The organism is Lutibacter citreus (genome assembly GCF_003260195.1).
In the GTDB taxonomy this organism is placed as follows: Bacteria; Bacteroidota; Bacteroidia; order Flavobacteriales; family Flavobacteriaceae; genus Lutibacter; species Lutibacter citreus.
Map to the genome: position 1 here is coordinate 461,373 of NZ_QEIH01000003.1, position 57,671 is coordinate 519,043.

General features: G+C 29.3%; 48 protein-coding genes (2 of these 48 cut by a window edge). 23 read left to right on the top strand and 25 right to left on the bottom strand.

Going from position 1 to position 57,671, the window contains the following annotated elements:
• The 8 genes from DAD81_RS08080 to DAD81_RS08115 all read left to right on the top strand — a co-directional run.
• A protein-coding gene (locus tag DAD81_RS08080) for a major royal jelly family protein (protein ID WP_245949195.1) crosses the window boundary here: on the top strand, positions 1–59 show its 3' portion. 1,048 nt of this gene lie to the left of the window's left edge; the window shows 59 of its 1,107 coding nt (coding positions 1,049–1,107); its start codon lies off the left edge, out of view; its stop codon occupies positions 57–59.
• Between the two features lie 284 nt (positions 60–343).
• A complete protein-coding gene (locus DAD81_RS08085; RefSeq protein ID WP_179950037.1) occupies positions 344–1,654 on the top strand; it encodes a M64 family metallopeptidase in 1,311 nt (436 codons plus the stop codon).
• A gap of 311 nt (positions 1,655–1,965) precedes the next feature.
• On the top strand, positions 1,966–2,361 hold the full coding sequence (locus DAD81_RS08090) for a (deoxy)nucleoside triphosphate pyrophosphohydrolase (protein WP_111707746.1): 396 nt from the start codon (positions 1,966–1,968) through the stop codon (positions 2,359–2,361).
• Positions 2,354–5,728: a DUF3427 domain-containing protein gene (locus tag DAD81_RS08095; RefSeq protein ID WP_111707747.1), complete on the top strand. Its 3,375-nt coding sequence runs from the start codon at positions 2,354–2,356 to the stop codon at positions 5,726–5,728. Before DAD81_RS08090 ends, DAD81_RS08095 begins: the two co-directional genes overlap by 8 nt.
• 474 nt (positions 5,729–6,202) lie before the next feature.
• A complete protein-coding gene (locus tag DAD81_RS08100; RefSeq protein WP_111707748.1) occupies positions 6,203–6,616 on the top strand; it encodes a hypothetical protein in 414 nt (137 codons plus the stop codon).
• 271 nt (positions 6,617–6,887) lie between these two features.
• Positions 6,888–7,487 (top strand): hypothetical protein, encoded by a 600-nt coding sequence (locus DAD81_RS08105; RefSeq protein ID WP_111707749.1) that lies wholly within the window; start codon positions 6,888–6,890, stop codon positions 7,485–7,487.
• A 476-nt stretch (positions 7,488–7,963) separates the two neighbouring features.
• Positions 7,964–10,300: an alpha-amylase family protein gene (locus tag DAD81_RS08110; RefSeq protein ID WP_111707750.1), complete on the top strand. Its 2,337-nt coding sequence runs from the start codon at positions 7,964–7,966 to the stop codon at positions 10,298–10,300.
• Between the two features lie 165 nt (positions 10,301–10,465).
• The gene (locus DAD81_RS08115) at positions 10,466–11,065 is read left to right on the top strand and encodes a DUF6642 family protein (protein ID WP_111707751.1); all 600 of its coding nucleotides are present in this window, start codon (positions 10,466–10,468) and stop codon (positions 11,063–11,065) included.
• Between the two features lie 85 nt (positions 11,066–11,150).
• Here the strand turns inward: DAD81_RS08115 and DAD81_RS08120 are convergent, their stop codons facing one another.
• Positions 11,151–13,868 (bottom strand): WD40/YVTN/BNR-like repeat-containing protein, encoded by a 2,718-nt coding sequence (locus DAD81_RS08120; protein WP_157961102.1) that lies wholly within the window; start codon positions 13,866–13,868, stop codon positions 11,151–11,153.
• 12 nt (positions 13,869–13,880) lie between these two features.
• A complete protein-coding gene (locus tag DAD81_RS08125; RefSeq protein WP_157961103.1) occupies positions 13,881–14,258 on the bottom strand; it encodes a hypothetical protein in 378 nt (125 codons plus the stop codon).
• A gap of 684 nt (positions 14,259–14,942) precedes the next feature.
• Between DAD81_RS08125 and DAD81_RS08130 the strand changes: the two genes are divergently transcribed.
• The 4 genes from DAD81_RS08130 to DAD81_RS08145 all read left to right on the top strand — a co-directional run bounded on the left by DAD81_RS08130 (position 14,943) and on the right by DAD81_RS08145 (position 19,698).
• Positions 14,943–15,527, top strand: a complete 585-nt coding sequence (locus tag DAD81_RS08130) for a hypothetical protein (RefSeq protein ID WP_111707754.1) — start codon at positions 14,943–14,945, stop codon at positions 15,525–15,527.
• Complete coding sequence (locus DAD81_RS08135; protein WP_111707755.1) at positions 15,514–17,325, top strand: tetratricopeptide repeat-containing sensor histidine kinase; 1,812 nt, start codon at positions 15,514–15,516, stop codon at positions 17,323–17,325. Before DAD81_RS08130 ends, DAD81_RS08135 begins: the two co-directional genes overlap by 14 nt.
• 4 nt (positions 17,326–17,329) lie before the next feature.
• Positions 17,330–18,115: a LytR/AlgR family response regulator transcription factor gene (locus DAD81_RS08140; RefSeq protein ID WP_245949196.1), complete on the top strand. Its 786-nt coding sequence runs from the start codon at positions 17,330–17,332 to the stop codon at positions 18,113–18,115.
• Positions 18,116–18,285: 170 nt separating this feature from the next.
• Positions 18,286–19,698, top strand: coding sequence for a hypothetical protein (locus tag DAD81_RS08145; RefSeq protein ID WP_111707756.1), 1,413 nt, complete (start codon positions 18,286–18,288; stop codon positions 19,696–19,698).
• A 723-nt stretch (positions 19,699–20,421) separates the two neighbouring features.
• On the opposite strand, the gene DAD81_RS08150 is transcribed toward DAD81_RS08145, so the two are convergent.
• Together DAD81_RS08150 and DAD81_RS08155 are read right to left on the bottom strand one after the other, a co-directional pair.
• Positions 20,422–21,126, bottom strand: coding sequence for a LytR/AlgR family response regulator transcription factor (locus DAD81_RS08150; RefSeq protein WP_111707757.1), 705 nt, complete (start codon positions 21,124–21,126; stop codon positions 20,422–20,424).
• Positions 21,119–21,991 (bottom strand): sensor histidine kinase, encoded by an 873-nt coding sequence (locus tag DAD81_RS08155; protein ID WP_245949197.1) that lies wholly within the window; start codon positions 21,989–21,991, stop codon positions 21,119–21,121. The genes DAD81_RS08150 and DAD81_RS08155 overlap by 8 nt, the downstream gene beginning before the upstream one ends.
• Positions 21,992–22,411: 420 nt before the next feature.
• Here DAD81_RS08155 and DAD81_RS08160 point away from each other — a divergent pair, with 420 nt between their 5' ends.
• From DAD81_RS08160 to DAD81_RS08180, 5 genes are all read left to right on the top strand, one after another.
• Entirely contained in the window at positions 22,412–23,296 is an 885-nt protein-coding gene (locus tag DAD81_RS08160; RefSeq protein WP_111707759.1) for an ABC transporter ATP-binding protein, read from the top strand.
• 68 nt (positions 23,297–23,364) lie between these two features.
• Positions 23,365–26,904, top strand: coding sequence for an ABC transporter permease/M1 family aminopeptidase (locus DAD81_RS08165; protein ID WP_245949198.1), 3,540 nt, complete (start codon positions 23,365–23,367; stop codon positions 26,902–26,904).
• An 87-nt stretch (positions 26,905–26,991) separates the two neighbouring features.
• On the top strand, positions 26,992–28,188 hold the full coding sequence (locus tag DAD81_RS08170) for a M23 family metallopeptidase (protein ID WP_111707761.1): 1,197 nt from the start codon (positions 26,992–26,994) through the stop codon (positions 28,186–28,188).
• 256 nt (positions 28,189–28,444) lie between these two features.
• On the top strand, positions 28,445–29,971 hold the full coding sequence (locus DAD81_RS08175) for a S41 family peptidase (protein ID WP_157961104.1): 1,527 nt from the start codon (positions 28,445–28,447) through the stop codon (positions 29,969–29,971).
• Positions 29,972–30,251: 280 nt separating this feature from the next.
• Positions 30,252–30,983: an NAD(P)-dependent oxidoreductase gene (locus DAD81_RS08180; protein WP_111707763.1), complete on the top strand. Its 732-nt coding sequence runs from the start codon at positions 30,252–30,254 to the stop codon at positions 30,981–30,983.
• 917 nt (positions 30,984–31,900) lie between these two features.
• On the opposite strand, the gene DAD81_RS08185 is transcribed toward DAD81_RS08180, so the two are convergent.
• A complete protein-coding gene (locus DAD81_RS08185) occupies positions 31,901–32,500 on the bottom strand; it encodes a class I SAM-dependent methyltransferase (RefSeq protein WP_111707764.1) in 600 nt (199 codons plus the stop codon).
• A gap of 101 nt (positions 32,501–32,601) precedes the next feature.
• Here DAD81_RS08185 and DAD81_RS08190 point away from each other — a divergent pair, with 101 nt between their 5' ends.
• Positions 32,602–33,810 (top strand): multidrug effflux MFS transporter, encoded by a 1,209-nt coding sequence (locus DAD81_RS08190; protein ID WP_111707765.1) that lies wholly within the window; start codon positions 32,602–32,604, stop codon positions 33,808–33,810.
• Positions 33,811–33,848: 38 nt separating this feature from the next.
• Here DAD81_RS08190 and DAD81_RS08195 read toward each other — a convergent pair whose 3' ends face one another.
• The 4 genes from DAD81_RS08195 to DAD81_RS08210 all read right to left on the bottom strand — a co-directional run bounded on the left by DAD81_RS08195 (position 33,849) and on the right by DAD81_RS08210 (position 35,723).
• Positions 33,849–34,238, bottom strand: a complete 390-nt coding sequence (locus DAD81_RS08195; RefSeq protein ID WP_111707766.1) for a hypothetical protein — start codon at positions 34,236–34,238, stop codon at positions 33,849–33,851.
• 83 nt (positions 34,239–34,321) lie between these two features.
• The gene (locus DAD81_RS08200) at positions 34,322–34,636 is read right to left on the bottom strand and encodes a Dabb family protein (protein ID WP_111707767.1); all 315 of its coding nucleotides are present in this window, start codon (positions 34,634–34,636) and stop codon (positions 34,322–34,324) included.
• Between the two features lie 213 nt (positions 34,637–34,849).
• Positions 34,850–35,494, bottom strand: coding sequence for an SOS response-associated peptidase (locus DAD81_RS08205; RefSeq protein ID WP_111707768.1), 645 nt, complete (start codon positions 35,492–35,494; stop codon positions 34,850–34,852).
• A 10-nt stretch (positions 35,495–35,504) separates the two neighbouring features.
• Positions 35,505–35,723 carry a helix-turn-helix domain-containing protein gene (locus tag DAD81_RS08210; protein ID WP_111707769.1) on the bottom strand — a complete coding sequence of 73 codons (219 nt, stop codon included), beginning with the start codon at positions 35,721–35,723 and terminating at the stop codon, positions 35,505–35,507.
• 84 nt (positions 35,724–35,807) lie between these two features.
• Here DAD81_RS08210 and DAD81_RS08215 point away from each other — a divergent pair, with 84 nt between their 5' ends.
• Entirely contained in the window at positions 35,808–38,777 is a 2,970-nt protein-coding gene (locus tag DAD81_RS08215) for a DNA polymerase III subunit alpha (protein ID WP_111707770.1), read from the top strand.
• On the top strand, positions 38,777–39,988 hold the full coding sequence (gene dinB / locus DAD81_RS08220) for a DNA polymerase IV (protein WP_111707771.1): 1,212 nt from the start codon (positions 38,777–38,779) through the stop codon (positions 39,986–39,988). Before DAD81_RS08215 ends, dinB begins: the two co-directional genes overlap by 1 nt.
• Before the next feature lie 411 nt (positions 39,989–40,399).
• Here the strand turns inward: dinB and nfsB are convergent, their stop codons facing one another.
• Complete coding sequence (nfsB, locus tag DAD81_RS08225; protein WP_111707772.1) at positions 40,400–41,053, bottom strand: oxygen-insensitive NAD(P)H nitroreductase; 654 nt, start codon at positions 41,051–41,053, stop codon at positions 40,400–40,402.
• A 289-nt stretch (positions 41,054–41,342) separates the two neighbouring features.
• Between nfsB and DAD81_RS08230 the strand changes: the two genes are divergently transcribed.
• Positions 41,343–42,470 (top strand): TlpA disulfide reductase family protein, encoded by a 1,128-nt coding sequence (locus DAD81_RS08230; protein WP_111707773.1) that lies wholly within the window; start codon positions 41,343–41,345, stop codon positions 42,468–42,470.
• A gap of 89 nt (positions 42,471–42,559) precedes the next feature.
• Here DAD81_RS08230 and DAD81_RS08235 read toward each other — a convergent pair whose 3' ends face one another.
• The 5 genes from DAD81_RS08235 to DAD81_RS08255 are packed head-to-tail and all read right to left on the bottom strand — an operon-like array spanning position 42,560 to position 45,269.
• Positions 42,560–43,066 carry a DUF6933 domain-containing protein gene (locus DAD81_RS08235; RefSeq protein ID WP_111707774.1) on the bottom strand — a complete coding sequence of 169 codons (507 nt, stop codon included), beginning with the start codon at positions 43,064–43,066 and terminating at the stop codon, positions 42,560–42,562.
• Between the two features lie 38 nt (positions 43,067–43,104).
• Entirely contained in the window at positions 43,105–43,284 is a 180-nt protein-coding gene (locus DAD81_RS08240) for a CPXCG motif-containing cysteine-rich protein (RefSeq protein WP_111707775.1), read from the bottom strand.
• Positions 43,285–43,289: 5 nt separating this feature from the next.
• Positions 43,290–44,060, bottom strand: a complete 771-nt coding sequence (locus tag DAD81_RS08245) for a sulfite exporter TauE/SafE family protein (protein WP_111707776.1) — start codon at positions 44,058–44,060, stop codon at positions 43,290–43,292.
• 15 nt (positions 44,061–44,075) lie between these two features.
• The gene (locus DAD81_RS08250; RefSeq protein ID WP_111707777.1) at positions 44,076–44,786 is read right to left on the bottom strand and encodes an OmpA family protein; all 711 of its coding nucleotides are present in this window, start codon (positions 44,784–44,786) and stop codon (positions 44,076–44,078) included.
• A 3-nt stretch (positions 44,787–44,789) separates the two neighbouring features.
• Positions 44,790–45,269 (bottom strand): lipocalin family protein, encoded by a 480-nt coding sequence (locus DAD81_RS08255; RefSeq protein ID WP_111707778.1) that lies wholly within the window; start codon positions 45,267–45,269, stop codon positions 44,790–44,792.
• Between the two features lie 141 nt (positions 45,270–45,410).
• Here DAD81_RS08255 and DAD81_RS08260 point away from each other — a divergent pair, with 141 nt between their 5' ends.
• Positions 45,411–46,103, top strand: coding sequence for a pseudouridine synthase (locus DAD81_RS08260; protein WP_111707779.1), 693 nt, complete (start codon positions 45,411–45,413; stop codon positions 46,101–46,103).
• A gap of 209 nt (positions 46,104–46,312) precedes the next feature.
• Here DAD81_RS08260 and DAD81_RS08265 read toward each other — a convergent pair whose 3' ends face one another.
• The 6 genes from DAD81_RS08265 to DAD81_RS08290 all read right to left on the bottom strand — a co-directional run bounded on the left by DAD81_RS08265 (position 46,313) and on the right by DAD81_RS08290 (position 53,120).
• Positions 46,313–46,759, bottom strand: a complete 447-nt coding sequence (locus DAD81_RS08265) for a hypothetical protein (protein ID WP_111707780.1) — start codon at positions 46,757–46,759, stop codon at positions 46,313–46,315.
• Positions 46,760–47,073: 314 nt separating this feature from the next.
• Positions 47,074–48,126, bottom strand: a complete 1,053-nt coding sequence (locus DAD81_RS08270) for a response regulator (RefSeq protein ID WP_179950038.1) — start codon at positions 48,124–48,126, stop codon at positions 47,074–47,076.
• Positions 48,119–49,285, bottom strand: coding sequence for a PAS domain-containing sensor histidine kinase (locus DAD81_RS08275; protein ID WP_111707782.1), 1,167 nt, complete (start codon positions 49,283–49,285; stop codon positions 48,119–48,121). The genes DAD81_RS08270 and DAD81_RS08275 overlap by 8 nt, the downstream gene beginning before the upstream one ends.
• A gap of 88 nt (positions 49,286–49,373) precedes the next feature.
• The gene (locus tag DAD81_RS08280; RefSeq protein WP_111707783.1) at positions 49,374–51,377 is read right to left on the bottom strand and encodes an alpha-ketoacid dehydrogenase subunit alpha/beta; all 2,004 of its coding nucleotides are present in this window, start codon (positions 51,375–51,377) and stop codon (positions 49,374–49,376) included.
• Positions 51,378–51,472: 95 nt separating this feature from the next.
• Positions 51,473–51,952: an Lrp/AsnC family transcriptional regulator gene (locus DAD81_RS08285; protein ID WP_111707784.1), complete on the bottom strand. Its 480-nt coding sequence runs from the start codon at positions 51,950–51,952 to the stop codon at positions 51,473–51,475.
• 70 nt (positions 51,953–52,022) lie between these two features.
• Positions 52,023–53,120 carry a M14 family zinc carboxypeptidase gene (locus DAD81_RS08290; RefSeq protein ID WP_111707785.1) on the bottom strand — a complete coding sequence of 366 codons (1,098 nt, stop codon included), beginning with the start codon at positions 53,118–53,120 and terminating at the stop codon, positions 52,023–52,025.
• 355 nt (positions 53,121–53,475) lie between these two features.
• Here DAD81_RS08290 and DAD81_RS08295 point away from each other — a divergent pair, with 355 nt between their 5' ends.
• Complete coding sequence (locus DAD81_RS08295; RefSeq protein WP_111707786.1) at positions 53,476–53,886, top strand: helix-turn-helix domain-containing protein; 411 nt, start codon at positions 53,476–53,478, stop codon at positions 53,884–53,886.
• A gap of 55 nt (positions 53,887–53,941) precedes the next feature.
• On the opposite strand, the gene DAD81_RS08300 is transcribed toward DAD81_RS08295, so the two are convergent.
• The 4 genes from DAD81_RS08300 to DAD81_RS08315 form a co-directional block, all read right to left on the bottom strand.
• Positions 53,942–56,380, bottom strand: a complete 2,439-nt coding sequence (locus tag DAD81_RS08300) for a M1 family metallopeptidase (RefSeq protein WP_111707787.1) — start codon at positions 56,378–56,380, stop codon at positions 53,942–53,944.
• A gap of 122 nt (positions 56,381–56,502) precedes the next feature.
• Complete coding sequence (locus tag DAD81_RS08305) at positions 56,503–57,051, bottom strand: DUF4252 domain-containing protein (protein WP_111707788.1); 549 nt, start codon at positions 57,049–57,051, stop codon at positions 56,503–56,505.
• Positions 57,052–57,118: 67 nt separating this feature from the next.
• Positions 57,119–57,661, bottom strand: coding sequence for a DUF4252 domain-containing protein (locus DAD81_RS08310; RefSeq protein WP_111707789.1), 543 nt, complete (start codon positions 57,659–57,661; stop codon positions 57,119–57,121).
• Positions 57,658–57,671, bottom strand: partial view of a hypothetical protein gene (locus tag DAD81_RS08315; protein ID WP_111707790.1) — the final stretch only. The gene runs 421 nt beyond the window's last position; the window shows 14 of its 435 coding nt (coding positions 422–435); its start codon lies off the right edge, out of view; it ends in the stop codon at positions 57,658–57,660. The genes DAD81_RS08310 and DAD81_RS08315 overlap by 4 nt, the downstream gene beginning before the upstream one ends.

Below are 57,671 nucleotides of genomic sequence, written 5' to 3' on the forward strand. Positions count from 1 at the left end.
CAAAGCCATTTTACATTTTCAGGTTTAAACCCATTACAAAAGGAGTTTCATTTAGATAATTTAAATTTTGACAATAACTCCTAATTAATGATTAATAGTAGTAAAAAGTTACTATTTTAAGGGGCTTTTACTATTTTCAAATAAGTAAAATAAAAAAGTTAGTAGTACCTTTCTAAAATTATTCGAAAAGTACAATTCCAATAATCAAGATTGCTCAAAATGAGAAAAATAGGTTTAAGTAACAGCTCTTAAAAAACTATAAATTAAGTAATTATAAGTGTAAATTAATACTCATCATAAAATATATGTACATATGATATTTCCGATTAGAATTTCAAAATTAATGAAACAGATGAATCTTAAGGAGTTCATAAAGCTAAGAACACTTCTATTATTAATTACTTGTTTAATATCATTTAATCAACTAGAGGCTCAAAATATAATATTTGAAGAACATTTTGAAGAGGCTACATTAAGATTTGATTATCACCATGCTGGTACAGATACTTCTGAAGTTATATATCCTGAAGAATATATTAAGGAAAGATATTGGTCTGGGAGTAAAAAGCATTTAATTTCTCCTTTTGATTATGGCAAGTATAAAGTTGTTATTAAAGATGCAGAAACTAAAACAACAATATATTCAAATGGTTACTCTACTTTATTTATGGAATGGCAAACAATGCCAGAGGCAAAGAAAAAAAAGAGATCATATTATGAAAGTGTAAATGTTCCATTTCCTAAGAATAAGGTAATTATAGAGATAAATAGTATAGATAAAAGCCAAAAATGGACCAATATTTATTCAGAAGAAATAGATCCAGCAGACTATTTTATAAAAAAAGAAAGAGAATTTAAATATAAGGTTGAAGAAATTCAAGTAAACAAATCCCCAAACAAAGCACTCGATATATTATTTATACCAGAGGGATATACAGTGAATGAAATGGATAAATTTATAGCAGACGTTACTAGATTAAAGTCTTCCTTATTTAAAGTTAGTCCTTTTAATAAATTCAAAAAGAGTATTAATATTAGAGCCGTGCTAGCTCCTTCTGAAGAAAGTGGTACTGATATTCCAGGACAAGGAATTTGGAAAAAAACTATTTTAAACACTAATTTCTATACTTTTAATAGTGAACGTTATTTAACTACAAAAGACATAAAAGCAATAAAAGATATAGCTGGAGTTAGTTATTACGATCAAATATACATACTCGTAAATACCGAAAAATATGGTGGCGGAGCTATTTATAATTTCTATAATTTATGTACGTCTGATAATAAATTTACAGAAGAAGTTTTTACCCATGAATTTGGACATGGATTAGCTTGGCTAGCAGACGAATACTATTATGATGATGATATGAGTTCTTTTTATGATAAAACTTTAGAACCCAGAGAAGAAAATATAACAACACTGGTTAATTTTGATAAAAAATGGAAGAATAAACTACCAAAAAAATTAGAAATCCCAACAACAGCATCACCTAAAAACATAAATAAAATAGGTGTATATGAAGGAGCTGGCTATACATCAAAGGGAGTTTATAGAGCTTTTCAAGAATGTAAAATGAAATCTAACAGCACCAAAGAATTTTGTGAAGTTTGTGAAGAAACGATAATAAAGGTATTGGAATATTACAGAGAATAATACCGGAGTATCTAAATTAAACGAGAGTTTTCTTTAGAAATGGATTAGCATTCATGAGTTTCTTTAATAAGCAATTGAAATGAATTAGTAAATGGCTAAAAGAAGATCAAAGCTTTAAAAAAAAAGGCTTGTAGACCGTTTTAGCGAATGCCCCAGTTGGCACTTTAGTAAAATACAGTTGCTTGAAAAGTTTTATGCCAAAACGTTACTTTTTCACTCTTTTTGTAATACTAATTTAAAAAGTTAATCACATATTTATTGGTATTGAAAATCCTATATTTGTCTATCGTAATTTGAATTGTATTATATAAATGAAAAAAATAGAGGTTGTAGCAGCAATACTTTGCTTTGATGATAAAATTTTATGTACTCAAAGAGCAAAAAATAAATTACCATATATTTCTGAAAAATTTGAATTCCCTGGAGGTAAGATCGAGCAAGGAGAATCAAAAAAAGAAGCTTTAAAAAGGGAGTTAATGGAAGAATTAAATATCACTCCAATTATTGAAAATGAATTTCTTACAGTAATCCATAATTATCCAGATTTTGAATTGACAATGCATAGTTTTATTTGTAAAATTGATAAAGTAAACATAAAACTTAATGAACATATTTCATCTATTTGGCTTTCAAAACAAGATTTGATGAAACTCGATTGGGCTGCTGCCGATTTACCTATTGTAAAAAAACTTATGAGCAATGAGTGATGGTTTACTAAATCAATTTCAAGAAAGTTTGCACACCGGGTTTATTGATAAAATACTAAAGTCTGAGGTTCTTTACCAACCTAAATTACTCGTTAATAAAAAAAAGCCTAAAACGAAGGTTTTGTCTACAATTCTTCATGAATTACAAAACTGTAATGAGTTTTATATTTCAGTTGCATTTGTTACCACAAGTGGAGTTGCAACAATAATAAACACTTTAAAACACCTCGAAAGTAGAGGGATTAAAGGGAAAATTCTTGTTTCTCAATATTTGAACTTTACACAACCTGAGGCTTTAAAAAAACTATTACGATTTAAGAATATAGATTTAAGAATTTTAACTTCTGAAAATTCACATTCTAAAGGTTATATTTTTAAAACAACATCTCATTATAATTTAATAATAGGTAGTAGTAACCTTACTGCATCGGCCTTAGCAACAAATAAAGAGTGGAATTTAAAGGTTTCGGCACTTAATGAAAGTGGTTTAGTTGATAAGGTATTAAGTGAATTTAATGCAGACTTTAAAAAAGGAGTTGTAGTTACAGAAAAATATATTTCTGATTATGAAATAATTTATAATAAGCAGCATATACTCAATCAAGAAAATTCATTTCAAAATTTGGTAAATGATTTCGTTGATATTATTCCAAATGAAATGCAAATAGCTGCTTTAAAAAACCTTAATAAACTAAGACTTGAAAATAAAAATAAAGCGCTTTTAATATCAGCAACTGGAACTGGAAAAACCTATTTATCAGCTTTTGATGCTAAAGCTTTTCAACCAAAAAAGTTACTATTTGTTGTTCATAGATTAACCATAGCAAAAAATGCTTTGAAAACGTTTCAAAATATTTTTGGAATAGAAACATCTATGGGCTTGTATTCTGGGCAGCATAGAGAATTAGAAAAAGATTTTTTATTTTCAACTATTCAAACTATTTCAAAGCAAAATCATTTAGATCAATTTGATAAACATTATTTTGATTATATTATAATTGACGAATCTCATCGGTCTGGAGCAGAATCATATCAACGTTTAGTCGCTTATTTTGAGCCAAAATTTTTATTGGGTATGACAGCTACACCTGAGAGAACAGATGGAAATGATATTTTTAGCATTTTTGATCATAATATTGCTTATGAAATCAGGTTGAATCAAGCAATGGAAGAGGATATGTTGAGTCAGTTCCATTATTATGGCGTAACAGATATCTCTTTAAATAATCAAGTACTTGAAGACACGAGTGATTTTAATTTATTAACGTCTAATGAACGTATTGAGCATATAATTAATCGTGCAGAATTTTATGGTAGTGATAATGGAATTATTCGAGGTTTGGCATTTTGTTCTCGTGTAGAAGAAGCAAAAACTCTTTCAGAATTATTTAATCAGCGAGGTTATAGAACAATTACACTTAGTGGAGCAAGTTCTGAAGAAGAAAGAAAAGATGCAATTGATAGATTGGAGTCTGATAGTTTATCGCAAAAGCTAGATTATATTTTTACAGTTGATATTTTTAATGAAGGTGTTGATATCCCAAAAGTGAATCAAATATTAATGATTAGACCTACTGAATCTGCTATTATTTTTATTCAACAATTAGGTCGAGGATTGCGAAAAGCCGAAGGAAAAGGCTACTTAACCGTAATTGATTTTATTGGGAATTATAAAAATAACTATTTAATTCCTATAGCTTTATATGGAGACAAATCTTACAATAAAGATTCTTTAAGAAGAATCATTTCACAAGGAAGTAGAACCATTCCTGGAGCATCAACAATAAATTTTGATGAGATTACAAAAGAGCGCATTTTTAAATCCATAGACTCTGCAAATTTAAGATTGTTGACAGATTTAAGGAATGACTATAAACTTTTGAAATATAAATTAGGAAGGTTTCCTTTAATGATGGATTTTATGGAACATGGAGAACGAGACCCTTTTTCGTTTGTTGAATATTCTAAATCCTATTATAACTTTCTAAATAAAATAGAAACGGACCTAAACTTCACGTTAAATAAAAAAGAAATAACCTTTTTAGAGTATTTTTCTAAAGAAATTAATAATTCAAAAAGGGTAGAAGAAAGCATCATTCTTAAATATCTAATTTTAGAAGGAAGTATTGAGATTTCTAAATTAAAAGACATTATATCTGCAAGTTATGATTATATTCCAACAGAAGAAACTATTCAATCTTGTATAGTAAATCTTAACTTTAATTTTATAAAAAAAGATTATAGAAATGTTTATAGAGCTGGTGATTTAATACAATGTGATGTTGATTTAAAGGAAATTTTATCTAATTTGAATTTTAAAAATTTCCTGATGGATTCGGTGGAATATTCTATTAAGAGTTTTACCGATTTATATGATAAAAACAATTATAAAGATGGTTTAATTAGATATAACAAGTATAGTAGAAAGGATGTTTGTAGGTTAATCAATTGGCCAAAAGATTTAAGCAGTACAGTTTATGGATATCGTACAAATAATGAAATTACACCATGTTTTGTAACCTATCATAAATCATCTGATATAGATGGTGACATTAAATACAACGATCATTTTATAACACCGTCTTTATTTGCTTGGGAATCACGTTCTAACAGGAAATTAGAAAGTCAAGAAATTCAAAAAGTAATAGCTTCTAAACGAATATTACTTTTTGTAAAAAAAGAAGATGGAGAAGGAACTGATTTTTATTATTTGGGAGATGCATCTATAGTTAAAGATTCTGTTAAGCAAGATAAAATGGAGGATTCAGGTTCTCCTGTGGTTCATTTTACATTTGAGCTCGATGAACCTGTTACCGAAACACTTTATAATTATTTAACGAAAAACGATGTTTTAGAAAACAACAAAACGCTACAAAAAGATGAGATTACTTTAATAAATGAAGAACCTGAAGTTGTGATAACTAAGGAAAATGAAATTCCATTTTATAATTTTTATGCTGCTGCAGGTTCATTTAGTGAAATGCAATCAGATAAAGATTTTGAGCTAATATCAGTTCCTGAAAAATATAAGTCTAAAGAAGATTATTTTGCCTGCAAAATTAAAGGAGAATCTATGAATAAAGTTATTCCTAACAATTCTATTTGTATTTTCAAAAAGTATACAGGAGGTTCTAGGAATGGCAAAATTGTTTTGATTGAAAATCAAGATATTCAAGATCCTGATTTTAATTCCTCATTTACTGTAAAAACATATTCTAGTGAAAAAATAGTTACAGATGAAGGTTGGCAGCATGTATCAATAGTACTAAGACCAAATTCTTATGACTCAAAATTTGAAGATATTATTATAGACGAGTATAATGGTTCTAATATGAATGTTGTCGGTGAATTTGTTGCTGTGTTATAAATTAAACTAAAAAGGATAAACTAGGCTTTATTTCTAATTGCTTCAATATCTATTTCTGATGAATTAATGTACAGAATATTGCAAAGAAATTAAAGACGTTTAGGATATGAGATAATTGTTCATTTCTTTATTATTTTAAAATGTTGAATTCACGAATCTCCTAAAGTTAATTTGCTATTGATATAAATCTATATCTATTGTACTTCCTCATTTACTCAAATTGAGTATTGGAAATAATAAATTATTTAGTCAAATTTGATGTATATAATTGAAATTAGAATAATGAATTCTTTTAGTAAATTATAGTTACAATTGATCACAGGATTTTAATTCTACGAAAAACACAATCAATTCATGAGCGCTTAATAAAATAATAAAGCGATAATTATTTAACATTTTTAAGCAACTATTTAGGAGTGTAGTGAAATTAGACATTAAGAACACTTAATTTAATAATAATTCAATTTTAAACGGATGCCTTTTAAAGTTTGTACTACATGTTCTGGAACTGGTCAAATAGGAAATGCTTTTTCCTCTGAAATAACATATTCTATTTGTTATAAATGTGGAGGGAGTGGGCAAATAATGTATTCTGAACCTATACCTAAAACTCAACAAAGAAATAAACGTCAAACAAGAGGAACACATCAAGTAAAGCAATCACCAAACACCACAAAATCAGAAAATAAAGGCTTACATACTATTTTAGTAATAGGAGGAGGACTTATTGGTTATTTTCTTTCAATAATGTACATAACAAAAAGTTTAATAATAGCAGGAATAATTGGAATTATTACAGCTCTGATAATTTATAAGTGGGGACAGAAATTATTAATAATTGTTACCATAGCTGGATTTATCTATTTCTTTTTTATAAAGGATAAATAACTTGACTTTTTTTAAGAAATATGTTTTTTTATTAACCTTTTAGTAAAGTTGTGGTAGTTATATATCACTATATTACAGTAGCTTAAGATAAGTTTATTAAATCAAATGCAGGAATAGACTTTTGGATAAAATAAATACATTTTTAATATTGAATAAAAGATGTAATAATATGTATCATATAAATATGTAGTATAGCAAGAATTTACTGTATTTTATTCTTACTTTTTTATTAAAATTAAACAAGAAAACATTATTAATTAAAAATATACAAATGGCATTATTAAACTGTTTTGATTGTAAAAAAGAAATATCTATAACTGCTATTAGCTGTCCTGAATGTGGTTTTGAACTAGCAAATTATTTTAAAACAAATTTATCCAATAAAACAATTGGAGTTCCATTATCCCCAATTTTGTACTGGGAAAATTGGCATTTGGGCTATTTTATGAAACGGATAGGAAAACCGACAAATAAAGCGTGGGTAAATAAGGGTGATCCAATTTACGTCTTTGGTGATAGGTTTTGTATTCTTTCACCTATATCTGGAAGACTCGTGAATTATAACAAAAAAACAAGTAGAAGTTATGATATAAAATATTTCTTAGAGTGCAAGGAGTTTATAGAAATTCAACCACTTATTAATTCAGATTTACACGAAGAAATAGTTTATTCTAAAATGAGGGATTACCTAATTGATTTGGACAATCAATTAGCGTTAAAAAGAACATTTTGGATAAGATTTGAAGAAGCTTGTTTTGGAAAACAGAGTTACCCTTTGTACACTATTGATTGTAAGCGAAAATTTAATTCTAAAGAGGCTTTGTTCGATACTATCAATGACCTTGACAATGTTAAATGTATTACTTTTTAAATTTTCTCACTAACATAACGTTTTATTAAATCTAAAAGCTAGCTTTTATTAAGAGTTGGCCGCGTTATGTTACTTTTCTTTACATCTTTTTTTTATTATTCTAAATTTTAAATAAACGAATTTTCATTAAATTCATAGCTGGCAAAACCAGCTATTTATTAATAAAATAGACCATTCTTATGTTTATTAATACTTGAGTTTCATAGAATATTTATGGTAGTGACTGTAGGAGATTCAAGAGTTCATTAATGAGAAATCACTTTTTTTGTTGACTGGCGAAAGGAGGGAAGAGTAATGTGTGTATTATGGTAAATATACTACTTGAATTTTATATATTAGAGGTTTAATAAAACAGAGGACAGGTTATCATTTACCATCCTTTAAACTGTCTTTTTAAGGCTATTAATAATTGAAAAATTACTTAGAGTTAAGACCGTTTTTAAATAAGGTTAACTCATAAAATATAGATAATAACAATGAGAAAATATTACACTAGAGCACTACTGGTGCTGCTACTTATTTCAAATTTTTCTGTAAACGCTCAAGAATTAAATAAAAAAGCTAAGAAAAAAATAGTTCAGCTAGAGAAATTGATGTCACAAGCTCAAAAAAAAGGATTTGATGTAACCCGAGAAGAAACTGTAATATGGTTTTCTAAAGAGTTTTTAAAAATTGCAAAATGGGATGAAAACAACACTCCTTTTATACAGGATGCTTTTGAAAAATTTACGCCTTTAAAAGGTGATAAAGCTGCAATGGCAAAGAACCTTCCTAATTTTGAACGCCAAAAAGTAATTGAAATTTTAGATAATGGAATTAATAATCTTACTTTGGTTATAAATGGAACCATTGTAAGACGACCAGTAGCAAAAGTAGATTGGGAAAATATAAAAGTTGAAAAAGATCAGTTTACTAGCAATGGAAAACCCGTATTTTTATATGATTATTTTTCAAAATCAATGGGCAATCCTACTTCAGATACCAGAATATATAATGATCACCTAGGAAATATTGATCATATAGGTGGTTTTACGCCTCAATTATTAAAAGAAGATGGCACTTTTGTTCAGCGTACATTAGATAAAATATCCAATCATCCAGATACAAAAGTAGGCTATGCGTTACTTTGGAATACAAACGTTCCTAAATGGGTTAAGGAACAAGATCCCGAGGTGACTAAAGGAAGATGTACTTTTATAGGTTTTGATATTGATAATCCGCTAATGCGTGAAATTTGGAGCGATATATTACAGAAAACAGGCGAAATAACAAAAGGAAAAAAAGGAGTACAGCTAGGTTATATTTTGGCTAACGAACCTCATTGGTTATCAGAGAAAGGCAACTGGGCGTTTAAGCGTGGTGAAATGAATGAACTTTCATCGTACACATTAAACAAGTTTAACAATTGGCTAAGCAAAAAATATAAAAATAACATTACAGAGCTTAATAAAAACTGGAATACAAAATTTAGCTCTTTCGAAGACGTTACGTTTATTTTTCCACTAGAAAAACATACAAAAGGAACTCCGTTAAGATACGATTGGGATCGCTTTAATATGGATAGAGTAGTTGAGTGGTTTTCTTTTTTGCAAACAGAATTACATAAAACAAACCCAGAAGGTGATACTCATATTAAGCTTATAACACACTTTTTTTCTGATGATGATCGTTCTCATGGAATTGACATTGAATCATTGACCGAATTAACAACAATGATAGGTGATGATGCAAAAACAAGAGAAAGAGATATCCGTTATGATAAATTAGAACCTTGGGAAAAACACTACTCTTATAATTGGGAAGAGCTTTGTGTTTCGTATGATTTTATGGAGTCAGTAGCACCTGATAAAATACATGTTAATTCAGAAACCCACTTCTTATCCAGTGTTGCTTGGCGAAAACTAGATACTTCACCCGAATATATTAGAAATAACTTTTGGTTAGCTACATTACATGGTATGGATGCAGGCTTATCGTGGTTTTGGGCAAGAGATCCTGATGGTTCTCCTGAAGCTAGATTCGAAAATAATGTTAATTCAAAAGATAAGGCTTTAACTAAATCTTTTGCAGCATCAGTTAACATGCAACCACAAGTAGCAAATGAACTTACCCAGGTAATGATGGATTTAAATAGCTTTTCAGAGGAAATTATGGCGTTACGTCGTCAGCGAAAACCAATACGGTTATTTCACTCCGAAACATCAGCCATTAATAAAAAACATCATATGACTGAACAATATGATTTGTACGAATCATTGTTTTTTGAAGGTTTTCCCGTTGGATATGCTACAGAAAAAATCATTAAAAAACAGGATAACAGCAATTGGGATGTTATAGTTGTTTACAAAACAGAATACGTAACTGATACAGAGTTTGAAACATTACAAAATTACCTAAACAACGGAGGAACTGTTATTATTGATAATAATGCCAGTCTTTCAATGAACGAATATGGACAAAAACGTTCTAAAACACTTGTAAACGGTAAAGGAGCTTTACATACCTTAAACACAAATAATTATGAAGATTTAAAATTATTTGCATTAGAATTAATAAAAGACAAATTACCAGAAGTTGTTTTAGCAGAAACAAATGGCCTAACAAATAAAGGTTGTAATTGGAGAATAGCCCCAAATAATAAAGGAGGCTATATAATGACAATTATTAATTTGGGAAAAAATAAAGCACAGCTAAAAGTTTCAATGAAAAATGGTGATAGCGTTAAATGTACAAACATGCTTACCAAGCAACTATTAGGTTCAGCATTTGAACTTGATGTTCATGGAGTTTTATTACTTGAAATAGAAAAATAAATATTAGGAAATATTACAACTTACAAATATAATTTAGAACTATAAGCCTCAATTGCTTTTAACATAATTATTTATAGTTTTCATGTATTTTTTATAAAATCACTGAAAAGAATAAAAGAGTTATATTATTTTTGTGTTTTATTTATTTTATATAAATCCTGAAATTTGTTAAAGAAAACTCAACAATTACCCCAAGAACAATTTATAGATACAGATTATTTCATTTACTGTTTAGAAGCTGTTTATGATATAGAAACGGACAAGGTTACCGAAGCACAAAAAAGATTAGAACATTTGACCATGCAATATGGAGTAGCCAGTATTTATAAAACATGCGACACCATTGAAGGTTTAGAAACTAGCTTAAATGCATTGGTCTTGGATGATCATAATTTTAAGGACTATGAAATAATCTATTTTGTTATAACAGGTGAAGCAAATACTATTTGTTTAAATAACTACTACTATAGTTTGCAAGAAATTGCAGAAATTTTTGAAGGAAGATTAGAAGGTAAGATTTTACATTTTTCAAATGCAAAAGTTCTAGATTTAGACGAAGAAGAAGCACAATATTTTTTGGATATTACTGGTGCAAAAGCTGTTTCTGGGTACGGTAATGAATGCAATGGAATAACTAGTTCAAATCTTGATATGGCATTTTTTAATTTATTTAACGAAAATGAGAATATGTTAGATGTTGTAGAAGAGTTGCATCAAAGACATTACAAAGTATGTAAACTACTTGATTTTAGATTGTATTATTAAACTAAGATCTATAAATACCCCAAACCCGTGACAGAGCTTAGGGAATACTAATTATAAATTTAGGACTTCAATGTCGTTAAACTAATTATTTCTTTATTATAGCCCGCAATATTTCAAGATTTTGACAACCTGTTCTTTTATATTCCACAATAACCTCTTTATCAGATTTAAATGCTTCTCTAAATAAATTAAGCATACCCTTATTTACTTCTGAATTTTCACCTGATTTAAGGTTAAATCCAAATGATTTGTCATTAATACCTTCTAATTGAAAAATTACTTCGGTGTTCAAATTATCATAAGCTGGACCATATCCTGTGCCTGTTTCATGTACCCTTAAAAGTTTAACTTTACCATGAGAAGAAATTATTTGCCCAATACCAGCATTCGAGTGAGGAGGCAAATTGCTAATTTTAAGTAGACCACGATTGTTTGTTGATACGTAAAGTGCTTGATTACATGGGTCAGTATAGGTGTCATAATACCCATTGTTTACTCTCATTGGCATGGCTTCACTTAAAACTAAATGTTTCCAATCTTCTCCATTAATAGTATAAAACACTCCTGCGGGACTAAAGGCAAAGCGATATCCTTCACGATATGGATCGAATAGCATGTCGAGAATTAACGCTTTCCCTGGGTTTGGACTATTTCGAATATCAACAGGATATTTACCATTTACAGTAAGATTGTTTCTTAAATCTATATCTATTATCCAATTGTCACCACCATCTACAGATTTATAAACGTTAGTATTATCTTGAGCATAAAGAATATCTTTTCTATAGGGATCAACAAAAAACCGTCTGATGTTGTTAGGAGATGGGTTATTAGCAGCAGGTATTATTTGCTCCCATGCTGTCATACCTTGTTGCCATTTCCATAAATTACCATTGCCACTTGGTATATCTCTAAAATCTACATTACTAACATAGTATGTTGGGTTTTCGTGGCCTCCAGAAGCCTGAACAACTGTCATATCCTGATCCGGTAAATCGGGGCCTTCTTGAAATACTAACGCACCTGAAGCTTCTGTAGTCGCAGTTGTGATCCAATTATTAGGATTGTCTATTAAATCTAGTTTGGTAGTTCGTAACAAAACCGCGCTATTTGACTTTCTTAAAATGGTAATAAAATCACCTCGAGGCTTTGGTTTCTTAAGAGCTAAGGTTTGTATAAGTGGTCTATATCCAACATTATAGTAAGGGCTAGATGCAATCCAAGAACTAACGGTACCGCTTGCTCTAATAACTCTTTTAGGAAACGGAGCCGGAACAGTAGTCCGATCGTTGGTTCCAAAAGCACCGTTTGGAATACCATTAGGTTTTGAGTATAGAAAAATTGCCCCTCCTTGATGGCGAGGTGCAAAAACTAAGAGTCTTGATGGCTGATTGGGATCACTAAATGTACAATCATTATCACCACCTCTATAATCTTGGGTAATCCAGTTTTTTCCTCCATTGGCGCTAAAAAAACCATTATTATCTCCCATTCCAATACAAATACTTGGCAGTGCTCCGTTCGTTTTGGGTAAAATAGCAACGTTAACAAGTCCTAAGGTTGTAAGTTGATCTCCAAGAGTCCAATCTGTTCCTCCATTTGTACTTACTACTATACCGCCATCATTAATTAGAAAAACCTTTCCTATTCCAGAACCTGATGTGCTTTTATGTTGAAAATCAGAAGTTACGCTAATACTTCGCGGATCGACATGTATATTTTGATTGTCAAATCTCTTCCAACTATTTGTAGTTACAGGGTCTCCTTTAGAAATGTGTACTGTTCGCCGGTCTGAGGCTATTATGTAAAAGTCTCCATTTGGAGCTATATGAGGATAAATAAAATTTGTGCCGCTAGCCGTTGTGCCTGAAAAATCATGAGAAAAAGTAGGTAATTGTGTCCATACTCCATTTCCATTTGTGAAATCACCTTTCCAAATTTCTGCCAGGCTAGGTTCATTTGGCGCAGGATTGAGGTCATTTCTTATTACGTAAAGAATTTCTGGTTTTGATGGATGAATTGCCACCGCTTTAGAACTGACTCCCAGACCATCTGCGGGAAAGGGTAAGGAGAAATTAAAAGGATCTTGGTTCCAAGTGCTTGCTCCATCCACTGAATACCAAATTCGAGAACCCACAGCATAAACACGTCTTCTATTTCCTTCTATTGGACCTATTTCTACGTAACTAATTGTTTGAGAACTCACGGTAGAAGGAAAACTTTGAGTCCAAGTATCACCTGCATCGGTACTGATTCCGACTGAAAATTGGCCTGCTGCAACTAATAAGGAAGGGTTATCGACGGCAAAGTCTATATCACCCACGCGCCCTACAGCACCTGAACTATTTTGAAATTGAAATACATTCTCCCAAGTTAATGCACCGTCTTGAGAACGATAGATACCATCTTCTTTTGGATTTCGCACATCATTTCCGGTGGCAGCAAAGACAAGGGCTGGGTTTTCATTTGATACGGCAAGGTCATAAATATTTGGGGATAGCAAACTGCCAGGTATGCCTGTAATAGAATCTGTAGGATTAGGATAATTAAACCCATGCCAATTAAGTCCACCATTAACAGATCTCCACACTCCAGAATTTCCACCTATATAAACAGTTTCTCCATCTTTAGAAATGGCCATGCTATGAGCTTTACCAGATATTGATTGATGATTAGGCGGGAATTTAAATGTTGTATTCCCTTTTAGAGGACTTATATTCTCAATATGAACCTGAGCCTGTAATGGCATATAACAAAATGATGTCAATAATAGCACTGAAAAATATAATCGAAAGTTGGTCATAATATTAAAGATTTACTTAGTTATCCATAATCTGAGTATTTCTCCATTCTTATCTGGTGGTCTGACATCGTTTCCTTTACGTGCCGTAAAATTGATAGTGACTTTATAGTCTTTATCAAAAGCATCACGCAAAAGATCTAACATTCCTTGATGTACCAAACTATTTTTATCATTTCGTAATTGGAAACCAAAAGCCATATTGGTGTTATTTGCAAATTTAATTATGACTTCAGAATCAATACTATCACTATTTGGCCCAAAACCAGACCCAACTTCATTAATTCGTAAGAAAGATAATTTACCCGAAGTCTGTTGTAATGATTGCCCAAAAATTTCTGGCATTATTGCAAATAGTAAAAGAGCACAAAGAATTATAGTTGTATTTTTCATATTAATTGGTTTAATTCCAGTAATATACGTTATTTTATTTGTTAAAAAAAAATATCCATATTATTCAATTCTCAAGTGCTTGTAATAAGGGATCTCCATGGTTAGAATGAGAACTATGTTCTTAATTCTTTACATTATCAAAAATAGAATATCGATGCTAAACTCAACCTTATAAAATTTTGGTAAAACAATAGGAGAAATGAGCCTACATATTTTAGAGGTTTAGTAAAACAGATTCTTTTATTTTGGCGTTGGCGTAATTACTTTTAACATAATATCTACCGATATAGACCTAAAGGCACTATATCTGATATTATGTGTAAATAGCCTGAAATACGGCTATACAGCAATTACTGTATATTTGTATTATAATGTTAGCGTTATGTTACTTTGCTTGGGTAAAAGCAAAATATTACTTTTCATTTTATTAAAAGTTTTATACTAAAAAGTTACTTCTACAATGTTAATGAAATCGACGATAGGAGATTCACGAGGACTTATTTGTAAAATATAAGAGACGCGAGTAAACACTTATTATGTTGACTGACAGAAGGATGGAAGTGTAATATGTGTGGAATGTTATAAATTATTGAGGTTTCAATCAACTCCAATTTTTGCTAAACCTAATTCTTACAAATTCACTATATTTGATTATTCTCTTAATTAATATTAAAAAACCAACGCATGTATATTAATATAAAATTAGAACAACACGGAACAGATTTACCTTCAATACCATTTAAAATAGAACTAGACGAGCTTCAAGATGCTTTAGAAAATTGTTACATGCAATTAGGAACACCTTATGATCCTATTAAGATAGATAATTTTGTAACTGTCGGTAAAAATGCATTTTCTCAAATCGATAAAAAAACAAAAGTTTCAATAAGCTTAGAAACAGATCAAAATGAGGATGATTTATCTAAAATTATTGAACACAAACTTGTGTGTTGTAAAGTTAAAAATGTAGATAAAACATTTATAAACGAAGAAAGTTTACTTAACCATTGGGAAAAAATATTTGAATACAATAAAGAGTTCGTTTATAGCGCTCCAGATGGCACCTTATATATCTCGCCAAATAAAGATGGAAAATGTGTGATTTCTACAAAAAATACGACTCATGATTATAACGTATCATACAGTATTTTAATATCCATGAAGATAAAACTTGAGCATCAAAAGCCACGTCAATTTTATTTAATACTCGATCCTTTGGTAAAAGTTAGTTCTACCCAAGGGACTAGACCACCTGATGAAGATTCATAAAGTTTTGATATGTAATTATAAAAATAACATCTTATTTTCTGTATTTGTTGCTCTTGTATTTATTGCAAGCTCTTTTGCGCAAAATATTACTGTTGCTGATAGTCTTGTGAAAATTTTAAAGGAGAATAATCTTTCTAAAGAAGAAAGGTCTAGAATATTGAGCAAAATATCTTATAATCATATGGATATAGATTCTTCTCTATTTTTTGCTAAGCGTGCACTAGCTATAGCTAAAGATATAGACAACCTTTCTTTGCAAGCCGTTGCTTGGGAAGAAATTAGTCATATTGAACGTCGTTTAGGTAACAATTCAAATTCACTTGAAGCTTCTTTAACAGCTTTACATATTTATGATTCCTTAAGTTTAAAAGAACGTAAAGCGGCTTCATATGTACAATTGGGAAGTAATTCTATAAGTGATGAAGATTACATTTCAGCAATCAAATATCTAAAAAATGCAGAACATATTTATACTATTTCTGATAAAAGAGGGAACCTAATATTAACCAAACTCAATCTTGGCGAAGCCTATCGTTTAGCTGGAAAACTCGATAGTGCTGCTATCTACTTTAAAGAAACTCTAAAAAAAAATAAAACACTAAATAGCGATATTGTACAAAGTTATTCATTAGGTAATTTGGGTATGGTACTGTCTGCCCAAGGCAATTATGAAGCTGGGAAACAGCATCTTAATGAGGCTATTAAAATTCTAACACCTCTAGATGATTTTTATTCTACATCTATATATACTGCTGAGCTAGGTGATATTTATGTGAAAGAACAAAACTGGAGTTTAGGGGAGTCAAAACTGCTAAAAGCTTATAATTTGGCTATAAACTCTGGTTTAAAAGAACAAATAAGAGATTTTAGTAGAAAACTTACCGATTTTTATAAAACGCGAAAACACTATGATAAAGCGTTAAGCTACTTAGAGGTAAATCGTATATACCAAGACAGCTTGGTCAATAAAGCCTCAATACAAAAAGTTGAGCAACTTAAGGCTAATTATGAAATAGGCAAAAAAGAAACAGAAATAAAATTACTAAACACAATTAATACCAATCAAAAAAACCAATTGATTTTACTAATCATTAGTGTTTTTATATTTAGCCTTTTAGCTTACATGTTGTTTAGAAGTAATAAAGCCATTAAAAAGGTAAATAAACGCGTATCTTCTCAAAATGTGATTATAGAAAAACGAGAACAAGAAAAAGTACTATTATTAAAAGAATTAAATCATCGTGTAAAGAATAATTTGCAAATGATTTCGAGTCTTTTAAACTTACAGAGTCGAGAGCTTAGTGGGCACCCAGCTCAAGAAGCCTTAATAACAGGGAAGAATAGAGTAGAGGCACTGTCCTTAGTGCACAGGAAATTATATCAAGAAGGCTCTGAAACAAAAGTTTTTTTAAAGGATTATATAGAAGAATTAGTGTTAGGTCTTTTTTACAGTTATAATATAACTTTTAAACCAAATTTAAATATTGACAACTCAAGCATTTCTATAGATAAAGCAATTCCACTTGCATTGATTGTTAATGAACTTGTAGTTAATTCCATAAAATATGCCTATAAAGATATAAAGAATCCAATTTTTAAAATACAGGTTAAAGAAGTAAACGATAAGTTAGAAATAGACATTAGTGATAATGGCATTGGTTTTACTGAAAAAGAAGAAGATAAAGCAAATTCTTTTGGTATAAAGCTTATAACTTCCTTAACTGAACAGTTAGATGGCAGTATTAAAAGATTATTATCTCATGGTACACATTGGAAAATAATAATAAAAGGCGCTTAAATTTATGCAAACAGATAAAATGTTTAATAGTATTTCTAAAGTAAAATTACTAATTGTAGAAGACGAAATTTTATTAGCAAATGATATCGCTAATAAGCTTAGTGATAATAATTATCACATTGTGGGTATCGCAGATACCGCTAAAAAAGCATTAGAAATATTAGCCAAAAATCATGATATAGATATGATATTGATAGATATTATTCTAAAAGGTGAATTTGATGGTATAGAGCTTGCTCGTTTAGTAAATGATAAATATAGTATTCCATTTCTTTTTCTAACATCTCATGCGGACAGTTATATTATTGAACGAGCTAAAAGTGTTAAGCCACATGCTTATTTACTTAAACCATTTAACAATCGCCAAGTCTGTATTGCAATTGAACTCGCTTTAAAAAACTTTTCTAATAAATTTTCTGAAAATGAAATACTAGATAAAAGGGATTTTGACTCTTCAGAAAATCAAGTGCTTAACATTAAAGATAGTTTGTTTCTTAAAAAAAATCATCATTTTGAACGCGTTCGCTTACAAGAGATTCTCTTTTTAAAAGCAGACAGTAATTATTGTACTATACATACTAATTCAGACCGTTTTATCTACTCAGTTGGACTAAACAAAGTAGAAGAACAACTACCAGTTAAACGTTTTATGAGAGTTCATCGAAGCTATGTTGTTAATATCAGTTCTGTAAATGGCTTCGAGGGTAATATGCTTTTTATTGGTGATAATAAAATCCCCGTTAGTAAAGCTCATAAAGACGAAGTCTTCAAACTTTTTAGAACTATCTAAAATATATCACATCATTTTTATAGTTCACAATTAATTATTTTTTACTTACTCATAAATTTTGGCTGTTTACTAAAATAATCTGCCCATTCACTCATCTATTTTTATTTAAAGGATTTGTTTTATCAGATTTGAGAAACGAAAACAAATATTAATCTTTAAATAAAAGTATCATGAAAAGAACATTAAACGTTTCTGGGCAATCTATAAGCCAATGGGCTGGAGTCCAGGTTTGGCAGGGAAACCGTGGAATTTTTCGCAATATTACAGCTTATTGGAATTGGTCTAGGACTTTTCATCAACATTACGAAGTTGTTAGATACGATGATGGTTCGTTTTGGGTGCCAGCATCAACAAATCCGCCTGCAGTTTGGGGAGGATATACTCAAATAGTTGGCACAGTACCTACAGGCGTTCAGCCAGTTAATCCAAATGGCACAGAATTTAGACCAGATACAACCTATATCTGGATTCCATATAGAAGCATTCCACAACATATAATACCTGGTATAACAACCAATCAAGTTGTGTGTGGATATCCGCTTTATCCACCAATTCATTTATTAGAATTTTCAGTAAACCAAAATAAATTAATTAAATCAAAAACAATGAAAAATCAAAAAATTATTGCCACGCACAATCTTCTTGATGCTATTTTAGCACCAGAAGAAAACAGTCAATCCAATTTTCAGGATAAAGACGGATTAATCTCATTTGTAAACCTAAGTAGCTCCTTTGTTAAAGATAATAAAGAGTTTGAGTTAGGTCAACAAACGTGTGATAAGATTTCAAATTTTATAGCAACTTTGAGAACAAAGGTATTTGATAAATTATCTAGTGGAGCTTTAAAACCAGTAGGTGGTGATCCTAAGCCAAAAACACAGTGGGATAAAGCAGTTACACACTACATGTTTTATTTACTTACAGAAATGGGAGGACTAACCAATTTCAGTATAACTTCTGAAACATATTCCGTAACTCAATTTGTTATGGATTTTAACACTGCATTTGTAAAAATATTATTTGATGCGGCAGTAGTACCAGAGGCGATAATTGGAGATATTTCTAGTTTTATTGGTGGCGTAGGTGAATCATTACGTTTTAGTTGGGATGATAAAAAAAGAACATACAATAATGTCCTTCTAGGGCAATGTCATGAGGCTGTTCCTATGGATTCAACTGGAGATTATCGCTATTTTCCAAAAATTAAATACTATCATATTGTTATAGATTCTTCGCAGCAAGAATTTACTACACCTTGTACTGATACTAAAAAAGTAACATTTAACTTTAAATATGAGTATTATGTAACCGGATTAAATTCAGATTTATTTGACAAAAAGTCTCAACTTTACAAAGATTTTAATGCGTTTCTAGATAAAGCTCAACAGACAAATGCTAAGGATGCTAATAATAAATTAGATCAAATATTAGATGGAACAGTATCAGATGGTCTAAATGCTAAGCCAAGTGTTTTAGGCGCGATTATAGATCCAGATGTAAATGTATTTGGCGTTGATTTGAACCAATATCCTAAAGTTAAAATTCAACCTGAATCAGCTATACAATCAATTTTAAATCATTAAGAGTATCATAGTAGTATTATTTTAATTGAGTTATAATCTTTCTCTAAGGTTATAACTCAATTTTATACTAAGATAAAAGCGAATGTTATAATTCTTCTTCGTTATAACTTATCTAAAAAGTAAAACAACTCAAAGAAAGCATTTAGGCTTAAACCTAGAGGCTTTCTTTTTGTGATAATAGCACCATTTAAAACTGATTTTATTAGGCGCTTACTATGGTTTTAATAGAAATAACAGCCCAGTAATTGGTAAATTAATTCTTGAACAAGTACCAGATAAAGAAGCTCAAAGTTTAAAAGTAAAATTTAAAGATATAAATCCAGTTTTTCATCATTATTTATATTCGCAGCGTATAAATATCCAAATACCTTAAAATTTTAATGATTACTAATACGTAGACCCGAGGAGAATGATTCTAATGAAGTTAGTATGACTGTGGGATATTTGACATAGTATATAATTATAGCTATCATTTTAATAATAGTGCTAAATACAATATAATCGCCAGCGCCATCATTCTTAAATATTGCTTCATCTACTGGATAAACCAATATTGTAAAATGTATTATAATGTTAGCGTTATGTTACTTTGCTTTGGCTAAAAGCGAAAGTTTATCTACAGTTTCTTAAAAAAATTTATTCTCAAATGTTTCTTCTTCAATGTAATGATACACTTTTTATGCGACGACGTAGGAGGGAAGCATAATGTGTGTGGAATGGTAATTAACTGCCATATAGTTTATTAATACTGCTTTTGTATGTTTGACCAATTGGAATTTTTTGCTCATTGATTAAAATACGATTACCCTCTATGAATTTTATTTTATCAATCGCAACAATAAATGATTTGTGAACTCGTAAAAAGTTAGAAGGATTTAATAAATCTTCATAGTGAGAAATCTTTTCATGACTCACAATCATTCCATCTTTCAAAAACAGTTTGGTGTAATTTCCGTAGGCTTCTATGTATAATAAATCACTCAAGTCAATTTGATGGTGTTTTTTATCTCCTTTTACAAAAAACCGAGTAGAGCTTTCTGATGATCTTGAAACCTCTTTAATAACGGTCCTTGGAGCCTGAACATCTGAAACTTTATTTACAGCTTTAACCAAACGATCAAAACTAAAAGGTTTTAAAATATAATCAACTACGTTTAGTTCAAAGCCTTCTATAGCATGTTCTTTATAAGCAGTAGTAATAATGGTTTTTGGTGGTTTTGTCAATGTTTTTAAAAATTCTAAACCTCTAAGTTTTGGCATATTGATATCTAAAAACATAAAATCTACAGTGTTTTCATTTAAAAACTGCATGGCTTCCATGGCATTATAACAATTTTCTTCTAACTGTACATGTGGTAGCATACTACAAAACTCTTCAATAATTTCATGTGCTAGCGGCTCATCATCAATGATTATATATTTAAGCATGTTTAGAGATTTTTAAAGTTACTTTATAAGTATTGTTTTCTTGACAGCTATCAAGTTCGTATTTTTTCTGATAAATTAAAGCCAATCTACCTTTTAGATTTGTGAGTCCAATTCCATTAGTTTCACTAATTTCTTTAGGATCAAAATTATTCTCTATTTCAAAATTAATGAACTCTTTATCTTCATACAATTTGATATGAATAAAGGCATTTTCTGTAAGGGTTTCAATACCATGTTTAAAAGCATTTTCTAAAAGAATGATGAACAATAATGGTGCTATTGATAAACTCGTGTCTATTTCGTGTTTAAAACTAATGTCTACGGTTTTTTTATACCGAATTTTATGAAGTTCTATATAATTATTTAAGTATTCAATTTCATCTCCAAGCTTAACGGTTTCTTTTTCACCTTCATAAATGGTGTAACGCATCATGTCCGATAATTTCAAAATAACATTTGGAGCTTGTTTAGAATTTTTAATAGTTAAAGCATATAAGTTGTTTAAAGTATTGAAAAAGAAATGTGGATTTATTTGCGCTCTAAGTAATGACAATTCTGTTTTAGATTTTTCGGCTTTTAGGTTTTGCACCCATTTCCATTGCTGATATATCCATAGACATAAACCCAAAAATAGAGGAAGTGGAACTAAGAGGAACAAAAAATGAATGTCTTCTTTAATTTTCGCATAAGCCTCAAAATCAACTGAAAACAAACGAATATAAGTAAAAAACAGAAGAAGAGGCACATAAAAAAGTACAATTAACTTCCAGTATTTCTTTACGAAAGAAGGCTTTAACAAATACACAAATCCAATCCAAAAGAATGCTAATAGTACAATTGTTATAGGATTATCGCGAAAGCTCATTAACCTGTCTATGGCCAAAGTTATTAAGAATAATAGGATCAAAGCTAAGACACCTATAATAGCCCTCTTGCGTTTTTTTAAAAATGAAATCATACTTCAAATTTACTGATGTTAAGTTGTTCTCACAAAGTTATTGATATACACTATTCAAATTAGTACAAACACAGGTATTTCCCGGATGAACTGAATTGAGAGTGATTATAGGCTAATGGGACTCCATTATTATCGGCTTTGTCATATTTAATTCTGTAGCCTAAACTAAGGACATATGTTTGTATCAAGTTAATATTAAAACTAAAAATTATGAGAACATTAAGCAACACACAATTTAGAATTAGAGTAAATGCGTCTAACAGTAATACATGGAATTCAAAAAGACGTTTTAGATAATTAAACACATCAATTAAAAAGCTAACAATTATGAATACATTAAAAATTAATAATCTAACCAAGACCTATCCTAACGGAGTAAAGGCTCTAAACGGAATTAATTTGGAAATCACCAATGGAATGTTTGGTTTATTAGGACCAAATGGTGCAGGAAAATCATCATTGATGAGAACGTTAGCGACATTACAAGAAGCTGATAGTGGTACTGTCACCTTAGATGGTATTGATATACTCAATCAACCAGAAGAGCTTAGAAAAGTTTTAGGATATCTACCTCAAGAATTTGGAGTATATCCTGGAATAACTGCCGAACAACTTTTGGATCACATGGCAATTCTAAAAGGAATAATCAATTCAAAAGAAAGAAAACAACTAGTAGATTACTTATTAGATAAAGTAAATCTTTATGAAAAGAGAAAAAAGAATGTAAAAAGTTTTTCTGGAGGAATGAAACAACGTGTTGGAATTGCTCAAGCGTTAATTGGTAATCCTAAATTAATCATTGTAGATGAGCCTACTGCTGGTTTAGATCCTGGAGAGAGAAATCGTTTTTATAATTTGTTATCCGAAGTTGGAAAAAAAGTAATCGTTATACTTTCTACTCATATTGTTGATGATATACGTGAGTTATGTACCAAAATGGCTGTTATGAATTCTGGCCAAATTGTATACCAAGGAACTCCACAAAATGCTATTGATGATTTAGACGGAAAGGTATTTCAAAGAATTGTGGCTCGAGAAGATCTAGAAACATATGCGAATAACTATTCTATTATTTCGAACAAAATGGTAGGAGGGCAGCCATTAATTCATGTGTTTAGTGAAACCAACCCTGAAAATGGATTTGAGTTAGTGAACCCTAGTTTGGAAGATGTTTTCTTTTCCAGAATAAACACATCAAACACTTTAGTTTAATTTAAAAATTATTTATCATGTTCATGACTTTCTTCTTTTCAGAATTAAAATATGCTTTCAAACGACCGATGATTTACATCTTTTTAGGATTAATGACTCTCTTAACCTTTGGAATTACAGCAAGCGGTATTCCATTTTTTGATACCATTGGCAATGCTTATGTAAACGCGCCTCACACCATTACAGTTTACACAACTTTTTTGACCCTTTTTGGTTTAATGATTGCTGCTTCATTTTTTAATAATGCTGCTTTAAAAGATCATGAGAATAATTTTAATGAGATTTTATTTAGTGCTCCAATAAGTAAATCAGGTTATTTCTTCGGAAGATTCTTTGGCGCATTAGTTTTGGCAACGATACCTATGTTAGGTATCTTTTTTGGGGTTATATTAGGTACTATACTTGCACCTGCTTTGGGCTGGGTTGATCCTGAACGTTTTGGAAATTTCTATTTGGAAACATTTATAAACAACTATTTCCTTATCATTTTACCAAATATGTTTTTTGCAGGAACTATCATTTTCACAATAGCGAACAAGTGGAAAAGTACTGTAATTTCATTCGTTGGGTCATTAATCATTATCATTGGCTATATCGTTTCTGGAGCATTCATTTCAGATATTGACAATGAGACAATCGCAGCTTTAACTGATACTTTCGGGATTAGAGCTTACGGATTGTATGCAAAATACTTCACATCAATTGAGAAAAACACCCTAAGTCCTTCTTTTTCTGGACTACTAATTCTTAACAGACTGTTATGGACTATAACAGGAGTAATTATTCTTGCCATTTCTTATTTTAGTTTTTCATTCCGAACTAAAAACACAAAGTTTAAAGCTCCTAAAGAAGATATTATAAAGTCCAAAGGAACATTTATACTTCCTGAATTAAATCCTATTTATGGTGCAAAAACAGAATGGACTCAATTCAAAAGTTTCTTTCTGATTAATTTCTTAAACATTGTAAAAAGCGCCGCGTTCAAAATATTATTTCTCTTTAGTGCTATAATTTTAATCGCAACCTTGTTTGGAGGAGCAGAATATTACGGACTGAAATCGTACCCTCTTACTTATAAAGTAATAGACACTATAAGAATATCAACAGAGATATTTGTGATTATTATTTTGGTATTTTTTAGTGGTAATTTAATATGGAGAGATCGAGAAAGTAAAATCAATGAAGTAATTGATGCTACACCACATACGTCCTTAATTTCACTATCTACAAAAGCACTTTCATTAGTAAGTATTGCCACGATGATACATGTGTTTTTCATTATCTGCGGGATATTTTATCAATTGGCAAGTGGGTTTTATAACATAGAATTAGACATTTACTTTTTAGACTTTCTTTACACGAGTTTAATGACTTACATCGTTTGGAGTGGAGTCATGATCATGATTCAAGTGCTTTTAAGCAATAAATATATAGGGTATTTTGTGTCTATTTTGGTAGTATTTCTTTGGAGTTACCTATTATCAATTTTTGATGTAGAATCTAATATGCTTTCAATTGGCGGTGTACCAACAATGATCTACTCAGATATGAATGCATTTGGGCCATCTTTAAAAGGAGTAATGTGGTTCAATTTGTATTGGGTTCTATTTTCTTTTATTTGCTTATTGATTGCTGGAGCGTTATGGAATAGAGGCGCTATTAGTTCTTTAAAAGAGCGAATTCAAATTGCAAAAAAACAAATACCAAAGAACTATCGAATAATTGTTTTTGGAACAGTTTTTTGTTGGATTGCAGTTGCAAGTTTTGTGTTTTATAATACTCAAGTATTGAACAAATATAAAACAAGTAGAGAGCTTGTACAATTGGCTGCTAATTATGAAAATGAATACAAAAAGTATAAAGATAATGAACAACCAAAAATTAGTGAAATAAAGTACTATGTTGATATATTTCCTTACAATAGAAATGCGCTTGTAAAAGCTACAATGACGCTTGTTAATGAATCTGAATCTATTATTGATTCTATTCATTACAGTATCGATTCACGTTGGGAACCTGAAATTAAGATACCTAATTCCAAATTGGTTTTAGACGACAAGAAGCTTGAATATAGAATTTACAAATTGTCAAAGCCAATGAATCCTGGAGATGAAATAAATATTGAAATAAACACGCAATACATATCAAAAGGATTTGAAAATGGAATTGGAAATACACGAATTATAAACAATGGTACGTTCTTAAATGAATCACGAGTCTTACCTTCACTTGGATACCAGTCCAGAAATGAAATAAGTGATAAAAACACACGTAAAGAATACGGTTTAAAACCGAGAATTGGTATCCCAGAATTAGAATCTGTGGATTCTCATTACCGCATGAAAAACGATCTAACAAATGGTACTGCTGATTTTATTAACATTGAGGCTATAGTCTCAACCTCAGGTGATCAGATCGCTATTGCACCAGGCTCTTTATTAAAAAAATGGGAAGATAATGGACGTAATTATTACCACTATAAAGTAGATCATCCATCTCAGCATTTCTACTCTTTTATGTCTGCAAAATATGAAGTAAAAACACGTAAATGGAACGATATAGATATAGAAGTTTACTATGACAAAAAACATCCTCAAAATGTAACTATGATGTTGGATGCTATGGAAAGATCGCTTGATTATTATACCAAAAACTTTGGTCCATACATGCATAAACAATGCAGAATAATTGAATTTCCTAGATATGCGAATTTTGCACAAGCTTTCCCAGGTACAATGCCATATTCTGAAGGTCTTGGTTTTATAATAAACTTAGAAGACGAAGAAGGAAACAATATAGTGGATGCAATCATTGCTCACGAGATGTCTCATCAATGGTGGGCACATCAGGTAGTAGGTGCTAAAATGCAAGGATCCACTATGCTCAGTGAAAGTTTTGCCGAATATTCTTCTTTAATGACTATGAAGAGTATTGTCAAAAAACCAATGAAAATGCGTAAATTCTTAAAGTACAATCACGATAGATATTTAAGTGGTAGAAGTAATGATTCGGATAAAGAGTTACCACTTTATAAGGTAGAAAATAAAATGCATATTCATTATGGGAAGGGAAGTGTAATTCTTTATGCATTACAAAATTATATTGGTGAAGAAAAGGTGAATACCGCCATGCGAAACTTCTTAGAAGAATTTAAATATAGAAAACCACCTTATCCTACTTCTTTAGATTTTATGAAACATTTGGAACCTCAGGTTCCTGATTCCTTAAAATACTTAGTAAACGATTGGTTTAAAGAAATCACCTTATATGATAACCGATTAGAAAAAGCTTCCTATAAAAAATTAGAAAATGGAAGGTATCAAATCACGATGGATATCGAGGCTAAGAAATTATTAGCTGATACTATGGGAAATGAAACACCCATGCAATTAAACGATTGGATTGATGTAGGTGCTTTTGCTGATTCAGGTGAAGAGAGATTACTATTTGTAAAAAGAGTAAAGATGGATAGGCCTGAAATGACATTCAACTTTGAAATTGATTCGATCCCTGCAAAATTAGCTATAGATCCCTTTCATTTATTAATAGATAGAGTATATGAAGACAATATAAAAACTGCAATAAAAATTATGCTTAACAACAAATAAACGCCATTCCCGCCTGCCGGACGGGCTGGAAAACAGGTGTTTATTCAAACCAATACCAACAATAATTAGTTAAATTAAAAACGTGTTATGAAAAATTTTATATTTTTTTCAATTAAAATTATCGCTGTATTCTTTACGTGCTATAGTAATTTATTCGCCCAATCAAAATTAGAAATCAAATTTCAGCCGGATGAGTCAATTTATGTTTATGAAACCAAAGGTTCCGGAACTCCAATTGATTTATATAGTGCTGTAATTCAAAATATAGCAATTATTAACCACTCAAATGAGGACGCAATTATCGATGACGTTGCGATTATAGTAACGCGAGACGGAAAGGAATTACAGCGATATAAAGTCCAAGACACCATTTTGAAACAATCTGCTAAAAAATTCAAAACCTACCAAGAGAAAGGAATTTTGCAATATTATGATTTTCAATTCCAAACGAGTAGATATCTAAAAGACATCACTTTCTCCGAAAGCACAACTTTATCAAATGAACAAGCGATTGTAATTACTCATCGAACAATGCTTTTTCAAACATTGCCTGATTTGGTTACTGTTGTGGTAAAAGCGCATGACCCTATTGGAAAGTCCATAATAGGAAAAGGTAGTTTGAAGGTTATCAATCACAAATCAAAGAACGAGTATCACTTTCCACTTAAAGGTACATGGCAAGCCTTGGGCGCACCATCATTAATAAGCCATCACAGATGGGGGAGTATCCAAGAGTTTGCACTTGATCTCGTAAAGATTGGCAGCGATGGTACCACTCACATAGGCGACGGGGAGAAACTCAACGATTACTATGCTTATGGAGAACCTGTCTACTCAATTGGTGATGGTAAAGTAATCTCTACTTCTTCTGAAGCCACCGAGTCAAACAAGAATCTGAAACAAGCGAATGAAACTAGTGACGAATATTCGGAAAGGTCAGTTGCAGATCAAGGAAAGCTTTTAGCAAAAGGATTCTCATATGTAATGGGTAATCATGTCATTATCCAACATGACAATGGCGAATATTCTTATTATCTACATTTAAAACAAGGAAGCTTAACGGTTAAACCTAGTGATATCATAAAAAGAGGTCAGCACATTGCCAGCTTAGGGCATACTGGGAATAGTACAGAACCACATTTGCATTTTCATGTTACGGATGGGCCAGATATGGCTTACTCCAGAAGCATTCCAGTTTCTTTTAAGAATATTTCCATCTATCCAGACGATAGTCCCAATATTCGTCACATACATTATGGACAGTTAATAATAACCAAAGATTAAAATAAATGTTGGTAACAATAGATAAATAAACATGAAAAAAGCAAACATTAAAAAAGTAAACATTGCGAGTCTGGTCTTATTAATTTTTCTTAATATCTCTTATGCTTTTTCCCAAACGGGAAACAGCAATATAGAAAGCAAAATAGAATACTTTCAACAGAGAAACGAGGCAATAAGTTTAGTCAATAATGAACAATGGCAAGAGGCGATTCCAATTTTAGAGAACCTAACAGGACTCTATCAAAGCGATTCAGATTTGTTTTATGTACTAGGACTTTCCTATTATCAAGATGAGCAGTATCAAAACGCCATTACGGCACTAAAGAAAACTCTTGACCTTGGCGGAACTATCTTAACAGGAATTCCGACAGGTTCAGCGCCTTCAAATGATATTATGATAAAAATTGCCGAAGCTTATGCTGAAGATGGAGATAAAGATAACGCTTTGTTATGGCTGCGAAAAGGTTTTGCAGCACGTTATGACGAAAAACCCTTCATAAAAGGCAGTTCTGCTTTTAAAAGCTTCAATGAAGATGAAGATTTTCTAGCGCTATTTGGGAATGATACTCAAAAAGATATAACAAGAGAAGAAGCTTGGTCTAGAGATATTACATATTTAGAGAAACGAATTAATGAGTTACGGTATAGCTCTAAAGCTATTTCAAAAACAGATTTATCAAAAGAAATTATAGATATAAAAACAAATATAGCGTCATTATCCGATGAACAAATAATTTTCAAAATAATTAAACTATTCGGAGCTTTAGGAAGTGGCCATAATTTTATTTTACCTACATCTCCAAGTAAAGGTGCTTTAAAAAAACTACCCGTTCAGTTTTATCAGTTTAATGATGGGTTATTTATTGTTGATGCTGAGGAAGGTTTCGAACAATGGATTGGCTTTAAAGTAGATTTGATTGAAAATACACCTGTTGAAGTGGCACTTCAAAAAACAAATGCTGTAAATGCAAGGGATAATGATATGCAAATACTTTGGTTAGGGCCTTATTATTTGGGATTACCCGATGTATTAGAAGGTTTAGGAATTATTAAGAACGCGAATCAAGTAACAATAACCATAAGTGATAAAGAAGGAAAATCTAAAAAAGTAACCATGAATCCGATTTCTTGGAAGTTTACGGGTATGCCAATATTACCAAAGCTAAAAACAGAAAATCAACCTTTATTTTTATCAAAAAAAGAAGATAATTATTGGGCAAAAACATTGCCTAAGTATAATGCAATGTATATACAATTTAACGTAGTCCAACAAAAAGAAGGACTGACTTTGTTGGATTTTAATTTGAAACTTCGAGAAAACATAAAGCAAAGCAATTCTCAAAATTTAATTTTGGACATGCGGTTTAATAGCGGTGGAGATGGTTCTATATTTCCTCCCATGCTAAAAACATTAATCGAATTTGAAATTCTAAATCCGAAAGGAAAAATTTTCGTTTTGGTCAGTAGAGAAACATTTTCTGCGGCTCAAAATTTATTGACTGAAATAACAAAGTTCACAAATGCAATTTTAATGGGTGAGCCTAGTGGATCAAGACCAAGTTTTATTGGAGAAGCAGGATGGTTCAAATTACCATATTCAGGTTTAATGGGAATTGTAGCTTCACAATATCATCAAACTTATAAAGCAGAAGACCATCGTAACTGGATCGCTCCTCATATTCCAATTAGTTTATCATCGATAGATTATTTCACTGGAAATGACAAGGTTTTGAATGTTATAATGGAAGTTATAAAAGCTTCTGAAATAAAAAATAAAGACTAGGCATAGCACTAAATAAACACAATTAAAACAGGTGTTTATTTAAACCGTTAGAATTTAGATGTTTAACTTGGCCTCATGAAATTTTGGTTAAAACAGGAGTTTTAATATTTGATTAATACATCAATTATTAAAATCTGCCAGTTGATGCGGTTGGAAAAATTGCCTAAATTTATTGTTATAGACCCCTATGGAACGCGATCTGATGAAAACTTTACAGATAATTTAATAAGTGTATAATGTTCATTTATAGTTAAATAAATGATAAAAAAACTCAAATAATATGACAACATTAGTAGTAGGTGCAAGTGGTGCAACAGGAATGAAATTAGTTGAACAACTTCTTATTAGAGAACAAAACGTAAAAATAGTTGTAAGATCTGCTGAAAAGTTACCTGAATCATGGAAAAATAATGAACGGTTACATATTATGACTGCAAGTATTTTAGATCTTAGTGACTTAGAGATGACCAAATATGTTCATGGTTGCAACGCAGTTGTTTCATGTCTTGGACATAATATGAATTGGAATGGAATTTATGGACAACCCAGAAAACTTGTTACAGATACAGCACGTAGACTATGCAGCGCGATTAAAGAAAATGCTCCAGAGCATCCTGTAAAGTATGTCTTAATGAATACTACTGGGAATCGTAACCGAGATTTAAAGGAACCTATTTCATTTGGCCAAAAGTGCGTTATTGGGCTTATAAGGTTACTTTTACCACCTCAAGTTGATAATGAAAATGCGGCAGATTATTTACGAACCGAAATCGGACAAGATAACCATTGTATTGAGTGGGTTGCTGTGCGACCAGACGGTTTAATTAATGAAGATGAAGTAACCGATTATATAATTTACCCTTCTCCAATTAGAAGTGCTATTTTTGACGCTGGTAAAACTAGTCGTATAAATGTTGGTCATTTTATGACAAATCTAATTTGTGATGGTGATTTATGGAATAAATGGAAAGGGCAAATGCCAGTAATTTATAATCAATCTACTAAGAATTAGTAATTTTTCAGTTTGCATATTACAAATTTTGCTTTCTTCAATACATTTCTGTTTTAAAATTATCGATGTTAAACTTGACCTCATAAAATTTTGGTAAAACAATAGGTGAGTGGAGCGTACATATTTTAGGGGTTTAGAAGCATTCTTGCCAACGGCATCAACCCGCTCAAAATTGCAAAGATTCTCAATCTTTTCAATTTGTGCCGCCTAAAATATAGCGAATGAGCAGTTAATTGTTTCCGAAATTATATGCAGTCTTGATTTTTTTGTTTCTTTTTTTATCAAGAAAAAAAGAATTAATAAAAACTTTATAAGTTCAAATCTTGAATTTCTATTTTACATAATATTAAATAGTTGCAATCAGAAAAAGATTAAATAATAATTAGAGAATATAGTAAGTGCTTAGAATTTTATTTTTACTCACTTATTTAATTATTTGCAGAAACTTCAAATGTGTTCGTGAATCTCCTAAAAAGTCGATTTCATAAAATTTAAGCTCTTGTGGCAATCCATGAGAATCGTCTAAAATTTTTTATTACGTACATTTTATCGAAGACGCGATTTTTAATAAGTGTAAAAAGGTTAGCTTTTATTTTGGCGTTGGCAAGCGATGGATAATTGTGTGTAAAATAAATTGCCAGAGCAATTTGATTTTATAAAACAATCGAGCGCTTGGTAGCGGCTATTTTACATAACGGCTAATTATAGATACATAATGTTTTAAAAAACTCTGCGAAGCAAACCGATTATTAGTTTAATGACCCAAGTTCCAATTATTCTTATGAAAACAAATGCTTCTGGGATATTTTACATAATACTACATTATAGCTATCAAATGGACTTCTCTCTTAAATAACCAAATGATAACATTTGTACTATAATTTATATTATGTTAAATAGAATATTTTACTTCAGCCCTAACTCTTTTTTAGAACCAATGTAGTCATACATCTTTTATTTTGTACAATAGTAGTTTTAACGTCCTCTAGCAAAGTAAAATTAAATTTATTCTGAATATACTCTAAAATTTCAGTAGTTAATAAAAACCTTGTTGAGCCATCTGGTAATTTATAATTCCCATTGTTTAAATATTCCACTTGGTTTTCCATACCAAAATTAGAAGCCATTCTAATAAATAAACTTCCTTCAGGTTTTAATATTCTGAGTAATTCTTCAAACATTTCTAAAAAACGGCTTAAATCTTTTGCAAAATGTAAAACTGCATTGCATATAACATGATTGAAATAATTAGTTTCAAAAGGAATATTTTCTACAACTGCTTGTTTAAAATGATTTTTTTGATTTGAGTACGTATTTTTACAATATTCTATATTATCCAATTTTTGATCAATTCCATAAATTGTAAATCCTGAATTGTAAAACCATTTTAAATTTCTACCATTTCCACAACCTGCATCTACTATTTTAGTTTTTGCTTGGTAACGATTTTTTAAAATCTGATCTAATAAATAAATATCAATTCCTTCAATAGAATCTTTTAATAACTGTACAGGCATAAATTAATTTTGTTGTTGCAAATTACAAATTCTAATAGTACAATTACTTTTTATTATAATAAAACTGCTTGGCAATGGTTAAGTTCATGTAGATTTGCGCAATGCAAAAAAAGAAAATCTCTCAATTTGAATTTATAGCCTTAATGGCATCTTTAATGTCGGTTGTAGCACTTGCAATTGATGCTTTACTCCCAGCTTTAGATGTTATTGGACACTCTATAGGGACTGAATCTGATAGTGAGAATCAACTTTTAATTATTATGATATTTTTAGGTTTGGGAATTGGTCCTTTATTATTTGGTCCTATTTCAGACTCAGTAGGCAGAAAACCAATAGTTTACGTGGGTTTTGTGATCTTTATAATTGCTAGTTTTATTTGTTTAAATGCCTCATCTATTGAAGTTATGGTAATAGGTAGAATTCTTCAAGGAATTGGGCTTTCTGCAGCAAGAACAATAAGTATTGCAATTGTTAGAGATACTTTTAGTGGAGATTACATGGCAAGAATCATGTCTTTTATTACAGTTATGTTTTTATTAGTACCAACCTTCGCTCCTGCTTTAGGTAAATTGGCGCTTGACATTTATAATTGGGAAGCCATCTTTTATTTTCAGCTAGTTTTTGTAATTGTAATTTCTGTTTGGTTTTGGTTGCGACAACCAGAGACTTTACATCCTGAATATAGAATAAAATTCTCAAAAACATTAATTTTAGATGGTACAAAAGAATTGTTTAAATACAAACAAACCATTGGTTATACTATTATTTCAGGTTTTATAACAGGTTCTTTTATGGTGTATTTAAGTACAGCTCAACAAATATTTCAACATCAATATAAATTAGTTGATGAATTTCCATATCTATTTTCTGGATTGGCTATTGCAATGGCAGCCTCTAGCCTTTCTAATGGATCTATAGTTGTTAAATTTGGGATGAAAAAAATTGCAACTATAGCATTGTATATGTTTTTTACAGTTTCTTTACTTTATATAGTACTGTTTTATAATAGTAAAAACCCTAGTATTGAAATTCTTTTAGCATTTTTTGCGCTTCAATTCTTTTCAATTGGATTTCTATTTGGAAATTTAAGAGCATTAGCAATGCAGCCAATTGCTCATATTGCTGGTATTGGCGCAGCAGTAACTGGTTTTATTTCTACAATTATGGCAGTACCTATAAGTGCTATTATTGGGCGAAATATTAACGGTACAGCTCTACCTCTATTTGTAGGTTTTTTAGTTTGTAGTAGCTTGGCTATTATTGTTTTAAAAATAATAAACAGCTACCTTAAGAAAAATAATTTAAGCTAATTATCTTTAATTTAAAGGAGGTTTTATTGTTAAAATTATTAATAAGGAACAATAAGATAAGCCTTGTTTAATAAGAAAAAACCTATTATAAAAAGTGCCACTAATATATATGGTGTCATTTTAACATTAAGGGCATTCAATGTTTTTAAAGAAGTTCTTGGAAAAGAAAAACGGACAATTCCTTCTAATAAAAAAGCCCAACCAATAAGTGTAATAATTAGTTTCCAATTAGCTTCCCATATATTATGAATTAAAATATTAAGTAAGCCTATTATAATTGCTAATAAAGATGTTAAAACCAAATGTTTTTCATCTTCAACAAAAGTTAATAGCTGTGCCATTCTTTTGGGTCTTACAATAAGTAAACTACAGAAAATTACAATATACCATCCCCAAAATTGTGCTAAAAAAACAGATATATCAGTCATAATTATATTTTTGAAATCCTATACTAAGATACGTAATTATTAACTTACTTCAAATTTATAAAACTGAATAAAACGGTTGTTTTTTAAACACTTTCTGAATCAAAAATTAAAACTTTTCCCCATAATTTAGAGGCTTCAGCAATAAATAATTTATGAGCTGGTTCTATTTGATATTTATCGTGTTCTTCAATATTTTCAAAAGTTACTTTTAAACAATATGTATAACTACTATCAACAACAGGTCTGTTGGTTTTAGCAGGTACTCCAAAATGTTTGTTTTTGGCATAAACTGAAGTCTCTAAAAATTTATTTATTGCTTTTTCAAATTCTAGTTTATCAGTTGCATCTGTTGGGTTTTTTAACCAAAAGAAAACCATATGTATAAATTTTTCGTCCATAGTAATATGTTAATTTTTTATTTGTTAAATATTTCTGTAAAAATAGGGATTAGAAAATAAATCAACTCTTCTTTAATAAAAATGTTACTACAATAAAATACTTAAATTTTTAAATGACATAAACAATTACAACGTATTTAATTACAGTTTTTTACACGTTTTAAAATAACATATTTACTCTTGTTGAAAATAAAAAAATAGTTACTTTATTTTTTAGAACAATCCAAATTGCCCGTTATCTTTTTCGGTGCTTTTTGCAATTAATTTACACGTATATGGGTATGCAAAATCCTTGTAATCTGTACCGTTTAGCCAGTTTAATTCGTCTTCTTCTTTTAATATTACGGGCATACGTTTTTTTGTATTGTGTATGGTACTCATTAATTCATTTGCCTGTGTAGTTACTATTGAATATGTATTTGTAGTATTGCCTTTAAAATCTACCCATTGGGAATAAATTCCAGCAAAAGCAAACAATTTTTCATTTGGAAGTGTAATTAAATACTTCTCTTTTTTATATCCAGATTTGTTTTTCCATTGCCATTCGTAAAAACCATCAGCAATAATTAAACAACGGTTTTTAACCACATTTTTAAAAGAAGCTTTTTCTGATAATGTTTCAATTCTGGCATTTAATGTGTACTGTTTAATTTCTTCACTTTTAGACCATTGAGGTATTAATCCCCAATTAAAAAATTTTATTTCAGAAGGGTTTTCTTTTGTAATAACAGGTGTTTTGGGATAATTAAATGCCTTACAAAACTCAATAGGTTCATAATCATTTAACGCATCAATTTCTGTATTGAATCGCTCTGCAATTTCTTCTCTTTTTTTAATTAAACGAGTTTGGTAACACATAAGCTATAATCTATTGCTCTAATTTATCTAAATTTTCTTTAACTAAGGTATCTATACTCAATTTTGAATATTCAGATAGTTTAATTATAAATTCTAAGGTTGGTATTGCTTTATTACACTCGTATGCACAAATACGACCTCTGGTAACGCTTAAATCATCTGCAAAGAGCTCTTGAGAAACACCTCTTTGCTTTCTAATATACCGTATGTTTTTTGTTAAAATTTTCATATTGCTAAATATATTAGCAACACTCGCTAAATATATTGGCTAATTTAGCAAAAAATAAATTCAAACAATAATTTTTAAGAATTGATGTATCTTAATACGCACACATATTACAGTTTACGGTATGGAACTATAGCTCCTAAAGAACTTATTTCAAGTTTATTAGATCAAAATGTAACGTCGGTTTGTTTAACTGATATTAATAGTACATCATCTAATTTAGAGTTTGTTCGTTTAGCTTCAAAAAACGCAATAAAACCAATACTTGGTGTCGATTTTAGAAATAAAGCTGCTCAAAAGTTTATAATTCTTGCAGCAAATAATAAAGGGTACCACAGTATCAATAATTACCTTTCTGAATTTTTGCACACAAAAGATTTTAAAATTCCAAATAAAGCAAAAAAACTAGCAAACACCTTTGTCATCTACCCTTTTAAAAATAATATTACAGAATTAAATGAAAATGAATATATAGGTATTAAACCTTCTGATTTAAATCAATTACGACTTTCTAAATGGAGACATCAACAAGAAAAATTAGTGATTTTAAAAACGGTTTCATTTCAAAATAAAAAAGGATTTAATACACATCGGCTTTTAAGAGCTATTGATAATAATACCTTATTAAGTAAACTTCCTAAATCTGAAGAAGGTTCTGAAAATGATGTATTTATACCTGAAAATGTATTAAAAAGTATTTATAAAGAATATCCTATAATTATTAATAACACACTAAAATTAATGAATGCTTGTAGTATTTCATTTAATTTTTCGGGTACAAAACCTAAAAATCAAGAAACATATACTGGCAATAAGGAGTTAGATTTTAAACTGTTGAAAAAATTGGCTTATAAAGGCTTAAATTATAGGTATAAACGAATTGGAAAACGGGTATTTGAACGTTTAGAAAAAGAACTTAAAATTATTAAAGAAAAACAATTTGTTTCCTACTTTTTAATCAATTGGAAAATTTTAAAATATGCACGTAGCAAAGAGTATTACTATGTTGGTAGAGGAAGCGGTGCAAACAGTATTATAGCTTATTTACTACGAATTACTGATGTTGACCCTATTGAATTGGATTTATATTTTGAGCGTTTTATAAATCTTTATAGAACCAATCCTCCAGATTTTGATATTGATTTTTCGTGGCGAAATAGAGATGATATTATGAACTTTATTTTTAAACATTTTAAACATACTTCTTTAATTGCCGTTTACAACACCTTTAAATACAAGGCTTCTATACGTGAAATGGGCAAAGTATTTGGTTTACCCAAAGAAGAAATTGATAAACTAACTACGGGGAATTTTAATGTTCAAAAAATTGATAACATGTCTCGGTTGGTGTTGGTATACAGTAAATTAATTAAAGGATTCCCTAATTATTTAGGTTTACACGCAGGTGGAATTCTTATTTCAGAAAAACCAATTAATTATTACACAGCAACGTTTTTACCTCCAAAAGGTTTTTCAACAGCAATGTTTGATATGGTGGCTGCAGAAGATGTTGGATTGTACAAATTTGATATTTTAAGTCAGCGAGGATTGGGTAAAATTCGTGAAACAGTAGATATTGTAAAATACAATCATCCTAAGCTCCCTCCTATTGATATACACGATATTAAGCGCTTTAAAGAAGATGAAAAGATTAAACATATTTTACGAAATGCAAAAGCAATTGGCTGTTTTTATGTGGAGTCTCCTGCAATGCGTATGCTGTTAAAAAAATTACAAGTAGACAATTATTTAGGCTTGGTTGCGGCAAGTTCTGTAATTCGCCCAGGTGTTGCAAAATCTGGGATGATGCGTGAATATATACACCGCTATAGAGATCCAAAACGAAGAAAAGATGCACATCCTATTTTATTAGATATTATGCCCGAAACCTACGGAGTAATGGTGTACCAAGAAGATGTTATAAAAGTGGCCCACTATTTTGGTGGTTTAACTTTGGGCGAAGCAGATATGCTGCGAAGAGGAATGAGCGGTAAATTTAGATCTAGAGATGAGTTTTCAAAAGTGAAAAATAAGTTTTTTGAAAATTGTAAAAATAAAGGTCATTCTTTAGAACTTACTTCTGAAATATGGCGACAAATAGAGAGTTTTGCAGGCTATGCTTTTGCCAAAGGTCATTCTGCTTCTTACGCCGTAGAAAGTTATCAAAGTTTGTTTTTAAAAGCCTATTTTCCTTTAGAATATATGGTTGCAACACTTAATAATGGCGGTGGATTTTACCGTCCAGAATACTATATTCACGAAGCAATTATGAATGGAGCAATTATAAGCGGTCCTCATATAAATAAATCATATACAAGGAATTACATTGAACAAAATACTATTTATTTAGGGTTTATGATGTTACATTCTTTTGAAGCGTCTAATTCAAAAAAAATAATTGAAGAAAGGATTGCAAACGGGTATTTTAAAGATTTAGATGATTTTATTGATAGAGTGCCTATTTCATTAGAACAAATTTCAATTTTAATTAAAATAAATGCTTTTCAATTTACGGGGCGAAACAAACGAGAATTATTATGGGAAGCATATATGAAAGTAAATAAAGTGAACTTAACAGAAAATGTTGTAACACTTTTTAAATCTGAAAAAATAACCTATAAAACTCCAGAATTGGAAAGTACCAAATTAGAAGATGCTTTTGATGAATTACAATACATTGGCTTTCCTCTTTGTAGTCCATTTAAGCTGTTAACCAAGCCTTTACAACAAAATGTATTTGCAAATGATTTACTAAGCTATATTCATAAAAACGTTACTATTTACGGCTATTATGTAACTGCAAAACACACTATAACTTCAAAAGGCGATTTAATGTATTTTGGAACTTTTGTAGATGTAAAAGGAGACCATATAGATACTGTTCATTTTCCACAAGTAGCAAATAAATACCGTTTTAAAGGAAATGGTATTTATAAAATAGAAGGCAAAGTAGTTGCTGAATTTGATTGTGTTAGTATTGAAGTAACTTATTTTGAAAAATTAGCCATTATTCAAGATCCGAGATATACCGATGAACCAACAGAAAAAGCACTATAATGGAACGATCAATTGTACATATGGATTTAGATACGTTCTTTGTTTCTTGTGAACGTTTAATAGATAGCAGATTAAATAATAAGCCCGTACTTATTGGCGGAACATCAGACAGAGGTGTTGTTGCTAGTTGTAGTTATGAGGCTCGTAAATACGGCGTTCATTCAGCAATGCCTATGCGTATGGCAAGACAACTTTGCCCCGAAGCAATTGTTTTAAGAGGTAATTCGGGGATTTATACTAAATATTCTAAACTGGTAACTGATGTTGTAAAAGACAGTGTTCCGCTGTATGAAAAATCTTCAATAGATGAATTTTATATAGATTTAACAGGAATGGATAAATTTTTTGGATGCCATCAATTAGCTACAGAATTGCGCCAACGAATTATGAAAGAAACAGGATTGCCAATTTCCTTTGGATTATCGGCTAATAAAACCGTTTCAAAAATAGCTACAGGCGAAGCAAAACCTAATAATGAGCTAAAAATTAATACAGGAACTGAAAAACCATTTTTAGCGCCGCTTTCGGTTCGTAAAATCCCTATGGTTGGAGAAAAAACCTATAATTCATTGTGCGATTTAGGGATTAAACGAATTAAAACCGTTCAGGAAATGCCCATTGAAATGATGAGTAGAGTTTTTGGTAAAAATGGTGCTGCTATTTGGAAAAAAGCAAATGGTATAGATAACAGTCCTGTAATTAGATACCACGAACGTAAATCAATTTCAACAGAACGCACTTTTGAAAAAGACACTACCGATGTAACTAAACTAGACAGCATAATAGTTGCTATGGCAGAAAATTTAATTTATCAATTAAGAAGAGGAAACAAAGTAACAGCCTGTGTTACATTTAAAATTAGGTATTCAGATTTTCAAACATATACCAAACAAAAACGTATTCCGTATAGCGCTTCAGATCATACCATAATCCCCATTATTAAAGACCTCTTTAAATCTTTATACCAACGTAGATTATTGGTAAGGTTAGTAGGTATTAGGTTTAGTCATTTGGTGAATGGCGGACACCAAATTAATATATTTGAAGATAATGATAAGATTATTAATCTGTACCAAGCTATGGATAAAATGCGTGAGCGTTATGGAGATAGAGCTGTAATTCGCGCTTCAGGGATTGATGCTAAAAGTATTTCTCGTTGGAATCCTTTTAATGGAGAGCCTCCTCCTCTATTAGCAAACAGAAGGAAATAAAATATTTTTTTTTAATCATATGGCTGAATTGGTTTGTAAAGGTATTTACACCAGAATTTTCTATTTATATCTTATTTCAATAAAAAAAGCGGTTATGAATTTAATTATAATCGCTTAATGTAATGCCCAGCATTTATTTCTGGTATTTCTATATTAAAACAAAATATTTATGCTTTGGCAGCGTACTTAATTTTTGTATTAGTTATTATAGTTTATTTAGTTTTTGAGATGAATTTTTTAATATCGTTTGCTACTTCCTCTGGGACTTCTAATTGGGGTGAATGTGATGCATTTTCAATAGAACCTTTGGTAAAAAGAAATATATAATTACTACCGCAACCAATAAGACTTTAATAATTTCGCCAATAGTTTAAAAAAACTTTTTCATAATTTCTATAGTTTTAAGATTGATTATAATTGTGTGATAATTGTTTTTTCTAAAAATCTTGATTTTGGTAGTTTTACATTAAAATCACTCTCTTTTCTGTACCCTAAAGACACTACCGTTAAAGCTTTGAAGCCTTTTTCGCGTAAACCAAACTCTTCATCCAGAGCTTTTAAATCTAAAGCTTCCATTATGCAAGCATCAATACCTAAGCTAGCTGCACCTAATAAAAGGGCGCCCATATTTAAGTACACTTGTTTTTCTAGCCAGTGTGGTAAATCTTTAAGATCGAAGCGGTGAATATTTGTAAATAACAAACGACCACCATGCATTTGGTCTCTAAATTCTTTCTCCGTAAAACGACCATCTTTATCCTCTTGCTCTAATATGCTTTTCATATATGTCTCGTCCACATCTGTACGTACAGCGAAAACAATTACGTGTGATGCATCTAAAACTTTAGGGGTATTTAATTTAAAAAATCCTTGCGTACCTTTAGCAATTCGCTCTTTACCTTCTGTTGTATCTGCAATTAAAAAATGCCAAGGTTGTAAGTTTGCACTGGACGGACATAAACGTAATATGGATTTTATCTGCTCAAAATCTGAATCTGAGATTTTTTTAGTAGCATCAAATTCTTTTACTGAATAACGATTATTTAATATTTTGGTTAAGTTCATTTTAATAATTATTTTATATAGTTTTAATTATACTATCAAAAATATAGTGACAAAAGTATGTGTAGTATAATTACTGTGCAATAACGGTTAAAAAGGATAGTATTAAAAATAAATATTCATCCATTTGATTTTATGCTGTATAAGTGTGTGAAATTTTAACTATAAAAATAAAGTTATTAGCTAATTTAAGTTGTTTTAATGCGCAAGTTCAATAATTTATAATACTTCAATTAAACTATTTACTAATTAAGAAAAATATTTTTCCGTATAATTGTATAAAATACCTAAAATGATTAAGATTGCTAAAATTATAAGTACTGTTCTTTTTTTATTAATAATAACATCTTGCACTGATAAAAAAGAAGCTAAAATAATTGAAGGATATACCATTCATGGAAATGTTCCTAATGCAGTTTCTAAAACAGCGTATTTATTTAATAACAACAATATACTTATTGATTCTGCTTCAATTAAAAATAATTACTTTGAAATTTCAGGAAATTCAGAAACTATTCAATTTGCATCTATACAATTAAAACAAGATGAATTGACCATTCCATTTGTATTAGAAAACGTGGATTACCAATTATACGCCTCTTCAAAAAAGCAGCTTATTTTTGGTGGAAAATCTCAGCAATCATACAATTCTTATATTGAAGGCTTAGATCAGGTAAATCAGTCTAAATTACTACTAATTAACGAGTACGGAAAATTAAAAGATTCTAAAGGAAATGATTTAAACAAGAGTTTAGATTCAATTAATAAAAGTATTTTAACGTATAAAATGAACTCCTTGAATACTATTAACTTCAATCCAATTAAAACTATAATAATTCAAGACTTACTAAAAAACAATCAGTTAAGTATTGAAAATACTCAAAAAATTGAAGAATTAACTGCTACTTTAAGTAACCCGGAATTAAGCACTTCTGTTCAACTGAAATTGAGTGAACTAAAAGCTATAAAATTAAAAAATGAACAAAAATTAGCAAAAGCTGTGGTAAAAAGACAATTGGCTCCTATGTTTTCTGGAGAGTCTTTAAATGGTTCAGATTTAAATTTAGCTTCAATATTAAAAGGTAAGAAAGCTGTATTATTAGATTTTTGGGCTTCTTGGTGTGGTCCTTGTAGACAAGTTACACCTCAAATACGTTCATTGTATATGAAATACAAGAATAAAGGTTTTGATATAATTACTATTTCAGAAGATAAAAATAGAAATTCCTGGAAAAGTGGTCTTGCTGAAGATCAAATTCTTGATTGGAACCATATTTATGACGATAATTTTAGAATTGCATATATGTATAATGTATCATCCATTCCTCATATGGTTTTAATTGATGGAAATGGTGGAATTATTGACCGAAAAATATCTTTTTCTAGGTTAAATAAAGAGTTAAAAAGTATTTGTAGATAATAATTAAAAAAAAGAATAGTACCGGTTGTAAAATAAACTTTTCAGATCGTTAATTCAATTTACATTGTAAATAGCTTACCCATAGTAGTTTAATCACTTTTTAGTATTTCATTCATTACCACATTCGGATTTTTCCATCCTAATTGTTTAAAAGGAATTAAATTTAGTTTATTAGTTAATTCTCTAATTACGGCAGAATTAAAAATTTCATAATCATATTTTAAATAATCAACATTTGAAATATGATAATTTATTATTCCTGTTATCTTTCTATCATTATCTGTATGATGAAAACTTAGTTTACCTATATTTTTAACTATAAATTCTAAATCAACATCTATTTTTTCAAAAATTAATTGTTGGTAAAAATTCTCAAGAAAAAGTTGATCTATTTTACCTAATTCACTTATTGAAAATTTGGGAATTATAACAGAATAGAAACTTTTTGAGTTTACAAAAATTAAGCATTTTTTTCGGGCAATATAAAATAAAGAAGCATTCCATTTGCCGAAAATATTTTCTACATCAAGAGAATTTTCCACAATTCTCTTTTTTATTATTTTCTCAAGTTTTTTAGATGTATAAACCTTTGTCATAAGCTTAATTATAATTAATTAGATGAGATGATTTAATTCTACTGAACTAAATTTACAGAAAAGTTTACAAGTTCTCCATTTTTAAAACAAACATTAAACTCTAAAGGATTACAACAAACCTCACAATCTTCAACATATGTTTGATTTGTAATTGATGTATCTAGTAGAATAGATACCTCTTCCCAGCAATACGAACATTGAAAAAAGTATTCTTCCATAAAAATTATTTAAATAAAATAATAAGAGCTCCTATTGCAGTAACTATTAAAATGAATTTTCTATATAACTCATCATTAATAAGTTTCACTAAACTTATACCTGCAAAAAAACCAATTACAATGGCAGGTATCAAAAAAATGTTTAAAGCCAAACTTTGAACTGAAACTGTTTTCCAAACAAATATATGAAAAGGCAATTTAAAAACATTTATAATAAAAAACAACCAAGCTGCCGTACCTATAAATTGATTTTTTGGTAAACGCATGGCTAAAAAGTAAATATTTGAAAAGGCGCCAGCTAAGTTTCCAATCATAGAAGTAAAACCGGCAATTAGCCCCATACTTAAAGAGAAAAATCGATTTTTAGGAATCTCATCCGATTTTTTTCTTTCCATATAAATCATAAAAAGAACAATGCCTAAAATTAAAACAGCCATTGTCTGTTTAAAAACAATATCGGAAATATCATTACCTATTAAAACACCTAACAAAACACCTACAACCATGGCAGGTAAAAGTTTTAGTAAATATTCCCATTGGGTATGTCTATGGTAATATATTACGGCAAATATATCAGCAAAAATCATCATCGGAATTAATACTCCCGTTGATGATTTTCCACCGAATACAATGGCCATTATAGTGACTATAATAACGCCAACTCCTTTTATTCCCGCCTTGCTAAGTCCTAAAAAAAAGGAACCTAAAAAGGCTAAAAGCCATTGAAAATTTGTTAATTGAAAATTTGTAATTTCATTAATGAAATTTACAAGCATACAATATTTTTAAAATTAATTAGAACCAGCTTCTTTTTTAGCTTCTTCTTTCATTTTTTCATTAGGTACAATTCCAATATTTACTCTTCTATTTTTTGAACGACCTTCTTCAGTATTATTATCAGCTACTGGTTGTTCTTCTCCAAACCATTTAGTTGTAAACCTTGCAGCATTTAAACTTTTAGTTTTTGTAAAATAATTAGTTACAGATTCTGCTCTGTTTTGAGAAAGTGTCATATTGTAAGTGTCTGAACCAGTACTATCTGTATGGCCAACTACAAGTACATTTGTATCAGGGTATTCTTGTAAAATAGATGAAAGTTTGTTTAGTAATACTTCTGATTCACCTACAATTGCGTATTTGTTAGTAGCAAAGTGTACACCACTATTTTCATCAAAAGTTACTACAATTCCATCATCAATACGTTCAACCACAGCTCCAGGGATTTCTTCTTCAATCTTCTGAGCTTGTTTGTCCATTTTTTTACCAATAAGCACTCCTGCTCCACCACCTACTACACCTCCAATAACAGCACCTAACTCTCCATTACCACCTTTTCCTATATTGTTTCCAAGAATTGCGCCTAAAATTGCTCCTCCTGCAGCACCAATAGCAGCACCTTTTTGTTTATTATTAGCATTTTTAGTTGCTTCACAGCTACTAAAATTTATTGCCATTCCTACTGATAAAATTACTATAGATATTTTTTTAGTTATTGATTTCATTATTTAGTTTTTTTTTGAAAATTTTAAAGTCATATTAATTGTTTTTCCATCTAAAGAAGCTGCTTGTTCCCAAACCATATTTGTATCAGACAATTGGATTAGTTTTAGTCTATAACCTCTATTAGATGCAGATTTTCCTTTACCATCAACAGGTTTTAACAAAAAGTCATACAATCCTGTTTCTTCGTTAATTTCATCAATTGTAAAAATAAAATCACGATTACCTGTAATACAATTAGCGTTGTTAATTGTGTAAATTCCTGTGTTGTTGTTTGGAATAAATTTCCAATCACTTCCAATCATACAATCTTTTGTTGCATCATCGAAAAAAGTAATTCTAAATGTTCCATACTTATCATATGATACATCATTTAGGGTCCACTCACCTTTCATAATTTTTTTTGACGTTCTAACTGTTTTTGATGTTCCACAAGAGGCAAGAATACCACATACGAGAACTGTTAGAAAAATAATTTTTTTCATTTTATTAATAATTTAGTTAAAAAATTTATTGGGTTAGTATTAGGCTACAAAGATAAATATTATCATTAACATATATCATGGAACTTCATTAAAAAATATTATAATTCATTTGGTAAATAATTGTTTATTTATATTTGCTAAATGCATATTGAAATTTTATTTGAAGATGATTATTTTGTAATAGTTAATAAACCTAATAACGTTCTGGTACACAACTCTTACTACGCTAGAAATATTAAAGAACCAACTCTTTTAGATCTATTAAAAGATGAATTAAACCAAACATTATATCCAATTCATAGGCTAGATAGAAAAACATCTGGAGTAATTGCACTGTCAAAAAAGAAAGAAACAGTAGCTGTATTTCAAGAGTTATTTAACTCAAATATACTTAAAAAGGAATATTTTGGTATTGTTAGAGGTTATTTTGAAGGTAATAAAATTATTAATACACCTGTTAAAAACCCAGATACAAAAGTTTATAAAGAGGCTGAAACTCACGGTGATATTTTAAATAAAATTGAATTAAAAATACCTGTTCATCCTTACGATTTTTCAAGATATAGTTTAGTGAAATTAACTCCATTTACTGGCAGAATGCACCAATTAAGAATTCATATGAACAAAGTAAGCCACCCAATTGTTGGGGATACTAAATATGGAGATAGATTTCATAATAGAATGTTTGAAAAAGAATTTAATTGTGGAAATTTATTTTTACACGCTTATTCATTAAATTTTAAACATCCTATTAATAATGAGAAAATTTCTGTTGTTGCCAGTTTACCAAAAAACTGGAATTATATACTTAATAAATTTAAGTGGTCTATTTAAAAAACCGCTTTTAATATTTAACCTTTTTGAAAATTGTATCATTTTTTTAAAATCATATATTTCACCCCAAAAAATATAATAACTTCATAAAAATTTAAAAATAATTAAAAATAAATGTCACGTTAACACCTAAACAAAACGTATTAATTATTTTACATACAATACTCAATATTATTAAAGACTAAAAACGGTTTATAATAATTATAAATTTATTTAGTTATTGCTTCTTTTTGCTTTTCAATTTTCATAACTAAAAGAGTAAGCTCAAAAACCTGCTCTTTTATACATCTAAAATTTTGAATGTAATTACTAACTTCTAATCGTAATTGTTTATGATTTTCTCTAAAATCTTCTTCTTTTTTAAGATATATATCCTCAATTAATAAAGCTAGATTTACTCTGTGCTCTCTTAAAGATTCTTGTAATTGTTCATCAAATTCACCTTCAATATTTAAACTATTCAATAATAGCTTGGCTTTATTAAATCTATCTCCTCTACAAAATTTTAAAATATAACTTTCAAGCATTTCTTTTAAAAAATTTTGCTCTACCGCAATAAATTTTATTTCAGAAATCCACTCTGTAGTTTCATCTTGTAAATGAAGAATGCTATCTTTAAAAAATGTGTACTTATTTACTAAAATATTTTTTTTCATAACGCTTAGTTTTCAATTTTAATTTTAAAGAATCCGAAGCATTGTTTTAAAAACACTTCGGATTCAGTAGAATCTTAACTCTTCAATTAACCAGAGCAATTCATTTTTAAAATAACCAATTTTATAAATGTATAATAATTAACTATTTTGCTCTCCACCTTAAAATGTAGATTTGATTATTTCTGAATTAATCTTCTTCTTCTTCTTTTCCTTATTTCTTTAATTTTAACATCTAAATTATAGTAGCTAATTTATTAGATATCACCAAAATACACAATGATTACAATCAATATATTAATTGATTATAGTCAATTTTAGTGAATGTTTTGAAGTTTATTTTTATTCAATATTTTAATTGATCTTGGTTTTAGATCAATTAACTTTTCTTCCTTAAAATCATGTAAAGTCCTAATTAACGTCTCTTTAGCAATACCTATAGTACTGGCTAGATCACTTCGGTTAATTGAGATTTCATTTTTAGATTTATCTGGATATTCTGTTAAAAGGTGTAAAAGAATTGTTGCTGTTTTTTTTCTAACTGACGAATAAGCTAATAATAAAGATCTTTTTCTAGATTCCTCTAATTTACTAGATAACAATTCTATAAGACTAAATAAAACATCTGGATTTGAATCCATTATTAATTTTATTTCTTCTTTGGTTAATTTATATAATTGTGTAGCAGTAATTGTCTTTGAATTCTCAAAATGAGGTAATTGTTTTACAAATGATGAATACCCAAAAAACTGATTTTCTGAATAATAGCCTGTAATTAACTCCTTACCTAGCTCATTGTTTTTGTATGTTTTAACGCATCCATTTTTTACTAAAAAAATAAAATTACTTCTATTTCCTTCGCAATAAATGGTTTCATTTTTTTTATAATTAAACAGTTTTTTACCTTCTAATAATTGCTTTAAATCTTTAATATTTTTGAAATTATCAAAGAGCTCTAATTCATTTCTAGTGTTAAAACTACCTTTATTTTTAAGTACTTTTGCTCTTTTTAATCTACTTTCAATTGCTCTTAATAATTCAGATTCTTCAAAAGGTTTGCAAATATAATCATCAGCGCCAAACTCCATACCTTTTCTTAAATCATCATAATGTGTTTTAGCCGAAAGAAAAATAAAAGGAATGTGTTTTAACTTTTGATTTTTGGATATAATTTGAAGTACTCCATAACCGTCTAAAACTGGCATTTTTATATCACAAATAATAATATCTGGCAAAAAGGAATTTGCTATAGAAATTCCAGTTTTACCATTCTCAGCCGTTTTAACAGAATAATTTGCTAATTCAAGTATTTCTGATGTGTTTTCTCTAACATTTTTATCATCTTCTATAAGTAGAATTTTTTTATTCATAGTTCTTAATTTTAGGAAGTTGAACATTGAATATTGCTCCTTTATTTTCTTCACTTTTAAAGGAAATAATTCCTTTAAAATAATCTACATAACCTTTAACAATATTTAATCCAATTCCTGTACCTGGAAAATAACTAGCATTTTTAGCTCTAAAAAAACGTTTAAAAATAAAATCATGATCTTTCTTGGGAATACCAATTCCATCATCTTCAATTTGAAGAATTAAGTATGATTTATTAAAAGAGCAGCTAATTTTTATAATTCCATTTTCTTTTGAATATTTTATTGCATTAAATAATATATTAGAAATTATGATTTCAAGTATTTTGGCATCCTGGTATATATATTCTTCGCAATTTGATGTAAATATTATTTTTTGATTCTTTAACAATAATGGTTTTGAACTTTTTATAATTCTACTAATAAATTCATCTAAATTGATTTTAATATATAACGGGATAATTTTTCCACACTCAATATTCTCTAGCGTTAAAATGCTATCTACCATTTCATTTAAATAATTTATTAGCTTTTTAACCTTATATAAATGTTCATTTATTTTTTCTGTTTTTGCTAAATGAGCATATTTTACAATTAACTCTGCAGAAGTTAAAATAGCGCTTAAAGGAGTTTTAAATTCGTGTGAAGCAAGACTAATAAAGCTAGTTTTTAAATTATTTAATTCAATTTCTTTATTTAACGAGTTTTTTAATTTTTTAATAACATTCTCTAATTCTATATTTCTTAATTCAACTTCTTTTTCAAGTTGAAAATTTTTAGTTGTTATTTTCTCTTCTTTTGCTTTACGTTCAGAAATATCAGTTATAAGAGCTTTATAATAATTTTCACCAACATATTCAATTCTTCCAAAACTTAATTCTAGCGGTATTTTACCTCCATCTTTTTTTAAACCAAAACATTCAATTACTGTTTTATATTTATTATCAGAAGGATTTTGAATAAATTCATTCAATAAATTTTTATTATCAAAAAGTAAATCAGCATTTTTATAATGTAAATCATTTGAAGGGTAACCAAAAATTTGGGATAAAGGATTATTAGAAAGTATAATTTCTTTTTTTTTGTTACAAACTAATATGCCCACAAGCATAGAGTTAAAGCAAACTTTATAAAATGCAGTTTCTTCTTTTAAAGGCATAAATAATTAAAAATTACGTTTTTTAAAAATAAACGTAATAAGTAGTTAATTGTATGATTTAAATCAGTGAATATTAAATTATATTGTATTAATAATTAAATAAATACATAATCTCTGAATATATATTATCCGTTGGTAAGTAAATATTTTCTAAGTTTTTAGCAAATGGAATTGGAGTTTCAATACTTCCAATTCTTTTTATAGGTGCATCTAAAAATTGAAAACAGTTTTCAGAAATTAAAGCTGAAATATCTGAAGAGATACTTCCAAACAATGTATCTTCTTGAATAATTAACACTTTTCCTGTTTTTCTAACAGATTTAAAAATAGAATCAGTATCTAAAGGTTGAAGAGTTCTTAAATCAATCACATCAGCTGAAATATGTTTGTCTTTAACAACTTCTAAAGCCCAATGTACAGCTACTCCATAAGCAATTATTGTAATATCTTTACCTTTATTTACAATAGATGCTTTTCCTAAAGGAATTGTATAATAATCTGTTGGAACATCTTGGTAAATAGTTCTGTACAATAATTTATGTTCAAAAAATAATACGGGATTTTCATCTTCAATAGCAGTAGCTAGTAGTCCTTTTGCATCATATGGAAAAGCTGGAAAAACAACTTTTAATCCAGGAGTTTTTGTAAACCAAGCTTCATTTGTTTGACTATGAAAAGGCCCCGCACCAACACCAGCACCACACGGCATTCTTAGAACAATATCCGCTGGTTGTTTCCAACGATAAAAAGATTTTGCCAACAAATTAATTACCGGGTTAAAGCCAGAAGTTATAAAATCTGAAAACTGTAATTCAACTACAGATTTTATTCCTTTAATAGAAAGTCCATAAGCAGCTTCAATTATACTTGACTCACAAATTGGTGTGTTTCTAACTCTTTGTTTGCCAAATTCTTCTAAAAAACCATCTGTAACTTTAAAAACACCTCCATATTCTGCAATATCTTGCCCCATAATAATAAGTTCATTATTATGCTGCATACATTGTTTTAACCCTAATGAAATAGAATCTATTAATCTGATTTTTTCACACTTATTATTAGGTATAAACTCAATAACATTTATAGGTTTATAAACATCTCTCAATTCATCTTCTATTGTTGATGAAATATCATCTTCTGCAAAAGCTATTTTTAAATGTTCATTAATTTCATGAATTATTGTTTCTTTAATTAAAACATCTTGTGCTATTGTAAGAATTTCTTCTTGTCTTAAAAAATTATGAAAATTCTCAATTGGATCTTTCCTTCCCCAATTATCTAATAAATCCTGCGGTACATACTTGGTTCCACTAGCCTCTTCATGCCCTCTCATTCTAAATGTTTTAAACTCTAAAAGAATTGGCTTTGGTTTTTTTCTAATTTTCTTTGCCAATTTATTTACCTTATAAAATACATCTAAAATATTATTCCCTTCAATTATATGACTTTCAATCCCATAACCAATTCCTTTATCTGCAATATTTTCACATTTAAATTGCTCACTTGAAGGTGTAGATAATCCATAACCATTATTTTCTATACAAAATAAAACGGGTAAACTCCAAACAGCAGCAACATTTAATGCTTCATGAAAATCTCCTTCGCTAGTTCCTCCGTCCCCACAAAAAACAGTAGTAACTCTTTTTTGTTTTTTTAATAAATCTGCCAAAGCAATTCCATTAGCCACGCCAAGTTGTGGGCCTAAATGAGAAATCATTCCAACAATTTTATATTCTTGTGATCCAAAATGAAAAGATCGATCTCTTCCATTTGTAAAACCACTTTTTTTACCTTGCCATTGTGAAAATAACCTGTGAAGTGGAATATTTCTTGAAGTAAACACACCTAAATTTCGATGCATTGGTAAAATGTATTCATCATTTCTTAAAGCAGCAGAAACCCCTATGGCTATTGCTTCTTGTCCAATACCTGAAAACCATTTTGAAATTTTTCCTTGCCGAAGTAAAATCAACATTTTTTCCTCAATCATTCGAGGTTTCAACATTAATTTATATAAATTAATTAATTGTTCATTTGTAAAATCTCTTTTATCAAATAAAATTGGCCTAATTGATTTATCCTTTGATCTCATATAAAATATACGATATACCCAAATGTAATAAAAAACCAACAAAAAAAACACCTTACTACTAAGTAATAAGGTGTTTTTAAAATATTTAATTTTGTTTAGATTTCTCTAAAAATAGAGTGCATTAATCTAGTTTTATCATTAATGCTTTCTTCTAATGATATCATTGTTTCTGTTCTTGAAACTCCATCAATATCATCAATTTCAAAAATAATTTCTTTTGCGTGTGTTGTATCTTTTGCTCTAATTTTACAGAAAATATTATACTTACCTGCTGTAATGTATGCAATAGTTATATTAGGAATATTTTTTAACTCATTAACAACTTGTTTTGTTTTTGATGTTTTCCCTAAATATATTCCCACATGAGAGATAAATGAATAACCCATTTTTTCGTAATCTAATGTTAAGGTAGATCCTTTAATGATTCCTTCATCTTCCATTTTCTTAACCCTTACGTGAATTGTTCCCGCAGAAACTACAAGTTTTTTAGCTATATCAGTAAAAGGTGTTCTCGCGTTTTCGATAAGTATATCTAAAATTTGATGATCAATTTCGTCTAAAATGAATTTTTTCATGTCTAGTTATAAGATAATTTAATTTTGTTGGACAAATTTATTAAAAAAAACTGATTCTAACACTAAATATTTACGAATTTGACAATTTTAATTCATTAAAATTCAATTTTTCTCCATTAATAACATTATAAGAATGATATTCGGACAAATTACCTACCTTTTCAATACATTTATATTTTTCTAATTTATTGTTTTCAACTTTAAATTTATATTGAATCCCAACATCCTTTATTTTTTCTTCTCCATTTTCCTCAATTTTTAAATTTTTATAAATTATATCTAAAAATAATTTATCGTTATTAGGAATATTAAAGTATTCCTTGTAATCATTATAAGTATTGGTACTTGAGATAAAGTGTAATCCCTTTACCAACGCATAAAAATTAAATTTTCGTGTTGATTCTCGCTCATAATCATTTTCATAATGACCTGCCTCTATTAATATGGTGTTATGTCCCAATTTTTGAAAATTATCACCTGTAGCGGTTGGGTAAAATTCATCTGTATACCTTCCAATATGATTTGGTATAACCTTTTGCAATAATGAATTCATAGCCACAATAACACTCATTGTTTCTTTTCGCTCTGTTGTGAGCGTTCTTTCTTCATTTATAGATGGTGCTAAAAAAGATATTGTAGCGGGATTTTCTGTTCCCTCAACATTAAAAATAGATCGTTGGTCATGTAAATTAAAACAGAATTTTGGGTTAAATTCATCTAATACAGCTCTAAGTATTTTGCTTTCCTTCGCCAAAATATTTACTGCATCTCTATTTAAATCAATATCATTTGCATTTTCTCGGGTGAATTTAACGGCTCCATCAGGATTTAATAGAGGTATAAATTGTATGGTGCATTCTTTTAATATTTCACTTGATAATTCTTCATCTTCAAGATATTTAAATAAATCAAACATAGCTTTTGTACCCGTACTTTCATTTCCATGCATTTGAGACCAGATCAATATTTTCTTTGAGCCAGTACCAATAGTTAATTTATAAATTGACGTTCCGTTTTCTGAAGAACCAATTATTTCTTTTTTAAATTTAGTTGATACATTATTTAGTAAAGGCTTAATATCTTCAAACAAAATTCTTCTTCCATTAATTCTATTTTCAAAATTAGAAGTATACCAATTTTGAAGTTTTTCAAGTATTATATTTTTCATAGTACAAATTTAAGAGTTAATTAATTGAATTAAAATGTATTTATATATTTAACGAATTTTAATGATATGTTACAATTGTAAACTAGGTTGTTGTTACAATTGTAAACAGTTGTTTAAATCAAAAAGTACACAATTGTAAACATCTATAATTATAAAACTCAAAGCCTTTTAAATACAGTTTTCACTTTATAAGGGATGTTTATAGTTGTTTTTTAATAATCTTAAAAACAGTTACTTAAATACTTTTACTTAATCTTTTTGTTTAACCTAAATATATGTGATAAATTAAAAAGAGAAGAATTCTTTTTTATTACACGCTACTTATTTACCTTTGTAAACAATAAAAAGTGTTACAATGGTAAACAATGATGAGTTTTCTAATAGACTGAAAATAATTATGAATCACTTTAATTTTTCAGCCTCTTCTTTTGCTGAAAAGTTAGATGTACAACGTTCTAGTATATCTCATTTACTTTCCGGAAGAAATAAGCCTAGCTTAGATTTTGTTTTAAAAGTTTTAAAAGGATTCCCGGAAGTTGAGCTTTATTGGCTACTTAATGGTGTAGGTACTTTTCCAAAAAGTAAGATTGAAAATACACCTACTCCAAGTTTACAATCGGAAACAATTACTAAAGAAATTGAAAGCAATATTGAAGACAAAACAATTAAGCAACCCGAATTATTTGCAAACAACTTAGAAGAAAAAGAGATTGAAAGAATTGTAATCTTTTTTAAAGATGGAAGTTTTAAAAATTATACACCATAAAAAAAAGACATCCATTACAGATGCCTTTTTAACCTTTTATTAAATAACTAATTTACTATTCTATTAATTTAGACATTCCTGTTTTTAAAATAACAATTAATTCTTCTTTATTGCTATTTGTTGTTTGCTGCTGTAAATGAACAACCTGGTTTAACATATTTATAGACATTTGATCAAACTTATATTTTTTATATTGCTGACCTAGCTTAACAAAATTATTAGTTAAATTCTCTATAGCTTCTTTATTGTCGCTTTCGGCAATCCATTTAAAGGCTTCTCCGTATATTTGTTGAGTTCGTTGATTTTGAGTTAAAAACATTCCTTTAAGCACATGATTTGCAATAAAAGGTAATTGAGATTTATCTTTTTCCTGAATATAGATTGAAGTAATAGATTCTGCCAAACTTTCCTTTGAATCTTTACTTAGTGAATTAATTTTATTAACAGTAGCTTCTTTATCGATACTATATAAACCAGTTAAAGAATTACTAATTACTGAATTAGATTCGCTATCCATCCCTCTTTCAAACAAAGGTTTATATATTGGCTCTATTAATTTACCTAGAACACCTATAGCAGCACCTCTAACTAACGATTTTGGATCGTTTTGAGCAAGCTTTTCAACCTTGGCAATAATATCTCTTTTATTATATTTTTGAAACAAATCAAGATTCTCTAGAGCCATTACTCTAATTTCATAATAAGGATCATCAAAAGCCTTAACAACTGTATTTTGAGCTTCTTTATTATCTTTTTGGTGTTTCACAATCTCTTCTAAAGCCAATCTTCTATCTAAATAATGTGGTGCATTTTTAAATTGAAAAATAAAATTATCTATAGATTTACTTTCTGTGAATTCAGCTAATAAAACATGCTTGGCATCAATATTAACCAGTTTAGGCAATTTGCTATAAGGAAATGTAAATGAGCTTTGTTTGCTATTAACCCAAACATTATGTGAATTCTTTATATCACCCTCATAAACATCTATTGATAAAGGGAATTTAAATACCTTTTCTGTTTGATTAATATTAACTGTTACTGTTCTGTTAATTGTATTATAATCATATGTTACATTCGCTTTAATATGTCCATTACCATAATACCACTGATTAAAAAACCAATTTAAATCCTTTCCGCTAATTTCTTCAAGAGCCAATCTTAAGTCTTGAGCTTCAGCTGTTCCAAATTTATGATCATTTAAGTATTTAGATAATCCTTGAAAAAATGCATCATCTCCTAAAACATCTCTCAACATATGCAATATTGCATTTCCTTTATGATAACTAACCGTATCAAACATATCTTCTTTATTGTGATAATTAAAACGAACTAAAAATTTATCATCACTATTACTATCTAAATAGGTTTGTACCTCATTATACATGTGAGCAGCGGCCTTATCTTTTCCATATTTATACTCGTACCATAAATAAACACTGTAAGTGGCAAAAGATTCATTTACAGTTAAATTAGCCCAACTTTCTGTTGTAACTAAATCACCAAACCAATGATGAAATAATTCGTGAGCAATAGTGCCTTCCAATTCATTATTATCAATTAATTGTCCTTTTTTTTGTTGAGCATTTTCTCCATGAACCACTGCTGTTGTGTTTTCCATTGCACCACTCACATAATCTCTAACAACAATTTGACTGTATTTATCCCATGGATATTGAATTCCTGTTAGGTCTGAAAAGAAAGTCATCATTTCGGGAGTTAGTCCAAAAATATCTTTAGCTACTGATTCATATTCAGGTTCAACATAGTAATCAACTTTTTTATCTTTCCATTTGTCATGAACTATACTAAAATCACCAACACCCATAAAAAATAAATAAGGCGCATGTTTCTGATCCATTTTCCAATAGTCTGTTCTGGTACCGTCAGCATTGTCTTTTTGAGAAATTAAAGTTCCATTAGAAAGTGAAACGTATTTACTTGGCACTGTCATATAAATTTCCTCTGAACTTTTTTGATTAGGGGAATCAATTGTAGGGAACCAGCAGCTGCTAGCCTCTGTTTCTCCTTGTGTCCATATTTGTGTAGGTTTTTCTGGATCTTCCTCTAGTGGATCAATAAAATATAACCCCTTAGCATCCGTAATATTTTTACTTCCCTTTTGAGTAACTTTTTCAGGTCTGGCAATATAATTTACATAAACTGCGTATTCTTCACCTTTGCTGTATGTTTTATCTAATTCAACAGTTAGTTGATTGTCTGAATAATTATAAGCTGCATTTAAATTATTTACTTTAACCGAATTTATTTTAAACGCTTTAGCGTCTAACACAACTTTATTCGTTTTATAAAAATGTGGAGCTAAAGTAACCCAAGCTTCTCCATTCATTTCTCTGTCTTTATAATTAAAGTTTACTTTAAGTTTTGTGTGAACTAAATCATTAATTTTTTCTCTTTCAGGGTTGTAGGTGTTTTCTTGAGCTGTTATTAATAGACTAAATAGCAAAAAAACGACTCCAATTATTTTTTTCATATTCTAAAATTAATTTTATGACCTCAAAAATACCAATTTAAATTTTTTAAGTAGTTAATAGATAGTTAAAAAGCCATACTTTTTGAAAGTATGGCTTCATTAAATAGTATGTTTTTTACTCTTTATTTTATGCTACTCATTAAACCTGAAAGTTGTTTTAATTGAGATGAATCACCATCAAGCTCAATTTCTTGTGCAATTTTCATGATGTCATTTGGATTCATTTTTTCGCCAATAACTCTCACAACTGCAAATCCTTTATTATTATCTGATCCAAAAATTACAACTTCATCAATAGCTTCTTCTTCACCTAAGTAATTTACGCTTACGCTTCCTTTCCCCATATTCAATCTCATTAATTGCTTATATTTAGGGTTTTTAAGAATTGCTTTTACTTTTAGTTTTTCTTTATCATACAATTCCTTATTAGAATCTGTTAATTGTAAGGCTAAAAAATTTACCTTTTTTATAGTTTCTAAAGTGTTTTTAACATCGTCAGAAACATTTTTATTCTTTAATTGTAATATGCTAGCTGGAACATCTACAGAAATAAATTCATTATTTTCTTTACTGTCCACATAATACTTTTGTAACGAAGGGTTACTATCACAAGAAATAACAATTACTGCTCCAATAAAAACGATACTTAATATTTTAAAAAATGATTTCATGTGTTTATATTAATTTTTTCAATGGTTATACGTCTGCCTTGCTCAATATAGGCCTGCTTTTTTGTTGTTATTTATTTTTTCTCAACTGTTTACCACTATTAGGTATGTGAGAATCAGTAAGTTCTGAGATTTTATTTAAGTCAATTTCTCCTGTTAAAGATAAAATTACAGATTCTGCTTTTACAGGGCTATCAGTATTTTTTATATATTTTCCCACTCCGCTCACAAACATTAGTAATTCACTTACATGATCTTCATCCTTACCTTTACGAACATAAATTTTTACATTACTATCTTCGTCTTTAACTCTCATTAATTCAATTAATTTAGAAGATTTTAAATATTTTGAAACTACATCATTCATTTGTTTAGCAATTCCTATGTTTTCAGTTGTAAAAACACGGAAAGAATTTAGGTTTTGCACCATTTCTAAATATTCTTGACCTTCTTCTCCTCCTCCTTTAAATTTAGCAAGCATTCTAAATGCTTCTTTATTTACAATTACCGAGGTTACATCATCCATATCCTCAAACTTATCAAGTAATGAACTTTGAGCATAGTTGGTTAAAGGCAAAATTGCTAATACTAGTATTATTATTAATTTTTTCATTTTTTTACTT

Bases quoted from the DNA above. Each gene is read 5' to 3' on its own strand.
- DAD81_RS08085 (WP_179950037.1), top strand. From the start codon at position 344: ATGAAACAGATGAATCTTAAGGAGTTCATAAAGCTAAGAACACTTCTA.
- DAD81_RS08090 (WP_111707746.1), top strand. From the start codon at position 1,966: ATGAAAAAAATAGAGGTTGTAGCAGCAATACTTTGCTTTGATGATAAA.
- DAD81_RS08095 (WP_111707747.1), top strand. From the start codon at position 2,354: ATGAGTGATGGTTTACTAAATCAATTTCAAGAAAGTTTGCACACCGGG.
- DAD81_RS08100 (WP_111707748.1), top strand. From the start codon at position 6,203: ATGCCTTTTAAAGTTTGTACTACATGTTCTGGAACTGGTCAAATAGGA.
- DAD81_RS08105 (WP_111707749.1), top strand. From the start codon at position 6,888: ATGGCATTATTAAACTGTTTTGATTGTAAAAAAGAAATATCTATAACT.
- DAD81_RS08110 (WP_111707750.1), top strand. From the start codon at position 7,964: ATGAGAAAATATTACACTAGAGCACTACTGGTGCTGCTACTTATTTCA.
- DAD81_RS08120 (WP_157961102.1), bottom strand. From the start codon at position 13,868: ATGACCAACTTTCGATTATATTTTTCAGTGCTATTATTGACATCATTT.
- DAD81_RS08125 (WP_157961103.1), bottom strand. From the start codon at position 14,258: ATGAAAAATACAACTATAATTCTTTGTGCTCTTTTACTATTTGCAATA.
- DAD81_RS08130 (WP_111707754.1), top strand. From the start codon at position 14,943: ATGTATATTAATATAAAATTAGAACAACACGGAACAGATTTACCTTCA.
- DAD81_RS08135 (WP_111707755.1), top strand. From the start codon at position 15,514: ATGAAGATTCATAAAGTTTTGATATGTAATTATAAAAATAACATCTTA.
- DAD81_RS08140 (WP_245949196.1), top strand. From the start codon at position 17,330: ATGCAAACAGATAAAATGTTTAATAGTATTTCTAAAGTAAAATTACTA.
- DAD81_RS08145 (WP_111707756.1), top strand. From the start codon at position 18,286: ATGAAAAGAACATTAAACGTTTCTGGGCAATCTATAAGCCAATGGGCT.
- DAD81_RS08150 (WP_111707757.1), bottom strand. From the start codon at position 21,126: ATGCTTAAATATATAATCATTGATGATGAGCCGCTAGCACATGAAATT.
- DAD81_RS08155 (WP_245949197.1), bottom strand. From the start codon at position 21,991: ATGAGCTTTCGCGATAATCCTATAACAATTGTACTATTAGCATTCTTT.
- DAD81_RS08160 (WP_111707759.1), top strand. From the start codon at position 22,412: ATGAATACATTAAAAATTAATAATCTAACCAAGACCTATCCTAACGGA.
- DAD81_RS08165 (WP_245949198.1), top strand. From the start codon at position 23,365: ATGATTTACATCTTTTTAGGATTAATGACTCTCTTAACCTTTGGAATT.
- DAD81_RS08170 (WP_111707761.1), top strand. From the start codon at position 26,992: ATGAAAAATTTTATATTTTTTTCAATTAAAATTATCGCTGTATTCTTT.
- DAD81_RS08180 (WP_111707763.1), top strand. From the start codon at position 30,252: ATGACAACATTAGTAGTAGGTGCAAGTGGTGCAACAGGAATGAAATTA.
- DAD81_RS08185 (WP_111707764.1), bottom strand. From the start codon at position 32,500: ATGCCTGTACAGTTATTAAAAGATTCTATTGAAGGAATTGATATTTAT.
- DAD81_RS08190 (WP_111707765.1), top strand. From the start codon at position 32,602: ATGCAAAAAAAGAAAATCTCTCAATTTGAATTTATAGCCTTAATGGCA.
- DAD81_RS08195 (WP_111707766.1), bottom strand. From the start codon at position 34,238: ATGACTGATATATCTGTTTTTTTAGCACAATTTTGGGGATGGTATATT.
- DAD81_RS08200 (WP_111707767.1), bottom strand. From the start codon at position 34,636: ATGGACGAAAAATTTATACATATGGTTTTCTTTTGGTTAAAAAACCCA.
- DAD81_RS08205 (WP_111707768.1), bottom strand. From the start codon at position 35,494: ATGTGTTACCAAACTCGTTTAATTAAAAAAAGAGAAGAAATTGCAGAG.
- DAD81_RS08210 (WP_111707769.1), bottom strand. From the start codon at position 35,723: ATGAAAATTTTAACAAAAAACATACGGTATATTAGAAAGCAAAGAGGT.
- DAD81_RS08215 (WP_111707770.1), top strand. From the start codon at position 35,808: ATGTATCTTAATACGCACACATATTACAGTTTACGGTATGGAACTATA.
- dinB (WP_111707771.1), top strand. From the start codon at position 38,777: ATGGAACGATCAATTGTACATATGGATTTAGATACGTTCTTTGTTTCT.
- nfsB (WP_111707772.1), bottom strand. From the start codon at position 41,053: ATGAACTTAACCAAAATATTAAATAATCGTTATTCAGTAAAAGAATTT.
- DAD81_RS08230 (WP_111707773.1), top strand. From the start codon at position 41,343: ATGATTAAGATTGCTAAAATTATAAGTACTGTTCTTTTTTTATTAATA.
- DAD81_RS08235 (WP_111707774.1), bottom strand. From the start codon at position 43,066: ATGACAAAGGTTTATACATCTAAAAAACTTGAGAAAATAATAAAAAAG.
- DAD81_RS08240 (WP_111707775.1), bottom strand. From the start codon at position 43,284: ATGGAAGAATACTTTTTTCAATGTTCGTATTGCTGGGAAGAGGTATCT.
- DAD81_RS08245 (WP_111707776.1), bottom strand. From the start codon at position 44,060: ATGCTTGTAAATTTCATTAATGAAATTACAAATTTTCAATTAACAAAT.
- DAD81_RS08250 (WP_111707777.1), bottom strand. From the start codon at position 44,786: ATGAAATCAATAACTAAAAAAATATCTATAGTAATTTTATCAGTAGGA.
- DAD81_RS08255 (WP_111707778.1), bottom strand. From the start codon at position 45,269: ATGAAAAAAATTATTTTTCTAACAGTTCTCGTATGTGGTATTCTTGCC.
- DAD81_RS08260 (WP_111707779.1), top strand. From the start codon at position 45,411: ATGCATATTGAAATTTTATTTGAAGATGATTATTTTGTAATAGTTAAT.
- DAD81_RS08265 (WP_111707780.1), bottom strand. From the start codon at position 46,759: ATGAAAAAAAATATTTTAGTAAATAAGTACACATTTTTTAAAGATAGC.
- DAD81_RS08270 (WP_179950038.1), bottom strand. From the start codon at position 48,126: ATGAATAAAAAAATTCTACTTATAGAAGATGATAAAAATGTTAGAGAA.
- DAD81_RS08275 (WP_111707782.1), bottom strand. From the start codon at position 49,285: ATGCCTTTAAAAGAAGAAACTGCATTTTATAAAGTTTGCTTTAACTCT.
- DAD81_RS08280 (WP_111707783.1), bottom strand. From the start codon at position 51,377: ATGAGATCAAAGGATAAATCAATTAGGCCAATTTTATTTGATAAAAGA.
- DAD81_RS08285 (WP_111707784.1), bottom strand. From the start codon at position 51,952: ATGAAAAAATTCATTTTAGACGAAATTGATCATCAAATTTTAGATATA.
- DAD81_RS08290 (WP_111707785.1), bottom strand. From the start codon at position 53,120: ATGAAAAATATAATACTTGAAAAACTTCAAAATTGGTATACTTCTAAT.
- DAD81_RS08295 (WP_111707786.1), top strand. From the start codon at position 53,476: ATGGTAAACAATGATGAGTTTTCTAATAGACTGAAAATAATTATGAAT.
- DAD81_RS08300 (WP_111707787.1), bottom strand. From the start codon at position 56,380: ATGAAAAAAATAATTGGAGTCGTTTTTTTGCTATTTAGTCTATTAATA.
- DAD81_RS08305 (WP_111707788.1), bottom strand. From the start codon at position 57,051: ATGAAATCATTTTTTAAAATATTAAGTATCGTTTTTATTGGAGCAGTA.
- DAD81_RS08310 (WP_111707789.1), bottom strand. From the start codon at position 57,661: ATGAAAAAATTAATAATAATACTAGTATTAGCAATTTTGCCTTTAACC.